We start from the raw sequence: 50,579 nt of genomic DNA, 5'->3' as shown, positions 1-50,579 counted from the left end.
AATCAACCCCATTTTTCCCGTCGATATCTATCGGCCTTCCAAACATCCAGCGTGTTCTCCCAACCGTAACAGGAATGTCCTGACTAATCCACAGCTCAGATTGAAAATAGGACTCCCAATCGGCTGGTGCCCAGTGTATCGTTATCCGTTGATGGCTTCCCTCGGATAAAGTGACCAAGTCCATAAAGCCATCCCCATCCAAATCAACGGCAAAAGCATCTTCCACATCGGCCGATGGTACCTCAATATAACCCCAAAATTCCTTTGACTCTCCCGGATTAAGGTATAGACGGCTAACTCCACCTTCCTCCCATCCAACTATCAAATCCATATGGCCGTCACCATTTACATCCGCCAGTTTTGATCCGTCAGATCCCGATGAGGTGTTGTCAATGGTATGTCGTTTCCAAGGATCATTTTCCTGCGCATCGGCACCTTTGGAAAGCAATAAAACAACTAGTGTGAACGCGAAATTAAAATTCATGAACGAAGGGTCTATTGTAAGTTGGCTATCACATTGCCACGCACTTACTTTTCCGTAAGTTCTACTCGGGAGAATATTGCTTGTTCCAAAACATCTGGATTATGGGAACAAATGAAAACTCCGAGCAGGGCATCTTCAGGGATAGCTTCTAACGATTGGGAACCTATTTGCTGCAAATCACCTCCTGCTTTGGCTGCCCACATCGTATATTCATTTCCTTTTCTTTCCAATCTAATGGTCTGGAAACTCCCATCTTCCGCAAAAATCTCATCTTCAGGATCCCTCATTTCCAAACCGTCCTCCCTTCGCCACTGCATGACCGTCAACCCGTCGCCATGGACAGTGGCGGTCATATGTGCCGCGTCCTCGGCTTTGGAGGACCTTAGCATGATTCCTATTTTTCGGTGAGGATCTACTCCTACTCCTATCAACTCCATATTCGCAGTCAATGAAAAATCTCCACTTACTTCCTTGTATAGAAAATGGAATTCGTCCCGATCAAACCAAATATTATAACCAGAACCAGTAAGAGTATAAGAATCCGTATTGGAATCATAGACTGTATTTCCCGACAGTGCGGGATCGCCAATGTCCTGAAATTGTTCAAATACTCCAAGCGGATTTTGACTACAGGATACAAGTGACAAAATTAGCACGAAGCAACTAAGGGGGACTCTTGAGTAGGTTTTATTCATGGGTTGAATGTAATGATTTTTGATAAACTTCAATATAGTATTCCATTAAATCGCGCTCAATCTGCGGTGAATTAAATTCGTAAAACTAATTTTTGGATGAAAGAAAAAAGAATAGGTCAACGGATACATCATTATTTCTGCTTCATGGATGTTCTTAAAAAGACCTTTCCTCTAACAAATTTAACCTAACCATCTATTGTGCACAGAAATAGAGGAAATCATGGTGAAAGAAAAACTAGGACAACTAGGTTATAAAAAAAGGCGCATGTTATTGCGCCCATGATTGGTTTTAATTGCTATGCTTTGACAGATAATTAGCCTAATCTTCGCCTTCGTCCTCCTCTTCCAATACCACATCCATCGCATCCTCTGCCCATTCAACGATATTTTGCCGCTGAAAGTCATCTAAACTTGCAGCCGGATGCATCAGCGTGTAAATGCCCATCGGCATAGTCTCTTCTCCCACTTCAATGGCAATATCGTCCAACTTTTCTAACTTATCCATCGTATCATAATCTTGCCAATTGGAGAAATTAAGCTCTTCCCTGGCTTCCCGGACGTCTTTAGCTACTAACCAGGAAGACGGTGCGACATATGAATACCAAGGATAGACTGTCTCATTACTGTGGCAACTATAGCATGAATTCTTTAGCAAAGCGGCTATATCTTCGCTGACAATGCCACTTGATAAGATATCTTCAGGATTGGTGGTTTCTACAGTCGGCAATTCATTGGGTACGAATTGAATGCCAATCAAGATGACAGTCAACCCGCCCAGCAGGTACAATCCCCATTTCATTGCCGAAATTAATTCTTTTTACTTTTACTCCACGCCATTAGGGTTGCAACCTCTTCTTCAGTAAGCTTACCTTCAGGCTTGTTCTCCAAGAATTTCGCAGGAGGCATGTCACCATTTTCCAATACTTCAAGAATCTTCCCTTTAGCAGCGATTTGTTTGGCACGTTTGGAGGCCTCAAAAGCATCCCAATCCAGTTTTTTCTTTCCTTTTTCGTTTTTGGATTCTGCATTGTGGCAGCCATAACATTTCTGTTCAACAATGGCCTTCACTTGGGGAGGCATATCCGGTGCAATTTCGTGGGAAATAAATTCGGTTTTAGGTTCAGGTTTGGTTATTCCCTGAAAGAACAAAAAACCAATAATAGCCAAAGCGGGGAGGAAGAATATTTTTTTCATAGTGAGGAGTAAATAGTTTGTTCAGGAATTTCAGAAAAATTCACGGAATCCGCAAAGGGTTATTTATGAATTGACTGAGATTCTTGGTTTTATTACTATTAATTTATAGGAATGGCAAACTCTAGAAAATTTCATTTTGGAGGTAATATCAATATAGAAAGAAATATTTGCAATGGTCATGTAATTCCGACTATTCTGAAAGCAAAAAACTGTTCCCGAAAGAACAGTTTTGACCTAACCAAGAGCAATTAGAATAAGGGTAAATTGTGCCTGCGATTCTGTTTTTGAATCACTAATTCATGACATAAACCGGAGAATGCAGGGCTTAGGAGTAGATTTTTTCCATATTATTGGGTTTAACTTAAGCTGATGAGCTTAAGTTGCACTGCTATCCCAATATATATATTAAATGATTTAATGTCAACTATAAAAAGATATTGGTAGTGTGAAGAGGGTTTGGACAAGGGTGAAAACCTTAGCTATTTAAGAGTATTTAAATAGGTGATTTCTAAAATAATCCTGTCAGATTTTCAAAACCTGACAGGATAGCGTTCATTATTTTTTCAAAGTAAACTCCGGCAATTTCATGATCTTTCCTCCTGCCATGGCAGACTCATGGGCCAATATACCGACACAGGTAATGTTGGCTGATTCCCTTGCATCAGGATAAGGCACCTTTCCTTCGGACAAAGCTGACAAAAACTCATGGACCAAATGGGGATGGCTTCCTCCATGTCCTGCCCCTTGAATAAAAGACAAATGTTGGTTATCATCCGAATCATACACTCCCGCAGTGGTGAAAGAAGCGATTTCATCAGGTAACAGGTGTGCATAATCGGGTATCTTGACTTTAGATGGCTCTTCACCGGTATGTATCACAGAATCCTCATGCTCGATCAAGGTCCACTCAAAGGATTTTTTGGAACCATACACATCGAAACTTTCCCGATACTGCCTTGCAGTATTGAACAGTGAGCGGGTTACTTCTGCCGAAAGATCAGAATCCTTGAGTTTGATATGGCAGGTCTCGATGGCGAATGGCGAACCATATTTTTCTATCAGGTTTTCATCAATCCTACCTGAACCAAAACAGGAGACATACTCTGCCTGAGCTTTTGGCAAAGCCAAAACCGGACCCACACAATGTGTCGCATAGTGCATAGGTGGCAGTCCTTCCCAATATCCCGGCCATCCGGACATATCCTGTTGGTGACTGGCTCTCAGAAACTGGATTTTTCCCAATTCCCCGTTTTCATACATTTCTTTTACAAAGAGAAATTCCCTGGAATACACCACCGTTTCCATCATCATGTAAGTAAGGCCTGTTTCTTCGCTGGCCTCCACAATCTGACGGCTTTCTTCTACCGTGGTGGCCATAGGAACTGTACAAGCCACATGCTTTCCTGCCCTAAGGGCTTTCAGGGATTGTTCGGCATGAGCCTGGATTGGCGTATTGATATGTATAGCATCGATATTTGGATCTTTGAGCAGTTCATCATAGTCGGTATATCGGACATCTACGCCAAAGGCATTTCCGATTTCATTCAGCTTGTCTTCGTTACGCTGACATATAGCATACATATTGGCCAAGGGATGCTTTTGGTATATCGGAATAAATTCCGCTCCAAAGCCAAGTCCAATGATTGCGATGTTAATTTTTTTCTGGGTCATGGTTTTTTTAGGTTAGATTTCAGATTTTAGATTTTAGATTTCTCAATGCGTAAACTGTCTCCCCCTGATCCAGTCTTTTAGGAAAGCGAGGCCTTGAGAGGCGAAGCCATCTTGACTCAATGCAAGTGGTTTCCAGATGCAGACTGCACCGGCTAGTTCCTGAACATTGGGAGTAAAGCTTTCAATGGATATCACCCCTGAATAATTGACAGCCCATAGACCTCGCTTGAAAGCATCCCAATTGGTCTGCCCTGTTCCGGGTATTCCACGGTGGTTTTCGGAAACCTGCACATGGATGAGTTTATCTCCTACGTTCCTAAAGGCCTGCTCCAAATCAGGTTCTTCAATGCTTAAGTGGAATCCATCCAATAGCACCTTGGCTGCAGGATGGTTGATGTCATGGATCAGTTGCATCAATTCCTTGGTGGTATTGATCAGGTCAGTCTCAAATCGGTTCAAAGACTCCAAAGCAATCTGTTGTCCTGCCTTCTCTGCCATTTGACACACTTTATAAAGATTGGTGACTGCCCTGTCCCATTCTATTTTCCGCTGTTCTACCGAAACCAATCTGGCTTTACCAACTGCCGAATACATGGGACCTGCTACGAATTCTGCTCCCAATTGGGAACTGATTTCAAAACAGGCTTCCAAATAATCAAAACAGGTCTGATGGAAAGCAGGGTCATCATGGGTCAGATCACGGGTTGGTCCAAAAGCACCGCAGATCACCGGCTTAAGTTCATTGTCATCCAGGGCTTTTTTGACCTCTTCTATATCTACCAATGCAGGGTCTTCCACAGGGATTTCCACTACATCATATCCCATTTCTTTGATTTTGGGAAATAGTTCAATGGTCTTGATATTAAAAGGAGATGTCCAAAGCCAGGTACTTACTCCAAAAGTTACATCTAAAGGCATTTTAGGTTTTTTTATTCTACGATCATTTTACCGTTCATAATGCGCCAATGGCCAGGAACGGTACAAATAAATGGATATTCTCCTCTTTCGGAAGGCGCAACAAACATGATAGACTCCAAATTGTCAGGGTCAACCAATTTGGATGAAACTATGATTTCAGCAATTTCAGGTATATAATTCTTCTCAATCCCTTGAGGATCACGGGCCATTTCATCTGCTGCTTTTCCTATTTTTTCAAGGGAACCGATTTTTCCGATCAACAAGTTATGCTGCATGAAATCTTTGTTTTCAAAATCAATGATCACAGGCTGACCGGCCTTGACTTTGAAACTAGTCACATTATATTTCATTTCGTGAGGTATTACCCCAACTTTGATAATAGTGGCATTGTCACGGGATATGGAAGGTTCGACAACCTCTTTCTCTTTGGTCAAGAATTCCTCCAAATTAAGCTTTGGATCTTTTAGGCTGATATAACTATCCCGGCCCATTCGTCCTCTTAGCCATGAAGCTCCTTCATAATCTCCAACCTGATTTTCATCTTGTAGGTCAGATCCAACTCTGATTCTTTCAGGTGAAAGTGGTTTTTCAAACAATGAAGGAGCTTTTGCTTTTCCAATCAGATTTCCATTAACCAATAGGCTCATTTCACCATTTTCCAACAAATTCGCCTGAACAGTGAATAAGTTGTTCGGAAGATTTTTGGGAGTGGATATTTTGTAGGTTTTGCCATTTTGTTTGACCACCCAACTTAAGGAATTTTCTTTGGCAAATAAAGTGTATCCATTTTCCTTATTTCCTTGGGCAATGATTACACCTTCAAGACCATCGGTTCCTTTGGCCAATTCCGTTCTGATGCGGATTTCTTTACCGCTTACATCAGGAGGGAAAATAATGGCTGCCCTCCTGTCAAGGTTATATTCCTCCTCGATCAAGCTCTTGGCAAGTTTATCGGTTAATGTATATAAAGAGTCTGGTTTATTTAAAGGGAAAAGCTCTCCAATATTTTGTTCGAAATAAGAGGCGTGGTTCATTACCCCTGCAAAAATAACCTGAGGTAAATACTTGTCATTGGCATTGGCTTCATTTAAACTGGCTTCATGCAATAATTTACTGATTTCGGAAGATGAAGGTATATCAGCCAAGGTTTGGAACACGGATTTTCTGACATTCATATCCTGATCTTGAAGAAGCTTGGATCCCTGAATAGCTTTGAATGTTTCCTGCGTCTTGGGCAAAACTTCCACTGCATTTTTCCTGACTCCCGGTGAAGGATGGTTGAGTGCCCTGGTCACGATTTGGATTGAGCTCTTATCAGAACCATCCAAAAGCCCCAAACCATGCAAAGTCCACAAGGCATGTATTGCAGGCGTATTCAATCCCAATTCATCAATATTTCTATTATCGATCAATTTGTAAAGATCGGATTTGATGGATGTATTTTGGTTTTCTACAATCAATCGCTGTGCAGTCAATCTCCAGAACATGTTGTCACTTTTCAGCCCTGCGATCAGATCTTTGTTTTTGGTAGGATCAATTTTCATGGTTTTGTACTCAGAACCACCTTTATAAACTAACCTATAAATCCTTCCATGCTTATTATCCCTCATGGGATTGATGTATGCATTTCCGGCACCGTTATCAAAACCTCTAGGAGTCGGGTTGTGCTGAATGATGAAGTTATACCAATCCGCTACCCACAAAGCACCATCAGGACCTACTTCTGTATGCACAGGCGAAAACCATTCATCAGAACTGGTCAATGTATTGAAACCATTCTTTTCAGTAAATCCGGAACCATCTTTCAAAATGATAGCATTATGCAAAACCCTGCCCGTAGGTTCCGCTACAAAAGCAATTCTGTTCCAGTAATTCTTGGGAAAATTCCTTGCAGTGTAAAAGTTATGGCCTGCAGCAGCGGTATAGCCACCATGATAATCTACTTGTCTCAATGCAGGGGAATGATGTGGCATATCGAAATGACTGTCTATTCCAAATATGGTATTGTTCATCCCGCCAGTTACAGGTCTACGGACATACCTATTACTCATGGCCAAATAGGCACTATGTTGTCCATTCGCAGTAGAGATAAATACATTGAAATCTTCTGAGAAACCCAATCCCCAGGTATTGTTGCTGGTAGAACCTAAAAATTCAAAATCTTTTCCTTCCGGTGTGAACCTGTATACCCCTTGGGAGAAGTTAAAGGGTTTGCCATCTATTTCACCATTGAATCCTGAATACCCCAATACGCCCCATATTTTATTATCAAATCCATATTTCAGATTTGATGGTCCTGCGTGGGTATCACTTTTGCCCCAACCTGTGATGACCACTTCTCGCACATCCGCTTTGCCATCTCCATTGGTATCTTTTAGGAAAATAAAATCCGGAGCCATGGAAATCAATATACCTCCATTGATCGCAACCAAACTTGTTGGGATATTTAAGCCCTCGGCAAAAACGGTGATTTTATCTGCCTTGCCATCTCCATTGGTATCTTCCAGGATTTTGATCCTGTCATTTCCTCCTTCTTTCCTTACCTCATTGGGATAGTCTTCTGTCTCTATGACATATAATCTCCCCTTTTCATCCCAACACATGGCCATGGGATTGACAATATCAGGCTCAGAGGCAAATAGCTGCAACTCGAACCCAACCGGAATCTGAACCAATTTCATGGATTCTTCCGGGGATAAAGGAAGTTGGAGTTTTGGTGCAGGATCTCTGTTTTCATAGTTTGGAATTACCGCTTCTTCGAATTTTGGTTGGGGGATATCAAAGGAAGCAACCTGGGCTGCCACATCCTCACCAATTGCCCAAAGTATACCATTAGCCACTAAAGTATGGAATTCGGGTTTTGACCAAGTTCTTTCATCATGTCCATAAGCGGTATAGAATACCCTCCCCTCTCCTTGGTCACGAATCCATGTCCATGGTTCACGGTGACCGTTTTCTTCCCGCTCCATCAGGACAGTCATATCAGGATTGATATTGCTATGCATATAGGTTTCATCCCAAGTTTCAAAAGTATTTACTCCCTTCATAATCGGATGCTCAGGAGCTATGATGTCAACAAAAAATTCCCCGGTTCCATGTGATTTAAACTGCCCACCAACTGCTGAAACAAACCAATCTGAATTACGGAAACAAAATGAAGCACTGTGCAATGGTATAAATCCCTTACCGCTTTCAACATACTTTTTTAGGGCAGCTTCCTGTTCAGGGGTAATCACATCATGGTTGGCATAAATGGCCAATCCATCATACTTGCTCAGGTTTTCATCATTCAGGTCATTGGGATCTGAAGTGTATGTAAAATTGATGCCCTTTTGGAAGAGCGGTCTTGCCAGGTAAGGCAAAAGCTTTTCAGAATCATGATGCTTGCTATCATGGCCAAGAAACAGAATTTCGGCCCTTCTTGGACCATCAGACAGTGCCTGGAACTTGGTTTTTTGCTCACATCCTATCAATAGAATAATGAATAGGAAGAAAAGCTTTTGAAGATTTTTGGGTGACGTCATTTTTGGGAGGATTGTATAATTATTAGAAAGGTCAAGTTCCTCAATTTCAAAATATAATTCTCACTGTTTTTTGCTCAATTCTGACTGAATTTTGATAAAAAAATTGATTTTAAACTATTTTTATAACATAATTGACTAAAATATGAAACAAGCACTCCAAAAATCAAGGATTCCGGAAACCAAGGCTTTTATAGTAAAAGAGTTGTTGGCGCCATATTTTGATAAAAACTGGCACTTCCATCAGGAATACCAGTTGTTTTTGGTTTTGGAAGGAAAAGGTACAAGGTTTATCGGTGACCAAATGAAACCTTTCCGGGAATTTGATATGGTATTCACCGGGCCCAACTTACCCCACCTTTGGAGAAATGATCAAGTTTATTTTGAAAAGGAAAGCGGTTTGAAAACCCATGGCATTGTCGTTTATTTTAATGAAGGATTTTTGGGTGATGCCATTTATACCAAAGAGGAATTTGAGGCTATTAAAATATTGTTGGAAAAATCGCTAAGGGGATTGGAAATTTTGGGCAATACCAATTTGAAATTGAGGGGCATGATGCAGGACCTGGTTAATTTGAGTGGGCTTCAGAGTGTTTTAAAGCTATTACAAATCCTACAGGTTCTTTCCGAATCGGAAGAGTGCCAACCCATTACACATGCAGGATATACCAACAATAATAAGGAATCGGAAAAAGACAGGATGCGTAAGGTGTATGAATATGTGATGGAAAATTTCAGACAGAAAATATTGTTGGAAGAAGTTGCGGCCCTGGCCAACATGACGGATAGCGCTTTTAGCAGGTATTTTACTTCCCGAATGAACAAGTCCTTCTCGGAATTCCTATCAGATGTACGCATCAGCCATGCTTGTAAGTCGTTACATGAGGCAGACCTGAACATCAGTGAAATTTGTTACGAATGTGGGTTTAATACCCTTTCCAATTTCAACAAACAGTTTAAAGACAGAATGGGGGTGACGCCTTTGGTGTATAAGAAGGATTATTTGAGGACTTTTGAATGAGAGATTAGATGCGAGAAGCGAGAAACGAGAGAATAGAAACAAAGCCCGTCCCGAGTATCAACTTTGCCTGATTCTATGATCTTTCTTGTAAATCAATTTTGGAGGAATATTAGAAAAAAAGCTATATTTAAATAAAAAAGAATGAACGAAATTGTTTTTGTGGTTGAGGAATCCCTGGAAGGTGGGTACACAGCCAAAGCTTTAGGTTTTTCTATTTTCACAGAAGGGGATAGCCTGGATGAGCTTAAAAAAAATGTAAAGGAATCCGTCCATTGTCATTTTGAGGAGAATACTCCTAAAATAATTCGATTGCATTATGTGAAGGAAGAATATTTTTTAGCATGAAATTACCGCGAAATATTTCAGGAAAAGAACTAGTTAAACGACTAGGTAAACTGGGATATGAACCCACAAGACAAGTAGGAAGCCACATAAGATTAACGACTTACGAAGGAGGAACCCACCATTTAACCATCCCCAACCACGATCCCATTAAAATAGGAACTTTTTCATCAATTATTTCTGATGTAGCTGGCCACTTTAAAAAGGGCAAGGATGAGATTCTAAAAGTACTGTTTCAGGAATAAGCCATTAAAAACTCCTTGGGATAGAAAAAAGCCTTCCGTAATGAAAAACCTTTGAGTACGCCTCGGCGCACTCAAAGGTTATCTGTAAATCAATCCGCAGTTCCTGCTTTAATTATTTGACCAAAGAAAACTGAATTCAGGAAAAGCTTATTGGTCCCGAACCAGACTGCCCGGAAGTTTGGATTATCTACCAAACCAATTACCCTGCCACTGCCCAGTTTTTTTACTTGGATGACTGCGGTGTTTTTAATCTTTTCTAGGTTTTCAGAATGCACATAGCCACTTGCCAAAGGTTGGTTCGTGTAAACCAATGGATTGGAATATGGATTTTTGGCGGTCTCCAAAAACAAGTTGCTGTTTCTGAAAGTATGTATGGAGTCCTTTGAAAATCCATATCCGATGGGATGGGAATTATCCAGTTTGGCATGAAAAATTGTACCGCTGGTTAATCTTGCGCCGGTATTCTTAGGAAAGTCTGCATAAGCTTGGACTTCTTTTATCGCTTCATCTTTTTCTTCTTCTTTAAATTCAAATTTGACAAGTTCCTGACTGTTTAACCAGGTCAGTGCATCTCCCCTTGCTATCAAAGTCCCTCCCGCTGAAGTCCAGGATTTGATCTTTTCCGCTTCTTCTTTTCCAAATGTAGTATATGGGCCATTGGGCATGACGATAACATTGTACTTGCGTAAGTCTACGGAATTGACCTTTTCAACGGGAAGCAAGGTGATGGGCATATCCATTCTCTGATCCAATAAATGCCAGATTTCGCCCGCTTCCAAACTCACCACTCCTGTGCCCACCAATAGGGCGACTTCAGGTTTTTTCAACACATCAATTTGCGGTGATCCTAAATTAATTCCTCCTGTATATCCTGTATTGATGGCATGGATTTCCAATCCGGTCTCTTCTGCTATTTTTTCCAAATCCTCCAAAAGGTTCAATTCCTTCTTCTTTTCTCTTGGCATACTCACCAATATACTTCCTCTTTTCAAGTCGGTTTTATCAGGTAATACAATTGGTTCATTGGTCACACGAACCAAGTAACCTTTCTTCATTAATTGATAGGCAGCTTTCGGGGCATAATATCCTTCCCATCCAAAGCCAAAAGCATAAGCTTCCTTTTCGCCCAATACCTTACCGGAATTAAGTGAAAAATCACTATCCAATGGACTGACATCTGCCAGATTCAGGATCCGACTGCTCAATGCCATAAAATCCAGGTCGAAAGACATGGGCATAGTCCATGCTGAAACATCATAAAACAGACTGTCCTGAAACTCATTCCTGACTTCAAAAAGTGATTTGATCAACCGGTATTGGGGTTGGTTTAGTGGAACAATATAAGATTTACCTTTTACAAAAGGAACACCATTCACCGTGATATCTTCATTTAAAGAATATACATCGACAGCATGCTGCCTAATCATGTCAGCCAAGTGAAAGCTCCTCGCCCCATCCTCCATGGAACCAAAAACAATGGCTTTGTCTGTATCTGCCGTCGCCATCTGAAAAGCTTCTTTATAGAAATCATGCATGGATTTGTTGATTTCAACTTTCATTTCCTTAGCAGCCTCAAAGGAACTGATACTGGTACGAAACTGATTTCTAATGGTGAATGCAAAATTCAAAGGGCCAAAATTGCTTTCCTGAAGATGTCCTCTTGAAGAAGCCTGTTCAAACAAAATTCCAATGGAACCCTGAATATCCGGATAGGTGGAACCATAACCGAAATAATACTCATCAAAACTTTCCTTGGCATAATACAAGGATCCTATTTCTTCCATTGCCTTGGCATGATACGCAGCCATTTTTTCTGTGAGCTGCACTGTCCTTTTTGGAATCAATGGATGGTCCCGGCTTGGTATTCCCGGAGGAAAAAAGAAAGTGGAATTAGTACCCATTTCATGGTAATCCAGATAAATATTGGGCAACCATTCCTGAAACTTCGCCACCCTGTTCTGAGACTCCGGATGCTGCACTAGCAACCAATCCCTGTTGAGGTCAAACCAATAGTGATTGCCCCTGCCACCTGGCCAAGCCTCACCCAATTCCCGGTTATTGGGATCACCGTTGAGGTTATAAGACCGATGGGAGTTTACCCAAGTAGAATACCTGCTGTAGCCATCGGGATTCAAAGATGGATCAATCAGAATGATGATATTTTCCAGGTCATCCTCTATTTCATTTGCGGCCGCAAAATGGTAGGCTGCCAAAAGGGAAGAATTGATACCACTGGCTTCATTACCATGGACGGAATATCCTGCAGCTAAAACCAAGGGCATTTGGTCATAATCCAAATTGGCATTGGGATCCCGTAGTTTCTTACGGGAGTTTTTGATATTTTCAATATTTGACTGATTCTCTTGAGATGTGATAGTCAACATCACTTGCGGACGTTTTTCATAGGACTGGCCAAAAATCTCAAATGATACCCTTGGAGAGCTTTCAGCTAATTTCTCAAAATATCTGATGAGTTGGTCATAGTCCACATTCCATTCCCCGACTTCAAATCCCAAAACCTCTTTAGGGGTGGGGACTTTTTCATTATATGTATATGAGCCTGGGAGATAATAATCTAAAGAAATATCGGCTGTTCCATTTGGGCTATTTTGGGCAAATACAGAGAAACCTGTTAAGATAAAAAACAGCAGAAAGGATATGCTTCTTTTTTTCATTTTTAGTAAGCTTTATATTAGTGGATCAAATAATTTACAATATGCAGAATTGAAAGGAGGGAGAGTGGCCATTGGTGTAAATAATTTTGATTATTGGATGGCTAGCTACCCCTATCCTTTTACAATGACGGAAGACAGAAGACGGGAGACAGAAGATGGCATAAATCAAAATTTTTACAACTCTGAGATTAGCTCACCATCTTTCCTGTTAAGAAAGTGGATATTTGGACATTCAATTTAATCAAAAAAAAACTCCTTCAAAATCTGGATTTTTTGTCCAGATCTTGAAGGGTTTGATATATAATTAGGAATCGAATAATTATTCCACCGTTACTGATTTAGCCAAATTCCTGGGTTGATCGACATTGCAGCCTCTCATGACAGCAATATGATAGGAAAGTTGCTGTAAAGGCACAACCGAAATCAATGGCACAAATGCCTCTTCTGTTTCCGGGATTTCGATCACGTGGTCAGCCAAGTTTCTTACGGTGGTATCACCTTCTGTCACTACAGCAATGATTTTGCCTTTTCTGGCTTTCACTTCCTGAATATTGCTGACAACTTTTTCATAGCTGCTGTCATTAGTTGCAATAAATACCACCGGCATTTCTTCATCAATTAAGGCAATAGGCCCATGCTTCATTTCGGCGGCAGGATATCCTTCTGCGTGGATATAGGAAATTTCTTTCAGTTTCAAGGCTCCTTCCAAAGCGACAGGAAAATTGTATCCACGACCTAAGTAAAGAAAATTTCTTGCATCCTTATATTCTGCGGCAATGGCTTTGACTTTATCATTGAGTTTTAAGGCTCTTTCTACTTTAGATGGTATAGTTTCCAATTCACTGAGCAATTGCATGTACCTCGATTCTGACAATGTTCCTCTTTGGTAACCCAACTTAAGGGCCATCATGGTCAGCACTGAAATCTGTGCGGTAAATGCCTTGGTAGAAGCAACACCTATTTCAGGTCCTGCATGGGTATATGACCCTGCATGAGTAGCTCGTGGAATAGAAGAACCAACCACATTACAAACTCCAAAAATGGTAGCTCCCTTTGATTTGGCCAATTCAATAGCAGCTAAAGTATCAGCAGTTTCCCCGGATTGGGAGATGGCTATGATAAAATCTTTTTCATTGATGACCGGATTTCTGTACCTGAATTCAGAAGCATACTCCACTTCCACAGGTATTCTGGCAAATTCCTCAAAAAGATATTCAGCCACCAAACCTGCATGCCAGGAAGTTCCGCACGCAGTAATGATGATGCGGTCAGCATTTTGGAACTTGTTCATATAGTCCCTCAATCCCCCCAATACCAACCTGCCATTTTTAGCATCCAACCTACCACGCATACAATCTGCAATTGACCTTGGCTGTTCATTGATTTCTTTCAACATAAAATGTTCATAGCCGCCTTTTTCAATGGCTTCCAATTCCATTTCCAATTGATTGATATAGGGGTTTGTTTCTACATTCTCAATGGTCTTGATCTGTAATCTGTTGTTGCGGATCACAGCAATCTCATAATCATCTAGATATACTACCTGATTGGTGTATTCTATAATTGGCGTAGCATCGGATGCCAAAAAGTACTCATCCTCTCCCACACCAATCACCAAAGGAGAACCTTTCCTTGCTGCGATCAAAGTATCAGGCTCTTCGATGTTCATAATGACAATGGCATAAGCCCCAACTACTTTATGCAATGCCAACCTAACCGCCTCTTCCAAACTGATGTGGTTGTTGATATAGATGTCCTCAATGAACTTAATAAAGACTTCCGAATCGGTTTCACTGTGAAAAGTATAACCTTTGTTCAAAAGATCAGTTTTGAGTACATCGTAATTCTCGATAATCCCATTGTGGATCATCGCAAATTTTTCATTGGAAGAATAATGCGGGTGGGCATTGACATCATTGGGTTCACCATGTGTGGCCCATCTTGTATGTCCGATACCGATTTTGGAATCCAAATTATCAAAAGTCCCGAGATGATTCTCCAGCTCTGAGACTTTACCTTTCTTTTTGTAAACACTAAGTCCATTTTGGTTAAGCAATGCGACACCTGCACTGTCATAGCCCCGGTATTCTAATCTTTTAAGGCCTTTGATAATAATGGGCAACGCTTCCTGATGCCCAACATAAGCTACAATTCCACACATAAGCAAAAATTTTAAAAATCAAATGTAACCTTTTTCAAATTACAAGCACAAAATGAACCATAAAAAATCTACTTGATGAAAACTTCAAGTAGATTTTTTATGGTTAAAAGAAATTTCTTGATTTAAAGTGAACGGGTCTTTGAAAAGAATATTTTGAGTTTGATGGTATTCTGGTCTACGACATATTCTTGGAGTGATTGTCTGAAATCATCCGAACCTAAAGCTCCTGGATATAAAAGCAAATCCCTTCTTTGTATTTTTTTCCTGTAAATAGCATTTACATGGGATGTAATAAATTGGCTGAAAGTATTTTCCTCTCTAGAATGGGAGAAAAGAGCTGGCTGTTGTTGTTCTGTGAAAAATGGTTCACCCTTTTCCAGATCGACTTGCGGCCTTCCATCTGGCTGAACAGCCATCGGAAGCCTATCAGTTCTCAGTAATATCTGATTTGTTTCGTTAGTGAAATACATGATCTGCTGAAGCGGAGGAAGGTTTGTTACTTTATTGTTGACCAAAGGGCCCATTTCCAAAAGGACCTGATTAAAGGTCACATTTTCCAAGGTGTCCAGAAAAGCATCCAAAGGACTCATATCCAATTTAACCACCATCCCGAAAGCGGATTTGCCCCCCGCGAACTGTCCCAAATTATAGGCAACCATTTTGTTCTTCACAGCTTCGGTAGGAGTACCTGTCGGATCATTTGTTACCTGACTGAAATGTCGGGCGAAGTTATTGTTGACCCCTGTAGCAATCGGGTATGCCCTTGATACAGTATCCCCTTCATTTTTATAGAAGAAAACAAAACCTGTATTGTTGCCAACTCTTGTACTGAATGAAACATCTTCGTTTTCAGCCCCTTTAAATACCAATCCCGGCAAAAACTCCCTGAATGAGAATATGTCGTTGAAGGCATTCCCATCTCTCAATTCCGTAAAGATTCTTTCTGTAAATTCGTTATTTATAGAAATTGAAACAATAGTATCCTGCTTATCCTTAAAATCAACGGTTAAGCTGATAACAGGTACAGGGTCATAATTTAAACTGTTAAAGTTAAAATAATTGATGTCTCTGATTTGTTCCTCCAAAGTGTGGACATGGATCGTCTTAGGAGCATCAAGGTCATCTCCCAAAACATGCCGCATATTGATATTGAATCTAACGGAATCCAACACGGCTGTAGCTTCAGGTCTTCTTACATCCCTGTTATAAAGTAGTCTTGCATAAGCCGTAGCTTCAGTTTTTCCAAAAAAATCGCTTTCATCCTTCCCATATACCAAATGTCTTGTATTTGTAGTGTTTATGGAGTCTGTCAAAACAACAGAAGCAGATAAGGGTATTTCTTGGTAGAATACCCCTATTTGATTGCTGTTGGGATCCAATTCCAAACCGATATTGGAAGGATCTTCACAAGATGATGTAATGGAAATCAGAATCAATAAACCCAAAACCAGCTTAGCCGGCGAGTTCAGTATAGATATTAAAGTAACTTTCGAAAAGTTGTTCGTCTTCTTCTTCGTTGTTAATCTCACACTTCTTATCTTTAGAGCACTCCTCAATGAGTTGGCTTAGGTGTTCGGAAATTTCTTCGCTCTTAATGACCACGTCGGCATATTCCATTCCGATTTTCAGGAAGCCTTCATAATCTTTTGACTTGAGGGGGGCAAGAATGGCATCATCGATATCCACCATTTTCACTTTCTCCAACAAATCGTCGCCAAATTTATGAGTAAATCCGGTATTATAAATAGCGAATACGGATTTTGTATCTTTAAATAATGGCTCATTCTTGTAGGTTGTTTTCAGATACATCGGAATCAGACTTGTCATCCAATCGTTGCAATGTACCACATCCGGTGCCCAACCTAATTTTTTTACTGTTTCTATGACTCCTTTGCAAAAGAAAATAGCTCTTTCGTCATTGTCCTCATAGAATTTTTCCTGCTTGTCATGAAAAACGCTTTTCCTTTGAAAATAGTCTTCATTGTCAATAAAATAAACCTGAAGCTTGGCGTTTGGAATAGATGCCACCTTGATGATCAAGGGCTTCTCTTCCTCTCCCACTGCAATGTTGATTCCTGAAAGCCTCACCACCTCATGCAATCTGTTCTTTCTTTCATTAATCAATCCGAATCTTGGAACAAGAATACGAATTTCCATTCCTTTTTCCTGCATGGCCTGAGGTAAAGCTCTCACGAAAGTTGCAACTTCTGAGGTTTGAAGAAATGGATTGATTTCACTTGCAACGTAGAGAATACGAAGTTTTGACATACCTTGTTGAGTTTTATTGAGTGATAATAAACGCACAAAGATACAAAAAAAAAGTGGTAAAGCCATTGTTTTTCTGGAATATAACATAGTTTTGCCTCTATTTTACATTTGCAAAGTACAACAAACGTGAAGCTTCTCCGGACCAAACAAGAGGTTCATCACCACCTTGGAATCTCCCGAATAAACAATACAACTATCGGTTTTGTACCTACAATGGGCGCATTGCATGATGGCCATTTGGATTTAGTGAAAAAAGCCAAAGAAAATTCGGATGTGATCATTGTGTCAATTTTCGTCAATCCTACTCAATTCAATAATCAGAAAGATTTTGAAAATTATCCTAAAACTTTGAACAAAGACTTGGATTTATTGGATAAAACCGGGGTTGATTTCGTATTTGTCCCTAGTAATCAAGAGATTTACTCATCGGTTCCCAGTCTTGTGATTGATTTTGGCTCTATTGACAAGGTTTTGGAGGGTGCCTTTCGCCCGGGGCATTTTAATGGTGTTGGCATCGTGGTTTCAAAACTGTTAAATATTGTTAAACCCCACAAAACCTTTTTTGGGCAGAAAGATTTACAACAAGTCGCCATCATCAAACTACTTGTAGAAGACCTTTCCTTTGATACTGAAATTGTCATTATTCCAACTGTAAGAGAAGAAGATGGATTGGCTATGTCTTCCAGAAACCTCAGACTTGACCCAGAACAGAGAAAGATTGCGCCTCTGATATATAAGGCTCTGACTTTTGCAAAAGATGAACTTTTAGCGGGTCATAATTGGTTTGAAATTCGGCAAAAAGTAAGTGTGATGTATGTTCATGAACCCCATCTTCGGCTGGAATATTTTGAATTAATCTCCTCTGACAATTTTGAGCTTCAAGAGAGTCTCAAAGGGACCACTAACATAGCCATCTGTACAGCCGCCTATCTCGGAGAAATCCGATTAATCGATAACATTTCCATATTTGATTAATTTTGCGAAATATTTAATTACATGCACATTCAGGTATTAAAATCAAAAATACATAGGGTAAAAATAACCCAAGCAGAATTACATTATGTAGGCAGTATCACTGTAGATGAAGATCTTATGGATGCCGCCAACATCATCGAAAACGAAAAGGTCCAGATCGTCAACATCAATAATGGTGAGCGATTGGAAACTTATGTAATCAGAGGGGAAAGAGGAAGCGGAATGGTCTGTCTCAATGGACCCGCAGCTAGAAAAGCGCAAGTTGGGGATATAATAATCCTGATTTCTTATGCTTCTATGGATTTTGAAGATGCCAAAAAACATAAACCTATAATCATCTTTCCAGATGATCACAATAAATTGATATAAAGTGCGGCTTACTAAAAGACAATGGATTCAGGTGGCGGTTTCTTTGATAGTTGCCATTTGGATTTTTTGGTTTCTATATAAGGATATCAGCTTTGATGCTTTGCTCTTTGCACTGTCTCAAACCTCGCTGTTTTGGTTTGTGTTGTCCATCTTTGTTTCTCTGATAGGGTTTTGGCTGAGGGCATGGAGGTGGAAGTTGCTGATAGATGCCGGAGAATCCCAAAAAACAAAAACGAGCCGTACATTCTGGGCCTTGATGATTGGCTACCTTGCTAATCTTTTGGTCCCAAGGGCAGGGGAAGTGGCACGATGTGGGGTATTGAAAAAAACAGAGAACCGACAAATAGGAATGCTCTTTGGAACTGTTATTCTGGAAAGGACCATTGACCTTTTGTTTATGGTCATCATAATATTTTTGGCTTTTTTACTTGAAAGGGACCTATTTGTTCGGTTATCCGGTGAATTGGTGTCTATGGATTCTTTGTTAGAAAAATTCACCCAATTCCTTCCAATTTTGATAGGGGGGGTTGTGGTCTTGTTTCTATTTGTTTTTTTGGTTTTTCAAAAATACAAAAACAGTGGCTTTTTAAAGAAAATCAGGCATTTCCTAAGAGATTTGATCAATGGCGTTATCAGTCTGAAAAAAGTTGACAATCAATTGGGGTTCTGGGGCAGTTCATTTTTGATCTGGATTACATATTATTTAACACTGATATTTATGGCATGGGCCATCCCTTCCACTGCCAGTTTGTCATTAAGCGCCATGCTAATGGTAATGGTAATGGGAACTATTGGCATGGTTGCACCTGTTCAGGGTGGCATTGGTACCTTTCATGCATTAGTGGCTTTCATTTTGATGGCTTATGGTTTGAGCAATGAAGAAGGAAAGATCTTTGCGGCGATCACCCACGGAAGTCAAGTACTGGTTGTGATCTTCTTAGGATTGATATCTTTGGGTTTTTTCTTTAAAATAACTGCAAAGAAAGAATCTAAAACTTCTTAATTTCGTAATTAACTAGCAAACATAAAAAACTATGATTATTCTAATTGTTGTTGTATTCGCTGCTTTAGGCTTTGTGGTCAGCAGAAAGCTTAAGAGCAAGTTTAAAAAGTATTCTCAGACATCTCTGAAGGCGAACTTGTCCGGAAAAGAAATCGCTGAGTTGATGCTCGCCGATAATAATATCCAAGATGTAAAAGTGCTCAGCGTAGAAGGTCAGCTTTCAGATCATTATAACCCCATGAATAGGACAGTAAACCTTAGTCCTGATGTGTATTATGGTAGAAATGCTGCTGCTGCTGCAGTCGCCTCCCACGAATGTGGCCACGCCATCCAACATGCAACCTCTTATACTTGGTTGAATCTAAGATCAGCGATGGTTCCTGTTCAAAATGCAAGTGGAAAAATCCTGAATATTGTATTGATCGCTTCACTTCTTGGCGGATTCATGTTGAATCTTCCGTATGAAATTATTGGTTATATTGTGGTTGGTTCTTACGGGATAATGACTTTGTTTACCTTGGTCACCCTGCCTGTAGAATTTGACGCAAGCAATAGGGCTTTGGCTTGGATCAAAACAAGAAATATTGTTACCCAAGATGAGTATGCCATGTCAAAAGACGCACTAAAATGGGCAGCAATGACCTACGTAGTTGCAGCTTTAGCCGCACTGGCAACATTGGCATATTATATATTCATTTTCTTTGGAAACAGGAATTAAGGAAACTGAAAAGTATCAAATGAGTTTACTTTAAGGGGCAAGAAATTGCCCCTTATTTTTTTTTGCTGTATCTTGAAAGGCAAATATTAAACCCAAAAATTCACATGAATTTTGAATATACAGAAGAACATTTAGCTGTCAGGGATGCCGCGAGAGAGTTTTCCCAAACAGAACTTTTACCTGGAGTCATCGAAAGAGATACAGAAGCAAAATTCCCCACTGATCAGGTTAAAATGATGGGGGAACTTGGCTTTATGGGCATGATGGTCGACCCCAAATACAATGGTGGGGGAATGGACACCGTCTCTTACATCTTAGCCATGGAAGAAATATCTAAAATCGATTCTTCTGCATCAGTTTGCATGTCAGTCAATAACTCCCTAGTATGCTGGGGTCTGGAAAAATACGGTTCGGAAGCGCAAAAGGAAAAATATCTCAAACGCCTGGCAACTGGAGAATTCATAGGTGCTTTCTGTCTTTCAGAACCTGAAGCCGGATCAGATGCCACTTCCCAAAGGACCACTGCTGATCTCCACGGTGACCATTATTTGCTGAACGGCACGAAGAATTGGATAACGAACGGCAATACGGCTAGTGTCTATTTGGTAATAGCACAGACAGATATATCCAAGGGGCACAAAGGAATTTCAGCATTTATAGTAGAAAAAAACACCGAAGGATTTGTAATTGGAAAAAAAGAGGATAAATTGGGCATTCGAGGCTCAGACACCCACTCTCTCATGTTTACAGATGTCAAAGTCCCTGTTGAAAACAGGATTGGAGAGGAGGGCTTTGGATTTAATTTCGCCATGGATACCCTAAATGGTGGAAGAATTGGAATAGCTGCGCAAGCCTTGGGTATTGCTTCTGGAGCATACGAATTGGCTTTAGCCTATTCCAAAGAAAGAAAAACCTTTGGGAAGCCTATCAGTCAGCATCAGGCGATTCAATTTAAACTTGCTGATATGGCAACTCAAATTGAAGCTGCAAGGCTTTTGGTCATGAAAGCAGCGTGGCTAAAAGATCAGGGTGAGGACTATGCCTTTGCAAGTGCAATGGCTAAACTTTATGCTTCAGAAGTTGCTATGAATGTGACAATAGAAGCTGTGCAGGTACATGGTGGATATGGATATGTTAAAGAATATCATGTGGAAAGATTGATGCGTGATGCAAAAATTACCCAGATTTATGAGGGAACAAGCGAAATTCAAAAAATAGTCATATCAAGAAGTATAATAAGATAATCAAATTTAGCTCCATGAAAAAGGCATAAAATCAATTTTTTATGCCTTTTTTTATTTTTTAATAAATAATTATTAAATAATTATATATGTATTTCCAAAATTATTATAGTTTTACATCCTAACACTAATATTTGATATCATGGAATATTACAATAAAGTAATTGAATCTGTCGGGGTACGTTTTCTAAAAGGTAACAATTTTAAAATCGAGAAGCCCGTAACAGTATTAGATTACAGTGACACTGAAAATTCAATCATCCTACTTCATCAAGGTTCCGTGAAATTTGCTGAAGACATGGAATTGGTAAATGAAGGTGAAATTCTATTTATTCCTGCAGGAAGAAAAACCAATATTTCATTCGGTCAACAAAGTAAAAAGAGCGAAACCAGTAATGAAAACTTTTTAGACAACAAGAGAAAATATCTTCAAACCGTCAGTTTCAAAGAAATTAAGAATCTTGAAGAAGATTGCGTCACTATCATCAACTTTGAAGCAAAGGTTTTTGATGTAGTGAATTTCTTCCATTCATTGGGTATACCTCCTTTTGTGATCCGGTTCAATGACAAGATTGCCTCAATCATTGAGGACATCGTTAAAGAATCCGAACAAAATACCCCAGGTAAAGAACGGGTGATCAAAATCCATTCTGAGCTTTTGGTCATTGAAATCGTCAGACATATCCTTAAGAACAGATTGTTTGTGGAAGAACTTTCCACCAATAGTACGTACTTCAAAGACCCGAGACTTATTGACCTTTTCAACTATATCAAAAAGAATATCGGAGGCGACCTCTCCAATAAAGTCTTGGCAAAAGTTGCAAATGTATCCGAAGATTATGTTGGACAATACTTCAAAATGCTAACCGGAATCAATCCTCAGGATTACATCGAATATCAAAGAATGGAAGCTGCGGTGGAATTGCTCCGAACATCCAAGAAAAGCATCAGAGATATCGGTAAAGAAGTCGGTTATAAAGATACTGCCTATTTCTGTAGACGATTTAAGATGATGTACGGCTTGCCGGCCGGAAAAATGAGAAGGCGGGAATCACTAATCAATGTTCAATAAACCCAATCAATTTATACCTCAAAACCGTCCCAAAAAAACCGGACGGTTTTTTTTTTAGAACTCAACAATAATCCCCACCGTTGGCAGAATCGTACCTGCCGGATTATTCACTAATCTCATTTGATACCTAGTTGGATCATTGGGGTCAATTTTAAGCTGACCATCAGCTTCTCTTTGCGGTACCAAAAGAGGAGGTTGCTCAGCCTTAAAATTATAAGCATTCTGAACATCAAAGTACCAATTCAAATTCCACTTATCAAAGAAATAGCGTTTGTCTATCCTCAGATCGAGTTGGTGAAAAGCTTTTAATCTTTGGTTGTTGATCTGATTAAAATCAAGGGTTGCCTGACCTCTTAAATCCCAAACATCTCTTAAAGAGGAATTTTCCACATCAATCGGTGTAAATGGAAGTCCGCCCAAATACCTCCACCTCGTTCCCAATTCCCAGTTTTTACCAAACCTTTTGCCTGCAGTCAAACTCACTATAAACCTGCTATCCCAAGCCGAAGGCACAAAGCCATCTGTATTAGGATTGGTAAACTCACTTCTCACCAAAGTCACGGCAGCTATACCGTAAAAATTATTAAATAGTCTTTGTTGGGCCAAAAATTCAAGACCATAAGCCCTGCCTTCTGAATCAGATCTTACCGGTTCATTTCCGATAACTCCAAAATCCGCCCCAAGATTTGCTAATGCTATTCCGTTCCTGATAGAAGAGGGGTAATTGCCGTAATGTTTATAAAATCCCTCGATGCTAAATCTTCTGCTTTTATCTGGAATAACCCTTTCTATTCCTGTGATCAATTGGCTTGACCTGATAAATCTGATATTATTCAATTGATTTTCTAGATCACCTTCGTTATTTCTGTATCCGAGAGCAGTATAAGGTGGCTTTTGGTAATAAATTCCAGCATTGGCCGTCCAAAATAGGTTAGGCTTGATCTGATACGAAAGTGAAGCCCGCGGACTTAACTGATTTAAGGGATTCTGGGCAGTTTCCCCAAAATCACTACCGTCCATCCTTACACCTCCGGTTATCAAAAGCCTTTCATTATTAAAATATTTACTGCCGGAAATAAATGCTCCGTAACTACTGAATAAAGCCCTATCATTTATATTGATAACTCCCCCTTCTGGTGCCAAAGTGGATCTGTCAAAATTACTTAGGAAATACCTGGCAAATTCATAATTTACACCATATTTGAAATTGAACCCTTTTTTAAATACAGAGTTTTCTGCCCTAAATTTATTCTCACTTTCCTGAGAGGTATAGTCAAAAATCAGGTTATCCGGATTACTACTATCATTTCTAAGGTATTTAAATGACCTGTTATTCAGCATATTCCTGCTCAATACAAATGTCCAAAAGCCATTCTCTCTAAATCTCTTCAGCTTCAAGCCCGTGGTATAATTCCATTGGGTTGAGATCGGAAGGTTTTCCAGAAGATAAAGGCGGTTTTCCCGATCCTCTTCGGATTCATTATTAGGTTCATCAAAATTAAGTACAAAATTATCAATCGCACCCACTCCTAAAAATGTCAATTCAGTCTTTTCATTTATTTTAGTAGTGGTTTTGACTGTAAAATCATTGAAAGTAGGTAGAAACGGCAAGCCCAATTGTCTAAAAAGAAATTGTAAATAAGATCTTCGTGCGGATACCAAATAGGTTGTTTTTTCTCCTATAGGACCTTCATTGGATAGCGTCAGTTCGCTTGCACCCAATGTCATTTGTGTGAACATCTTGTCTTTTCTGCCTTCTTTGAGCTGAAATTCAAAAAAGGAACTCAAGGAATTCATTCTGTCAGCCGGAAATCCACCCGTAATAACATCTACATTTTTGATCAGATTGACATTCAAAATCCCAACAGGACCTCCTGATGACCCCTGCGTTGAAAAGTGATTGATCACCGGAACCTCTATTTCATCTATAAAAAACTTGTTCTCATTAGGTGCGCCTCCCCTGATGATGATGTCATTTCTGAAACTTGCAGTACTTGCAACACCTGGCAAAGATTGGATAACCCTACTGATATCCCTATTGCCACCTGGATACCTTTCAATTTCATTGGTGTTCAGCCTTCTTACAGAAATAGGCGTTTCGTCAGAACGAGTAAACTCTGCATCTACTGTCACCTCTCCCAATTCCGCCGCTTCTTCTCTAAGGTCAAAATCCAACCTGACTGGCCTTGCCTTTGTCACCTGAATCTCAAAAAATGTTTTTGAGCGGAAACCCACAAAACTGGCTCGGATATTATACAGTCCAGGAGGAATATTGGTGATGTTATAATTTCCATCTTCATCGGAAACTGTACCGATATCAGTACCTAGTACAACTACATTGGCAAAAGGTACCCCATCATTGTTAACGGGATTAAATACACGGCCTCTTACCTCGCCTTCCTGCGCATAAGTACTCAAAACCGTAAATGAAATCAGAAATAATATAAACGAAAGTCTCATCTTAAGAAATTAGCAACAATAAATAAATCAATCTTCCTCAATTTTGTTTTAAAAATCTTTGGTTTTGAAAGAGTAAAATCTGAGCTTCATTAAACAATGTTGTTTTTTTGACATGGATATGCGCAAAATGCCAGTAAATGGTAATTTAATCTAATTCTCGCCAGGAAATTTAAATGTCCGGTACATCGGATTTCCGACTTCGGACTTCCGACCTGTTTGAAGTAGAATATTGGGTTATTGGCAAAGAAGCGGATAATCCTTTTTCTTTATACTCCTCTTTGATTTTCCAAAGCCTCCACCATGGAGTTCCTGGGGAATCATGATGTTCATAGTGGTATCCAAAAAAGTAACAGGAAATAAATGCCCAAACGTGGTTTTTAGATTGGGTTTTTGAATGGTGCTTGTTTTTTGATTCACCCATATGAGGTAAGAATGTCCCAAAATAAAATAACTGTAAGGTGGATAAGATAGCCGGCAACATCCAGAATACTATAAGATTTTCTGTAGGTAGAAAAAGTTTCAGAATATTGAAAGTTACCGCCATCAGTAAAATCTGCCAAACCGAAACATATTGTTTGATAAAGCTAAAATACCAAATAAAGAAATTTCCTGAAGGATGGTAATCAGGATCTTTTTCTGTAGCCACAAACCGGTGGTGTTCATGGTGCTTTGGAAAAAGCCTCCAGTAAAAATTATAAGAAAACAAGATTGACGCAAACCAGCCTAAACCATGATTCAGTTTTTTGTTTGAAGAAACAATGCCGTGCATCGCATCATGGGCTGTGATGAATAATCCTGTATAAAGATGAGTTTGAATTAAAATCCCCAAATAGGTTAATGGGTTTGACCAGTTCAAATCAAATGAAAGCAAAAACAATAAAGATCCGAACCATAAGAGAATCACTGCAAGCGCAATAATTACACCTTTTGGGTCAACAGAAACTTTATGAATAGAAGTTGGTATCACTTTGTAAAGGTAGGAAAGTAATTGATGCACTAAAAAGCTGCGATCTTTTCTTTCACTTGTTCCATAAGCCACATCGGTGTAGAGGTTGCCCCGCAGATTCCTACACTATTATTTACTTCAAACCAAGTTTTGTCCACTTGATCGGGATTAGATACAAAAAAAGTATGAGGATTTTTTTCTTTACAGACATTGAACAGAACTTTTCCATTAGAAGACTTGGTTCCGCTAACAAAAATGATTTTGTCGAATTTTTCAGCAAAGGACCTTAATTCTTTATCTCTATTTGATACTTGTCGGCAGATTGTGTCATTTGTGTTGACAGTAATTCCATTATTTTTCAACACATCATTGATCTCATAGAATTTGTCAGTACTCTTAGTGGTCTGACTGTATAGTGTCATATTACCGGGTAAGCTTGGGATATCCAATTCATTGATATCCTGAAAAACCACAGCCTTATTGTTGGTCTGACCCAATAAACCTATCACCTCAGCATGACCATGCTTACCATAGATATATATAGTTTCATCCTTATCAAAGGAATTTTTTATACGGTTCTGCAATTTCAAAACAACCGGACAACTCGCATCTATCAAAGTCAAGTTGTTGTTTATTGCCAATTCATAGGTTGATGGTGGTTCTCCATGAGCTCTGATTAGGACTTTTTCGTCTGTCAAATCTTTCAGTTCCGCATGATCTATAATTTTCAATCCCTTTTTGGTAAGGCGATTTACTTCTTCATCATTGTGGACAATATCCCCTAAACAGTATAGATGCCCTTGCTCTTCAAGTATCTCTTCTGCCATTTCTATGGCATAAACCACTCCAAAACAGAAGCCAGAATGCTGATCTATATGTACTTGCAGGTTCATCATAGGCTATAAACTTTTAACAGTGTGAATTGTTTTGGTGTTCCTTATCCTTTCATAGATTGTAATATTCATCAATAAAAGGGTCATGGAGTAAACGGTATCTTCAATGGGTATTGTAAATAATCGGATATTCAAATTTTCAGCATTATTGTATATGACTATAGGCTCATCAATAAATGACCCTGTAAGAACACCATTCACCAATAGAAATGGTAATAAAGAAACCAGATAAGTGAGATAAAACCTTCCTAAATATTTTCCCTGATAGAGTACAAAATGGATAGACAACATGGCAGTAGCCACCAGAAAATTAACAGAGGTATACCATTTATCTAAATTTAGTAAACCAATCACCAAGAAAACAGGGATCAGAATAAATGTGATAGGTTTGGCCACAGGGCCAAGAATATCTTTTTTAATAAAGTAATTGAGTACTTCATAAATAAATACACATGCGAAAGGTACCGTAAAGAAAAAAAGCCATTCCTCAATAGGCAATTCGAAAAAGAAAATCCCCGTTAGGTACCGTGGGTTGAATTCCCATACACCAATTACGGTGAACCAATGATCCCAAACCAAAAAAAACAATCCTGTAATTCCGATGGCCGGAAAGAGTGCATACCATTTTTTAGCATATTGGACTCTATGCTCGAATGACCTGGCCAAGGGATAAGAGATGGTGATGACATTCAAAATAAGATATAAAAACTTTTCCATATCAAACTATTCCAAGTTTCATCCCAAAGTAAGTACCTAATAATAAGGAGAATTTTCTAGAGTTGGGTATTCTGACCCGCTGATGCGTAATTGTTTCAGGGGGTAATTTCCTGATTTTGTCAAATAACTTCAGGTAGTACAAATACGCTATCTTTACTCCCATTTTAGCACAATTGGGTAATCTCCTAATCCCATCTAATGCCTCATCAAAATCTTTTTGTATATCTTCCTCAATCAACTCTTTGGCAGATTTGTCAAAATGATTGAAATCAACTCCCGGAAAATAAACCCTTCCCCTTTCCTCATAGTCACTTTTGATGTCTCGGAGGAAATTGACTTTTTGGAAAGCTGAACCAAGTTTACAGGCAGGTTCTTTAAGACTCTCATACATTTTTTGATTGCCTTCACAAAATACTTTTAAGCACATTAGACCTACCACTTCAGCGGAGCCATAAATGTATTCATGATATCTGGAGTCATTATATGTTTTAAAATCCAGATCCATCTCCATGCTTTTGAGAAATGCTTCTATCAAATCCAAGTCAATATTATATTGATTGACTATCATTTGAAATGCATGAAGAACTGGATTTAAACTTATTCCTTTTTTAATGGATTCATAGGTATCATGTTTGAACTGTTCTAAAAGTGCTTTTTTATCTTTGTCATGAAAAGTGTCTACTATTTCATCAGCATATCTTACAAATCCATAAATACCATATATGGGCAAATGCAGTTTTTTATCCAGGGTCTTTATGCCTAATGTGAAGCTTGTACTATACCTTTGGGTGATCAGTTTGCTGCACTCAAGAGTAGTTTGGTCAAAAAGGGTTTTTGCATCCATACCCATAATATACAATTTTTTATCTTAATTATTCTCTTTATGAACTTCTCTTGCTACTACATGACCTGATATCAGGGTCGGAGGAACACCTGGGCCGGGTACTGTTAACTGACCTGTATAGTACAAATTCTTTACTTTCTTACTTTTCAAAGATGGTTTTAAGATTGCTGTTTGGAACAGGGTATTTGCCAAACCATATGCATTACCTTTAAAAGCATTATAGTCCTCCTTAAAATCACTGTGTGCATAGGAGCGTTTGAAAATGATGTGGCTTCTGATTTCCTGCTTGGTTAATTTTTCAAGCCTGTCCATGACCATATTAAAGTATTTTTCTCTAATTGCTTCACCATCTTCCAAATCCGGGGCAAGAGGAATCAATATGACCAGATTTTCATATCCTTGCGGAGCTACTGAAGGATCAGTTATTGAAGCAGCTGATAAATAAAATAAAGGTTTTTCCGGCCATCTTGGATTTTTGTAAATGGCGTCTGCGTGAGGTCCCATTTGTTCATCAAAAAACAGACAATGATGAGTCAAATTATCCAGTTTTTTATCAACGCCTAAGTAAAACAAAAGAGAGGACGGGGCCATTACCCTTCTGTCCCAATATTTTTCATCATAATTTCGGTATTCCGGCGCCAGTAATTGATCATCAACATGGTGATAATCTGCACCTGCTACAACGATATCCGCATCAAAGATTTCTCCGTTGGCAAGAATAACACTTTTGGCAATTCCATTTTTTATATTTATTTGAGATACATCTGCTCCTAGGTGAACTTTCACACCTTTTTCTTCGGCAAGTTGTACCATTCCCTTTACAATTTCATGCATCCCACCCATAGGGTACCAAGTGCCTAATACAATGTCAGCATAATTCATCAAGCTGTATAAAGCCGGTATATTATTAGCCATTTCCCCCAAAAAGATGACAGGAAATTCCATCAACCTGATTATGTTCTCATCCTTAAAAAATTTCCTGACATGCTTGGACATGGATTGGAAAACATCCATTCTTACAACATCAGCCAACAATCGAGGATTTGTAAATTCAAAAATTGATCTACTAGGCCTGTAAACCAGATCTTGAATCCCCACTTTATATTTATAAGCTGCCTGTTTAAGAAATTCGTCAAGATTTGGCCCAACACCAGGCTCCATGCTTTCCATCAAATCTCTGAACTTGGAAAGATTTGCTGGTATTTCAACAAATTGATTTTCACCAAATACCACAGTATAGGATGGATCTAACCTTATAAGGTCATAATAATCAGAAGGCTTTTTACCAAAATGTCCAAAATAGGTTTCAAATACATCCGGCATCCAATACCAACTTGGTCCCATATCAAAAACGAAACCCTCGGCTTCGAACTTTCTAGCTCTTCCTCCGGGGGTTGTATTTTTTTCAAGTAATGTGACCTGATATCCGATATGTGCCAAATGTGTAGCTGCTGATAGGCCTGCAAATCCAGCCCCAATGACCACTACTTTCTTGTCAGGCATATATCTTAATTTTTATGTTTATACACATGCAAATCATCCTTCAAAACCTTTCTGGCAATATGTATTCGATTTTTAACAGTTCCAATTGGGATATTCAATTTTTCAGCAATCTCATGATATTTGAAACCTTTGTAATGCATCATAAATGGAGTTTTATAAACATCTTCCAATTTATCTATAGCAGTATAAATGTCATCCATAGTAAAATCTCCAAAGGCACCATTTTCAACCAAAGCATCACCTGAGTTGATATAATGAAGATTATCTGTGGTATCCACAAAAGTACCTCTTCTTACCATTCTTTGATAATTGGTAATAAAAGTATTTTTCATAATGGTATATAACCAAGCTTTCAAGTTTGTCCCCTCTGTGAATTTATCCTTATTGGTAAATGCCTTTACCATAGTGTCCTGAAGTAAATCATTGGCATCATCCATATCTCTTGTAAGTTTAAGAGCAAATGGTTTTAGCGAACTTGATAACTTATTAAGCGAGTAACTGAATTCTAGAGTTGTCATGGACGTTTTGTTTTTGTTTAATCAAATATAGCAATGATTAAACAAAATACAAACGTTTTGTCTAATATTTTTTTATTTTCATTAAACAAAAATGAAAAATAGAATTTAAAAAAGAGTGATTTTACTTAATAAGTGGTCATATAATGAAATGGGCGCAAAAAAAAAGTGAAATTCGGAATTTTCACTTTGTTTAATTTATTTTAATAAATGTAAAACTGAATACTACTTTTCAACTAGGACCTCGTGAATTTCCTCTAAGTATTCTTTAACCTGCCTGATGTAATTCAATGATTTGACGTTCTTGGGAAAACGGATATCATGACCAACTATCTGGTACCCCGAGACAATTATTTGCGATTGGTTAAACCGTTCGGATAATGTGTCTATATATTCCTGCACATTTTCAGAACTTGGTGATGTAGTTATAACGGTCAATAAATATTCCGGTTGAACCAAATTGTAAACAGAAATCAAATCATCATCTGGCGTACTCTGCCCCAAATAAACCACTTTATGACCCTTTTGCTTTATCAGATATGCTGCAAAAAGAATTGAGATTTCATGGTGCTCGCCATCTGGTAAGTATAAGAGAAATTTTTTCCCTCCACCTTTATAAATCTGTGCATCGATAGCAACTATAAGTTTTTGTCTGATCAAATTACTCATAAAATGTTCTTGGGCCGGATTAATAGCACCCGTTTGCCAAAGCACTCCTATTTTGGACATAAAAGGATAAATAATATTGAGCATGGTCTGTTCAAAACCAATTTTCAGAATATTAGTCGACAAAACTTTGTCAAACCTATCTTCATCCATTTCAATCATACAAATAGTAAGTGCATGAATCTGATCATCATGCGTCAAAGTCTTCTCGGTCAATTTGATCACTTCTTCCCTCATGTCCGTAAAGGACATATTTGCAATTTTACTGATCTTATACCCGTTATCATTCAATAAGGCAACATTCAATATAAGTTTGAGATCAGCGTCGTCATAATACCTGATATTGGTATCAGTCCGCTTGGGCATCAGTAAATTATACCGTTGTTCCCAGATACGCAGGGTATGGGCTTTAATTCCCGATAATTGCTCAAGATCTTTGATTGAATAAGTACTCACTATGATTTTATTTTAAAATATTTCTTTGGTACAACAAACAAACCAAAGGATACTGCATCATTTTTCTTGTTGGTTGCATGATGTGCCTGATGTGCTTTAAAGATGCCTAAGAGAAAACTACTCTTAGGTCTATCAAACCATTTTATCCTTCTATGAACCAGTACGTCATGAATAATGAAATAACTGATACCGTATAAACTTATTCCCACTCCCATCCAAAATCGGAAATCCAATTCCCCAACGCCAAGAAAGATCAACAAAACTGCGATGCTCCCAAACAGCAATGAGAACAGATCATTGAGTTCGAAAAAAGACTTGGAGGCCTGGTGGTGGGTTTTGTGAATTCCCCATAAAGGCCCATGCATGATATATTTGTGTATAAACCAGCCTGAAAATTCCATTGCAGCGAATCCCAGAACGATGAATATAATTGCGTACATCATTAGAGTAACTTTATATTTTTCAGAATGTTTAAACAGCTGAAATGGATTTTTACAGAATAAAATTCAAAACAGCAAAGAAGATTATCAAATTAAGCAATAGAAATCCTGATATCAGATTTTTCTTTTCAAACATTGCTCTCCGATAAATCAAATGAATGAAGTAAGCGACCACAAACCAACCCATATAATTGGACAGAGGAATAATTTCACCTTCCCAACTCCAAAATTCCAAACCAATGGCCACGGGCTCAATAATAAAATCTATTATCACCATCAATCCTGCACCTAGGGCCGCAGCCAAGAAATCATTATCAACCCTCTTTTCAAATAAATTCCCTGTCAAATATACCAACAACAACCAATTCACCCCTATCATAAGGGGTACATCCAGTAATTTGATCCCAAGTACGGATCCGTATTCATAATTCCCAAATGGAAATCCGGTATGTACACCCAATACTTCGGAACCAAAACCGATTAAATATGCTGATATGGAAAAACCCATAAAGTATCTGTTCCAATCTGAGTGAAACAAAAGAAGTATTCCCAAACTGAGTAGTAAATGAAATGGGGTCAGGGCTTGAAAATAAGGCTTGAGAACAGGAAAAGACATTCCAATAATGCCCACTAAATAAAAAACTGAAATGATTAATTTGAATAGACCAGATTTATGTTCCTGAATTCCCTGAACAGCTTTTTCAATTTTACTTTCTGATTTTTCCAATGGTCGATATGACATCTCTTAATTCAAGGATTTTGTTCACAAACATGTAGACTTTAACCATACAAACTTATATTTGTTGGTAGAAGAATGCGACAAAAATAAAGATAAATTAAGAAATATGATTTTATACAATATCACCGTCAACATAGAAAAAGAATCTGAAGAGGATTGGGTCCTGTGGATGAAACAAATTCATATTCCTGATGTCCTTGCGACAGGGATGTTTTCCGAAAATAGGTTTTACAAAATTCTTCATGATTCAGACGATGGAAGTGTTAATTATTCCGTGCAGTACTTTACCGATACCATGGAAAAAATCATGGAATATCAGAGCAATTTTGCCCCAAAATTACAAGATGATGTTAAATCAAAATTCAAGGATAAATTTGTGATTTTCAGGACGCTGCTTGAGACCGTTGAATAGATGATTATCCGTCTATCAAAGAATTAATTCCAATCTACATGGTAAATAGTTGGAAGTCCGAAGTTGGAGGTGGTAAAATATTTGATTTTTAACTTTTGATTGGAGAAACTAATTTATATCAAAGCTAACGCTCTCAAATTAATAAATAAACAATGGAACAAGAACCAGAAAAATTCCGCTGTCCTTGGTGCTTGGGATTCGAACAATATGTCAAATACCATGATGAAGAGTGGGGTGTTCCTGTATTCAATGACCAAAAACAATTTGAATTTTTGGTTTTAGAAAGTGCCCAGGCTGGCTTGAGTTGGTCTACAATTCTAAAAAAACGAGCAGGCTACAGAAAAGCATTTGCAGAATTTGATTATAAAGTTATCGCAGATTTTCCTGAAGGCTATGTTCAAGAACTTTTACAGAACAGGGACATTATTAGAAATGGATTAAAAATAAGGTCCACAATCAACAATGCCCGTCAGTTTATGGAAATCCAATCCGCTTTCGGAAGTTTTTCAACATACATTTGGGATTTCGTAGGTGGTAAGCCGATACAAAATTCTTTCAAAACCTTATCTGAAGTGCCCGCAACGACAGCAATTTCAGATAAACTTTCCAAAGACCTAAAAAAACGTGGTTTCAAATTTCTTGGTAGCACCATCATCTATGCACACATGCAGGCAACGGGTTTAGTCAATGACCATTTGGTTGATTGTTGGAGGCACAAGAAAGTCTGTTGAATTCTACAGAAGTGCCTCGTTCAAATTTTTTGGACAATTGCCATGCCTCGAAAGGAAAAACCGTAGTTGCTGTTTCAATCAACTAACTCTAAATAGGATTCGAATTAACCAACCACTGACACCTATCCTACATAAAAAGGTGAGGTTAAATAAGTATGAGGTTTTCACAATCCTGAATCTGACAATCTCCATAAAGGACCAAAGAATGACTACTGATAGCTGATTGAAATTCCAATCCCATTGCTTCTTTGATCAAATTTATTCTTTCATCAGAAAATTCCCGGATTTTTCGGCATTGATTGCACACATGATGGTCATGGTGTTTGTAGGTCAATGCCTGTTCATATAGGGCAACTTTATCTTTGAACTGATGTTTTACAGCCAAGCCACATTCTACCAAAAGATCCAAAGTATTGTAAATGGTGGCACGACTTATCGTATAACCTTTGTTTCGCATCAACAAAAACAAGCCTTCGACATCAATATGTTCGTCCTGAGGCAATGCATATAACTCATCTAATACAGAGTATCTTTCCGGTGTTTTTCTACTTCCCTGTCTTATAAGAAAGTTCTCAAAAATTTTTTTTGCTTTTTCTACTATTGACTTTTCTGCCATATCTAATGATTCTAAAAAATAAAGATGGGGTATTTTTTAGATTTTTTCAATAAATAGCGTGTTGAAGAACGCCATACTTCCTTATTTGATTTGAATCCAAACAATTTATTTATGACAAAGTAATTTGATTACATTAATTCAATTGATTGAAACAAATGATCAAGAAAAAATATTTATCATTATATTAAAGCCAAAACCCAAATTAGCCAGATTAAACATGTTGCAAAAAAGATTCTTTTTCCTTTTTCTCTTAATCTTGTCTGAGATACCCGTCTTGTTGGGACAAGTCCCAGGTTTTTACATGAAGGAAGAAGGACGGAGAAAGGATATCCCTTTTTTGGTTTCTAATAACCTGGTAATTGTTCCTGTATCCATCAATGAAAACCCACCTGTTAATTTTCTATTGGATACTGGAGTTAAAACTAATATTCTTTTCAGTAAAACACTGGGGGATTATATAGGCCTCAACTACACCAGAAAGCTTGACCTCGTCGGTGCAGACGGAAAGACTGTGCTGACTGCTTCTGTTTCACCGACCAACCATCTCGACTTGGGCCCTATTCAGGGCATTTTCCAGACAATATTAGTCCTTGATGAGGATTTTATGGAACTGGAAAGGGTAATTGGAGTCCCTGTATATGGTGTGATAGGTTTTGAGTTTTTTAAATTTAATCCTATTAAGATAGATTATGATGAAGGAATCATATCTTTTTACCGTTCAGATGCTCTCAAAAAGAAGCCATTTGCGTTTAGAAAAATTCCGATAAAGCTTGAAAACAGCAAACCATATATCCAAGCAAAAGTAAAACAGGCTGATGGTGTGGATTTGGATGTCAAACTCCTGATAGATACAGGTGCAAATCATGGACTTTTATTGAACAGGGAGACTTCAGATCAGATCATCTTACCTAAAATACGTCTGGAAAGTGACCTTGGAAGATCTTTGGGAGGTGATTTATACGGTTTTGTGGCAAGAACTCGCAGGTTGAGGTTGAGCAACTTGAAGTTCAATAATGTCATTACCTCATTTCCGGATGAGACCGAATTCAGCTATGTGATCAAAGACAGCGGAAGACAGGGTAGTCTTGGTTCTGAATTATTAGGAAGGATGAATATTATATTTGATTATAGCAGAGAAAAAATTTATGTCAAAAAGGGATTAACTTATCATGAACCTTTTGAATATGACATGAGCGGTATTTCAATCCGTGTTATTCCATCTGATGATAAAAGGTTCTATATTTCCCAGGTAAGAGAAGGTTCACCGGCTTATAATGCCGGCGCCCAAGCCAATGATGAGTTCATAAGTATCAATACTATACCTTTAGATTTTTGGGAACTTTCGGATCTGATCAAGATTTTCAGATCTGAAGAAGGACGGGAAATCAAGCTTGTTTTGAAGCGGTATATTGATGAAGATCCTGAAAATTTTGAGTTAAACGAAGTAAAATTCAAACTTAAAAGACAGATTTAGCCTTATTTTGGTAGCTTTAAATTGTAGACATGAATTATAAACATTAAGATTTATGCCAAGTTTGTATATTTGGAAAAGGTATTAGCAAACAAAATTAAGCGCTTGACTAGCTGCAATTTATTTATTTCTTTTTATTTAAATGATGTCTGAAAGCCCAAAAGATTCATTAAAAAACATATTGTTTACTTACAAGAAGTATGAAGACGAAAAATACGAACTGCTTTATATTTCTTCAGAGGTAAGAACAATATTGGAAAAAGGCGAAAAGTTTTATGAGGAAGCATTTTTTCAAAAAATTTTCCCAACTATTCCAAAGCCATTTTTCGAATACCTATTCCAGATCCTTGGAAATGGGGACAAATTAACCTGTCCTTTGGTCTGGAAGAAAAAATATTTCAGGTTTGTCCAACTTGAAGGATATGTCATTTCACAGGAAGACCGCTCCTATTTGGTCAATGTCCTTATTTCTCCAACTTCACCTGATGAGAATATCAAATTTTCCTGGTTGATGAACGTTTCACAAGACAAAGTATTTTTAGGATTAGAAGGGGGTAATAGTCTTAAGACCATTCGAGATTGGAAGAATTATTTTATTTCCAAATTTGATTTTCTGGATAAAGAAGATTTTTCGGAATTCATAAATAGAGAAAAATCTGAAGTCCTTATTATTTTCCCTGAGCATCTATATTTGACCAAAAAGCTACTTTCTAAAAATTTTGTTTTGGTTCAATTGGTATATGGGTCATCAAGGGAATATAATTCCCAAAAGAAAAAGAACCTGATTTACTATGAATATGATATCGAGGAAGACATTTTTATATTTTCCGGGGGATTTAAAAAAATACTGGGTTATCCTTCTCATTTCTTTTCAGGATTCAAGGGAAAAGACTGGATCAATTTGATCCATCCTGAAGAACGACATTACTTTGGTTCCGGATTTGAGCATTATTCCAAATTGGCCTATAGGGTTTTGCATAACGAGGGCAATTACATTTATGTGCAGGATGAAAACAAAAAATTTGCAGAAGAACCCAGTGACAAAAAATTGGTACTTGGTATCATAACCGATATTACAGCCCTCAAAGAAATTGAAAAAGATCTTTTGGATCACAAAACCGTTCTCGATGAACTAACAGGTGTCGTACCCGGAATGGTCTATTTAATGAAAGCTTTTGTTGATGGAAGTAGAAAATTTATTTTTGTAAGTGAAGGCTGTTACAATTTACTGGAACTTGAAGCTTCAGAGATAATGGAAGACAACAATTTCTTCCAAAAATTGATCCATCCAGATGATTTGGAAAATGTAATTGCAGCAGATGAGATGGCTATTAATAATGATCAAAAGTTTGAGTCCTATTTCCGAATTATAACCTCTTCCGGCAACATCAAATGGATTTATGGTGCTTCAAATAGGCTGAAAAAATATCAAAACGATTCCATCTGGGCGGGCTTTTTTGTTGACTTTACCTATACCAAACAGAAGGAAACTGAATCCTACCTAAATCTGGCCAAGTACAAAACACTCTTTGAGGAAAATCCCTTACCCATTTTTCAATATGATAAAAACGGGTTTATTCAAGATGTGAACAATGGGTTTCTTGAAAAAATAGAAGTCAGGGACAGAGACGCAATAATAGGCAAAAATATTTTTGAACTTATAAAAGACCACCCCATAAGCGAAGCCTACAAGGATAGTATTGAGAAAGGATATGGCTATTATGAAGGGCCATACTTAAGTTTCTTCAACCATAAACTTTTTCATCTTAGAGTAAATGCAAAGTCCGTAGATGACGGAAGAATTTTTCAGGCAATTTTGGAAGATATAAGTGAAGAGCAATATGTTTCCAACATTCTTTCGAGTCTTACAGAAAGAACATCAAAATACAGTGGTCAGGCTTTTTTCGATGAACTCACAGCTTATCTATCAGAAAAACTACAAATGTCCTGTTGTTTTATCGCAGAAATCACCGATAAAAACATTACTGCTAATGTCCTTTCATTTTTCAAACATGGAGTAAAGCAGGAAAATTTCAGTTACAACCTTGTGAATACACCTTGTGAACACTGCCTGAATATCAATTCACCATATATTATCCAAAGTGGAGCTTCCCAAAAATTTCCAAATGATAAAGGTTTGGTAGAAATGAAAATTTCTACCTATTTGGGTGTACCCATCTCTGATATGGAAAATAATCGTTTGGGAATTCTGGTTTTGATGGACGAGAATCCACAGCCGTACAGTGCAGGATTATCGGGATTGTTGAGCGTACTTTCAGACAGAATAGGAGCTGAACTCAGCAGGATGTATTTTGAAAATAGGCTTATATCTTCAGAGTTACTTTTTCGAAGTATTGCAGAAAACTTCCCAAAAGGGATTATCGCTGTATTGGACAAAGACCTTAATTACGTCTATACTGATGGTAAAGGCTATCAAACTCTTGGTATTGACCCTAATAATCTGATCGGTACTTCCTATCTGCTTACTCACGAAGCAAAAGAGGCCAATTCCATAAAGGGCTATTTTGAAAAGGTTCTTAAAGGGGAGTCAGTTGTATTTGAGGTAATCAAAGACAAACAATACTTTCTGAAGAATGTGGTTCCTTTAATCAACAATTTAGGTAAGATTGATCGAATTCTCTTGGTTTCTCAAAATATCACAGAAATTAAAACCGCTGAATCAGAGAGAGAACAATTGATCCGGGACCTGAAATCTCAAAATGAAGAGCTACAGCGTTTTGCTTATATCATTTCCCACAATCTCCGGGCACCGATTGTGAATATTTCTTCTCTCTTGGACCTATATAATATTGCTGATCCTTCAGACTTTGAAAACAAAGAAGTCATAGATAATCTGAAAATCTCAACAGATATCCTGCATAGCACCTTGGAAGACTTGATCGAGGTGGTTTCCATCAAGAAAAATAAACTTCCAAAAATAGAACAGGTAAGCTTTAAGAAATTAATAAGGAACATTGAAAAAAGCCTTTCCAAACAATTCAAAGAATCCAGTACAAAAATCCAAAGTGATTTTTCTGCCGCTCCGGACATCAATTACATATATTCCCACCTAGAAAATTTTCTGATTAACCTGACTACCAATGCCATCAAATACAGGCATCCAGAAAGAAATCCTATCATTCAAATCAAAACTTATCCCAAGAAAGATTATACAGTCATTGAATTTCGGGACAATGGCATTGGGATTGATCTTGAAAGATACAAGGACCGGCTTTTTGGGTTGTATCAAAGATTTCACTCCCATGTGGACGGCAAAGGTCTTGGCTTATATCTAGTAAGGGAACAAATCCGTGCGCACGATGGCAATCTAGAAGTGGAAAGCATTGTAGGAGAGGGAACAACATTTTATATTTATCTCAATAATTTGAAATCCTATCATCCTGTAGAAAATTAAGAAAAATTCCATTCGGTAACAATCATCTATTTCTATTGTATTGTTTTACCTTTGCGTAAGAATCCATAAATCTTTAAATATGAAAAAAGCATTAATCCCAATACTTATCATCGCTGTAGTAGGTATATTTATCTATACTAAATCAGTTGGAGTGTACAATATGTTTGTACAAAATGAAGAAACCATCAATGGACAATGGGCCGAGGTGGAAACCCAATATCAACGAAGAGCTGACCTGATTCCCAATTTGGTCAATACGGTCAAGGGTTATGCAGATTTTGAACAGGAAACACTAACGGGCGTTATCGAAGCCCGATCCAAAGCAACTTCAATCAATCTGAATGCAGAAAACCTCACTCCTGAAAATATTGCACAATTCCAGCAAGCACAAGATCAATTAAGTGGAGCACTTAGCAGACTTTTGGTAACCGTGGAAAGATATCCGGACCTGAAAGCCAATCAAAACTTTTTGGAACTTCAAGCCCAATTAGAAGGAACAGAAAACCGTATTGCGGTAGCAAGGAGAAATTTTAACCAATCTGTTCAATCTTATAATGCTAGTTTAAGGACATTTCCGAACAATTTATTTGCCGGCTGGTATGGATTCGAAACCAAAGGCTATTTTGAAGCTGCCGCCGGATCCGAAAATGCTCCGACAGTTCAATTTTAACAATTATGGCTGAAAAATTATTTTCTCAGGAAGACAGGGATATCATTATTGCAGCTATACAAGGCGCCGAAAGAGAAACCTCTGGAGAAATTCAGGTGCATATAGAAAACCATTGTCGAGGGGATGTGATGGATCGTGCAGCAGAGGTCTTTGAAACACTTAAAATGCACCAAACAAAGGATAGAAATGCCGTGCTGTTCTATTTGGCCGTACAGGATCATAAGTTTGCAATTCTTGGAGATAGTGGCATCAATCATGTTGTCCCTTCTGATTTTTGGGAAAATATCAAGGAAAGAATGCTTATTGAATTCAAAAAGGGAGAATTTACAGAAGGGCTAAGGATGGGTATTGAAATGTGCGGATTGCAATTAAAAGCCCATTTTCCCTTTGAACAAAAAGGTGATATCAATGAACTCCCCGATGAAATCTCTTTCGGATAAAAATACAATGGTCAATAAATCACAATTACTTCTTACGTTCCTTTTTATACAATTATTGGTACTTCCACTTTTTGGTCAGGGAGATTTTCCAACTCCTCCAAACCCTCCAAAATTGGTGAACGATTTTTCCAATAGTCTTTCTTCAGAAGAAGTTCTGAAATTAGAGGGAAAACTAGTGGCCTATAATGACAGTACTTCTACCCAAGTGACGATCGTCATGATACGGTCATTAGGACCTTATGAAATCAGTGATTATGCATTCCAATTGGGAGAGAAATGGGGTATAGGTCAAAAGAATCTTGATAATGGCATATTGATCCTTGCTGCGATGGATGATAGAAAAGTGTTCATTGCCACAGGATATGGAATGGAAGGCGCAATTCCTGATGTTTTGGCCAAAAGAATTGTTGACCAATTAATAGTTCCCAATTTTAGGATTGAATCCTACTATACGGGCTTGGACAAGGCGACTGATATGATCTTCAAATTGGCTTCCGGCGAATATGAGGCTGAAAAAATGGCTTCTTCCGGTGAACATGGCGGTGCATTGATATTCTTTTTGATCATCATCTTTTTGTTTGTCATCCTACCTCTTATTAGAAACAGAAAGGACAACAACAATCACATGGGTGGCAAGGGGGGCGGAATCGACTTATTTACCACCATCATGCTTGCCAATATGCTCAAAGGTGGTAGTAAAGGTAAATTTGGGGATTTCTCATCTGGTAGAGGAGGGTTTGGAGGCGGAGGTGGATTTGGAGGCTTCGGTGGTGGTTCTTTTGGAGGTGGTGGTGCAGGTGGCAGTTGGTAAAATTTATGCGTACTTCATCAAAAGATTGAGGTACTTCCTATCCAATTTTTCACCATACCAATTTTCATAATTCACATCTTCCCTGCCTGAATTTAGGATTCCAAAGGTTCCTGAAAATTCCCAAATTCCAAAACCTATTCCATTATCATTCAGGATATCAAGCACATCTTCAAACCAAGCCAAGAAAACATCGTGAGGAGTTTTATTGAAAGCTCCACATTCACCACAATGAACTCCCACTCCTTTTCTGAGTAAGTCAACCCATGGCTCGTAATATTTTTCGAGGGTTTGCTTATTATGCATGACACCATTGATTTCCCCAGGCCAAGTTGGAGTAGGGAGGCTGTCCACATCCTTATAAGACCATGGAGCTTTGAAGTGGGAAATCAAATGTGGATGATAGCCACGGCAGCTTTGATGAAGGTCAAGATCAGCCAATTCAGGTACAGCAACTCCACCACCACTGTTACCATCCGCAATGACAAGGCGTTTCTTTTTCACAGATTTAATGGTTTCCACAGCAGCCTTTGCGACCCTATGGTAATCTTGAACAGGTACAGGTCCCCCCGGAGAGTGTTGATCGTTGGGATCTGCTCGCATGAAAGGTTCATTGACTAAGTCAAAGCTCAATTTCTTGGATGATATATTTTTATACCGCTTGGACCACATTTCCCAATGGGCACAAAAAGCATCCAAAGCTTCCTGATCTTTCCATAAATTATACGGTTCTATAAAGCCGGCATTGATACAAAAGCCAGGTGCCCTATGTAAATTTAGACTAACATGTAGGCCGTATTTATGTGCCGTGTCCACCAATTGGTCGATTTCCTGTAATCTCCTTTCATCAAAATTTAACACCTCTTCAGCCAGAATTGGCCTAGACCTATCAAAATCCAGATAAGAAGGATAAGAAATGGGCACTCTTACAAAATCAAAGCCCCAATCAGCCATCCACTGGAAATATTTTTCAGGGTTTTTTCTTCCTTTATCGGGATCAGGATTGAAAAAATCAAGCAGATTGAAGCCTCTCCATTTGGGTAATTTATTTTTAATCTTCGTATCAATTGCAGCTAAACTAGAGGTTGCGCCAAAGCTAACAGCCGCCGCTATAACTCCGGACTTTTTTAAAAAGTCTCTTCTTTCATTAATTTCTATCTTCTTCATGGGGCTGATTGTTATATACTTAAATAGTATAAAATAAAATTAATATAAAACCAGGATTACATCAACGGTAAATTTCATGAATTAACAATTTGACAAAGAAAATTATGTATTTACATTTTACACAAAATATTTGTTTAAGAATTATAATTAGACTTTTCCTGCAGCTATCACTGCTAAATCAACAATTGTGGCCTGATGGTCATAAAGCATATTGGCGCAAGAAACCAAAGTCGCGCCCGTTGTCATCACATCATCAACCAAAAGTATTCGTTTTCCTTTCAATAGGCTTTTTTCCTTAATTCCAAAAACCTGAGCAACATTTTCAATGCGCTCAATTCTGGATTTTTTGGTTTGTGTTTCCGTGAACTGTACCCTCTCCAATGAAGGAATAACCGGAACATTCAAAGATTCGGAAAGGCCATTGGCAAATTGTTCACTTTGGTTATACCCCCTTCTTTTTTGTTTTAAGGGATGCAAAGGTACAGGAGTAATCTGATCCCAATTTTCCTGAAAATTATTCGCAAGCAATATTGAACCATAAATTCTACCCAATTCTACCCCGATCTCAGGTTTGTTTTTATATTTCAATTGATGCAGTAAACTTTGACTGATTCCCTTTTTGGTAAACCTCAAAAAAGACATAACCAGATTGGGTTGTGTCAGACCCATTATTTTGGTAACGAGCTCGTTGTTCTGGGGCCGAAGGTGATAATTGGTAACAGGGAGGTTGGCAATACATATTTTACATAGCTGATTTTCAAAGTCAAACAGACTTCTTTTGCAAAGGCAACAGGTCTTTGGGAAAACCAATGCCAAAAAATCTTCAAAAATTGGGAAACGCATTTCCAAAATGGCTTGTTAGGACTAAATAAGAATATTACTTGTTATATTTGCAGGTTAACTAAAACCTCCATAAAATTTAATGAATTTAATAGAAGAATTCAATACCTACAGGAGCCAAATGAATGAAAAAATCATGGCCGCTGATAACAAGGTCATCAAACGTTTCTTCAATTTGGATACCAACACCTATTCAGAAGGCGCTGTGGATATCAAAACCAAAGAAATGATTGGATTGGCATGCTCCATGGTTTTACGCTGTAATGACTGCATCAAATACCATTTGGGGAAATCCTTTGAAGCTGGATTGAGCAAAGAGGAGATTTTTGAGGTATTTTCCATCGCAACTATTATAGGTGGATCTATTGTGATACCGCATCTACGAAGGGCAGTAGAATATTGGGATTTATTGGAAGAAGAAAAAAATACGGATGTTTAAAAAAGATCTTGACCTTGAAAAACGCTGGGGTAAGCTCCTATTTGGAATCCAAGACCTTGTCGGCAAAAAACCATCAGACTTGAATGGGGTTTTATTTCTTATTGGTGTTCAGGAGTTAGGGCAGGGAAATAAAAACTTTTCCAAGGAACAAAAACAAGACCTTATGCATATAGCAATATGCAAAGTATTGAGTATGGCTGAATTCTATGAATTGGATTATATTGACCAAGAAGGATGGCCACACTGGAAACTAATTAAAAAACTTCCACATTTCGATATTTTGGAACAGGAAAAACTATTGAAAATACAGGTACTTGAATATTTTGAAAAGGAATTTCAAATAGAGATCAAATAAATAGTCTACTCTTATAAATAAGCATCTAAGATCAATGAAAATCGTATCCTATAATGTTAATGGTATTCGAGCAGCACTAAACAAAGGGTTTTTGGATTGGCTGATTGCAACAGATCCAGATATACTTGGATTACAAGAAGTAAAAGCTGAACTAAACCAAATAGACAGTTCAATATTTGGGGACTTAGGATATCACATATATTGGTTGCCCGCAGTAAAAAAAGGATACAGTGGAGTTGCCATTTTGAGTAAAATTAAACCTAATCATGTCGAATATGGCATAGGATTATCCACCTACGATAATGAAGGAAGAATCTTGCGGGCAGACTATGATACCTTTTCATTCGTATCCGCATATTTCCCTTCTGGAACGACCGGTGATATCAGACAAGTGTTTAAATACCAATTCTTGGACGATATATATGGATATTCTCAGGATTTGATTCAAAAATTGCCTAATTTGATTTTGAGTGGAGACTATAATATTTGCCATAAAGCCATAGACATTCATAATCCTATCTCCAATAAAAACTCATCGGGGTTTCTACCAGAAGAACGGGATTGGATGGACAAATTTACCGATTCTGGATTTGAGGATAGCTTTAGATTATTCAATCAGGAACCACACAATTATACATGGTGGAGTTACAGGGCAGGATCTAGGGGCAAAAATTTGGGTTGGAGAATTGACTACCATATGACTACCTTGCCTATGAAAGACCGTATAAAAAGATCTGTCATATTACCTGAAGCCTATCATTCAGATCATTGCCCTATATTAATGGAAATTGATTGAATAATATCATTATTAAACATATTAGCCATAAAAGATTCATGAAATCTATAAAAATTTCAATCCCTTCTCTTATTGAGAATATAAAAATCATAGAAAGCTTCATTGACAATGCAAGAGATAAATTCTCTATCAACGAAGATATTTATGGAAACATCATGATTTCTGTAACCGAATGCGTCACAAACGCTATTGTTCATGGCAATAGTTTGGACGGTTCAAAAAAAGTAAACCTTGAATTGCATCTAGATGACAATCAAGTAAAATTTGTGATCAAAGATGAAGGAATAGGATTTGATTATGAACATTTGGAAGATCCAACAGCTCCAGAAAATCTAGAGAAAGCAGGAGGTAGAGGAATATTTATTATGAAACATTTATCCGACGAAGTAAAATTCGAAGATTTGGGAAGAAAAACCATTTTAACCTTTTACATGTAAATGGCAATTCAATTTTTTGAAGAAGGAATCAAGTTTTCTCTAAAGGAAAAAATCAAACATAAAAGATGGCTTAAAACCATTGCAGAAAATGAAGGCTTTAAAATTTTAGAACTGAATTATATTTTCTGTACTGATGAATACCTCTATCAAATCAATTTGGATTACCTCAATCACAATACTTTCACAGACATTATTACATTTGATAATTCTGAAATAAAAGGTCATATCGAAGGAGACATCTTTATCAGTATAGAAAGAGTTAGAGAAAACGCTGATAAAATAAAGGGTCCAATTGAGTTGGAAATTCTCAGGGTAATGAGTCATGGCTTATTACATCTGATGGGGTATAATGACAAAAACAAAGAAGACAAAAAAATTATGAGCGACATGGAAGACAATTCCATTTTACTCTTTCAAGAATAGATTGTTTCACGTGGAACAGTTAACAAATCATACTTATTAACACAAAAGTTTCACGTGAAACTTTAACAGTTAAATTTATATGTTTCCATTATACGATGTAATTGTAGTAGGCGCAGGTCATGCAGGTTGCGAGGCTGCACATGCTGCTGCTAAGATGGGTTCAAAAGTACTTCTATGTACCATGAACATGAATACAATTGCCCAAATGTCCTGCAACCCGGCAATGGGTGGAGTGGCAAAAGGGCAGATTGTACGGGAAATTGATGCGTTAGGAGGAATGTCCGGAATAATATCTGATAAGTCAATGATACAATTCCGGATGCTAAACAGGTCAAAAGGTCCTGCCATGTGGTCTCCCAGATCACAGAATGACAGAATGAGATTTGCTGAAGAATGGCGAATGGCATTGGAACATACACCCAATGTGGATTTTTGGCAGGAAATGATCAGTGGCTTAATTGTTAAAGACAGTCGGGTTTGTGGCGTAAAAACAGGGATAGGAATTGAAATCCATAGTAAAAGCGTTGTTCTCACTAACGGAACATTCCTAAATGGACTCATACACATTGGAGAAAAACAATTTGGCGGAGGTAGGACAGGAGAAGCAGCAGCCAAAGGTATTACCGAACAGTTGGTTCAATTAGGCTTTGAAGCAGGAAGAATGAAAACAGGAACACCGCCCAGAGTGGATGGAAGATCCTTGGACTACAGCAAGATGGAAATTCAATATGGAGATGAACAGCCTGAAAAATTCTCCTATTCTGACGAAACCTCAACACTTACCAAACAAAGAACCTGTTGGATTACCTATACAAACAAGGAAGTTCATAACACATTGGAAACGGGTTTTGACCGCTCTCCCATGTTTAATGGAAGAATACAGGGGCTTGGACCGAGGTATTGCCCATCAATTGAAGATAAAATAAATAGGTTCGCAGAAAGAGAAAGGCATCAGATATTTGTAGAACCAGAAGGTTGGAATACTGTAGAAATATACGTAAACGGCTTCTCAACCTCTCTTCCTGAAGATGTCCAATATGCAGCACTCCGAAAAATAGCGGGTTTTGAAAATGCAAAAATGTTCAGGCCTGGTTATGCTATTGAGTATGATTTCTTTCCACCCACCCAATTGAAATTATCTTTGGAAACACAGCTTATAGAAAATCTTTTTTTTGCAGGACAAATCAATGGAACAACAGGATATGAGGAGGCTGCATCACAAGGGCTAATAGCAGGTATCAATGCCTCAAGAAAGGTAGAGGAGAAAGAGCCATTTTTGCTGAAAAGGTCAGACGCATACATTGGAGTACTTATCGATGATCTGATAAATAAAGGTACTGAAGAGCCATATCGAATGTTTACATCTCGAGCAGAGTTCAGGCTATTGCTAAGACAGGACAATGCCGATCTAAGGTTGACACAAATGGGTCATCAAATTGGTCTGGCAGATGACAATAGACTTGAAAAAATGTTGGATAAGAAATCAGATACAGCCAAACTGATCAATGACCTTAAACAGAAAAAACTATCCCCAGATATCATCAATGATGGTTTGGAAGGCTATGATACGGCAATAATAAAAGAAAAAGTATCAATTGAAAAACTTCTAAAAAGACCACAATTGGGACTTAACGAAATTATGGAGTTAGATCAAGATCTGAAAAAGTACCTTTCAAAATATAAAAAAGAAGTGTTGGAACAAGCAGAAATTCAGATCAAATATGAAAGTTATATTGAAAAAGAACAGCAGATGGTGGAAAAACTAAACAACATGGAAAATTATAAAATACCATTAAGTTTTGACTACTTATCAATTCCATCACTTTCAGCAGAAGGGAAACAGAAACTCCACAAAGTAAAACCAGAAACACTTGGACAAGCATCCAGGATTAGCGGTGTGTCCCCCGCAGATCTTTCTATTTTAACCGTTTATTTAGGAAGGTAATGTCTTATGAAAGGTTGACCAAATGCCCACTCTGCAAAAGTGGGCTTTTTCTTAATCACACCCAAGTTAAAGACCATGCCATCACAGGCGAGGTTTTTTTATTATGCCAGTGCATTAGCTGCAAATTGGTATTTACTAACCCTAGACCAACCTTAGAAGAGATAAGCAAATATTACGAATCAGAAGATTACATATCACATCAAAACAAAACAAATAATTTTACCAATTTCCTTTACAAACTTGTAAGAAAAATCACAATAAGAAATAAAGTATCTCTCATCAATCAGCTAAACCCAACAAGAGGAAAATTGTTAGATATAGGTTGCGGAACAGGATATTTCCTAAAAGAAGCATCTAAGCAAAAATGGAAGGTAACGGGAATAGAACCTAATCCTGTAGCACGAGAATTAAGCATTAAAAAAAGTATTAAAGTTTTTGAATCAATAGAAGAAATTAGAAAAGATAAAAAATTTGATATAATCACCCTTTTTCACGTTCTAGAACATATTCATGATTTAAGAAAAACGGGCAAAAAGATTGTCAACCACCTTAGGCATTACGGTATATTAATCATTGCTGTACCCAATCAGAAGTCATTGGATGCAGATTATTACAAATGCAATTGGGCAGGCTATGATATTCCAAGACACCTATACCATTTTGACATAAACAGCATGGAAAGGTTCGCAGAAGAAATGGACATGAAAATAGTGCAGACAGAACCCATGAAATTCGACAGTTATTACGTATCTCTTTTGAGTGAAAAATACAATAACCCTAAAAAAAATTCGATAAGTCATATTATCAATGGGTTCAAAAGAGGTTACCTCTCTAACAAATGGGCAAAAAGAAATGAAAATAATTACTCTAGTTTATTATTTGTTTTAAAGAAAAAATGAAATATTTTAAATATTTATTTAATATATATATTATTTTATTACTAGTATCCTGTGCAAAACAAAGCACACCTATGGGAGGTCCTAAAGACGAAAATCCACCAATATTACTATCAATTAATCCCAATAATGAATCGATAAATATCAAACCAAGAACAATAGAATTGGAATTTGATGAATATATAAAAGTAGAAAACCCAAATAAGCAAATCATCATTACTCCCCGGATCAAAAAAGAAGAAATGGAAGTAACTGCAATAAAAAATAGGGTAATAATTAAACTCAATCAGGAATTAGAAGACAGCACTACATACGTCTTCAATTTTCAAAAGACGATAAAAGACATTACTGAAAACAACGTCCCGGAGAACCTGAAACTTGTCTTCTCTACTGGACCCACAATTGACAGTCTTACATTTTCTGGAAATGTATCATATATACTTCCACAAAGAGAGAAATTGATGAAAGACGTACTTGTAGGACTTTATACAGTTGGAGACACTACAGATATTTTAAGTGCCCCTCCTTACTATATAGGTCAAGCGGACTCTGTCGGTAACTTCAACATCACCAATATTAAAGCAGGGGAATTTTTGGCCTATGCCTGGCACGATTCGAACAATTCCCTTAAAGCCGAGGATAAATTGGAAGAATATGGCTTTTTGGGTGATACAGTATCAATTACAACAGATATAAAAGGTGCTCAATTCTACATATCTAAATCAGACATATCGGAATTCAAAATCAACCGAGGAGCAGCAGTTGGAAGTAATTTCGACGTAGTATTAAGTAAATTCCCCGTAGATATAAATATTGAACATGAAGAATTTAACAAAAAGCTATTTTACAGAAAGAACGAAAAAATATTACGTTTCTATCACACTGAAATGCTTAACGATAGTACAGCAATACAACTGAATTTATTGGACTCCGTCGGATTCAAAATAGACACTTTAATTTATGCGAAGTTTGAAGAAAGTGATAGATCCAAAGAAAAATTAGAACCTACAATTCAAGGTATAAAAACTTTCACAAAAGAACTTTCATTAGATATTAAGTTTAATAAACCATTAAAAGAAATCATCTACGACTCTCTATTTATAAAATTTGATACGGCTTCTTTGATCCAAATCAAAAGGGATTATACATTTTTTAAAGATAGTCTTGACCGTACTTTATTAACAATCGCCTTACAATTACCTGACTCTGTTACCAACGAAACATTCAATTTTTATGCTTCTGATTCCACTTTCAAAGACATTGAAGGAATTTTTAATGAAAATAAATTGGAAGCTGCATATAAAAAACTAAAAGCAGAAGCATTAGCAGAAGAAGTTAAAGTTAAGGTAAACATAACAGAATTACCGATAATCCTTCAAATACAAAACAAAAAAAATGAGATCATAGCAGAAAAATACCTCACAGATACAAATGAAGCTATATTCAGAGACATAGAACCCGGAGTATATTATATAAGAGCAATAATTGACAGGAACAAAAACAAACGATGGGATACTTCAAATTTGCTTCAAAACATTCAGGCGGAACCAATATATTACCTTGAAAACCCAAATGACGACAACTCAAGGGATACAACCGTAAGGGCCGGATGGGTCCTCGAAGTAACAATTGAACCTACCAAACCTGTCGGAATCCAAAAAAAATCACAAGAAATAGAGCCAATTGAAGAAATAATTGAAGAAGATAATGTCGATAATTAGGCAAAATAATGTGGAAAGTGCCATATAACTTGGGTACAAACATACACTTATACTATCACTAAAAATGCTTTAATACCAATCAACCATATTAAGAAAATAAGTCTCTACTCATCCACACTTATAAACATTCCCATTCACACAATCTTATCAGTGATTATCTACAATGAACTAATCCACATAATTTTTTTGCAATAATATAAAGGATATGAAATCAAGAACTTGACGATAAATTCCATGTTAAGAAA

The 50,579-nt window shown here is 37.7% G+C and carries 48 protein-coding genes; 24 read left to right on the top strand and 24 right to left on the bottom strand.

Features of this window, described 5'->3' with window-relative positions; translation table 11 throughout:
* The 7 genes from ACEW8U_RS06745 to ACEW8U_RS06715 form a co-directional block, all read right to left on the bottom strand.
* Window positions 1-484 (bottom strand): FG-GAP repeat domain-containing protein (locus tag ACEW8U_RS06745; RefSeq protein ID WP_373521273.1); only part of this gene is annotated, 484 nt, incomplete at its 3' end.
* 44 nt (window positions 485-528) lie between these two features.
* The gene (locus ACEW8U_RS06740) at window positions 529-1,179 is read right to left on the bottom strand and encodes a hypothetical protein (protein WP_373521272.1); all 651 of its coding nucleotides are present in this window, start codon (window positions 1,177-1,179) and stop codon (window positions 529-531) included.
* A 319-nt stretch (window positions 1,180-1,498) separates the two neighbouring features.
* Window positions 1,499-1,978: a heme-binding domain-containing protein gene (locus tag ACEW8U_RS06735; protein WP_373521271.1), complete on the bottom strand. Its 480-nt coding sequence runs from the start codon at window positions 1,976-1,978 to the stop codon at window positions 1,499-1,501.
* An 8-nt stretch (window positions 1,979-1,986) separates the two neighbouring features.
* Window positions 1,987-2,373 (bottom strand): heme-binding domain-containing protein, encoded by a 387-nt coding sequence (locus tag ACEW8U_RS06730; RefSeq protein ID WP_373521270.1) that lies wholly within the window; start codon window positions 2,371-2,373, stop codon window positions 1,987-1,989.
* 555 nt (window positions 2,374-2,928) lie between these two features.
* A complete protein-coding gene (locus ACEW8U_RS06725; protein ID WP_373521269.1) occupies window positions 2,929-4,044 on the bottom strand; it encodes a Gfo/Idh/MocA family protein in 1,116 nt (371 codons plus the stop codon).
* 42 nt (window positions 4,045-4,086) lie between these two features.
* Entirely contained in the window at window positions 4,087-4,962 is an 876-nt protein-coding gene (locus ACEW8U_RS06720; protein WP_373521268.1) for a sugar phosphate isomerase/epimerase family protein, read from the bottom strand.
* Between the two features lie 11 nt (window positions 4,963-4,973).
* Window positions 4,974-8,486: a PVC-type heme-binding CxxCH protein gene (locus ACEW8U_RS06715; RefSeq protein ID WP_373521267.1), complete on the bottom strand. Its 3,513-nt coding sequence runs from the start codon at window positions 8,484-8,486 to the stop codon at window positions 4,974-4,976.
* A 142-nt stretch (window positions 8,487-8,628) separates the two neighbouring features.
* On the opposite strand from ACEW8U_RS06715, the gene ACEW8U_RS06710 reads away from it, so the two are divergent.
* The 3 genes from ACEW8U_RS06710 (at window position 8,629) to ACEW8U_RS06700 (ending at window position 10,091) form a co-directional block, all read left to right on the top strand.
* Window positions 8,629-9,504 carry an AraC family transcriptional regulator gene (locus tag ACEW8U_RS06710; protein WP_373521266.1) on the top strand — a complete coding sequence of 292 codons (876 nt, stop codon included), beginning with the start codon at window positions 8,629-8,631 and terminating at the stop codon, window positions 9,502-9,504.
* 141 nt (window positions 9,505-9,645) lie between these two features.
* A complete protein-coding gene (locus tag ACEW8U_RS06705; RefSeq protein ID WP_373521265.1) occupies window positions 9,646-9,849 on the top strand; it encodes a 2-oxoisovalerate dehydrogenase in 204 nt (67 codons plus the stop codon).
* Entirely contained in the window at window positions 9,846-10,091 is a 246-nt protein-coding gene (locus tag ACEW8U_RS06700) for a type II toxin-antitoxin system HicA family toxin (protein WP_373521264.1), read from the top strand. Before ACEW8U_RS06705 ends, ACEW8U_RS06700 begins: the two co-directional genes overlap by 4 nt.
* A gap of 89 nt (window positions 10,092-10,180) precedes the next feature.
* Here the strand turns inward: ACEW8U_RS06700 and ACEW8U_RS06695 are convergent, their stop codons facing one another.
* The 4 genes from ACEW8U_RS06695 to ACEW8U_RS06680 form a co-directional block, all read right to left on the bottom strand.
* Window positions 10,181-12,766: a M14 family metallopeptidase gene (locus tag ACEW8U_RS06695; protein WP_373521263.1), complete on the bottom strand. Its 2,586-nt coding sequence runs from the start codon at window positions 12,764-12,766 to the stop codon at window positions 10,181-10,183.
* Window positions 12,767-13,085: 319 nt separating this feature from the next.
* Window positions 13,086-14,927, bottom strand: a complete 1,842-nt coding sequence (gene glmS / locus ACEW8U_RS06690) for a glutamine--fructose-6-phosphate transaminase (isomerizing) (protein ID WP_373521262.1) — start codon at window positions 14,925-14,927, stop codon at window positions 13,086-13,088.
* A 122-nt stretch (window positions 14,928-15,049) separates the two neighbouring features.
* Complete coding sequence (locus tag ACEW8U_RS06685) at window positions 15,050-16,456, bottom strand: DUF4270 family protein (RefSeq protein ID WP_373521261.1); 1,407 nt, start codon at window positions 16,454-16,456, stop codon at window positions 15,050-15,052.
* On the bottom strand, window positions 16,380-17,195 hold the full coding sequence (locus tag ACEW8U_RS06680) for a glycogen/starch synthase (protein WP_373521260.1): 816 nt from the start codon (window positions 17,193-17,195) through the stop codon (window positions 16,380-16,382). Before ACEW8U_RS06680 ends, ACEW8U_RS06685 begins: the two co-directional genes overlap by 77 nt.
* 126 nt (window positions 17,196-17,321) lie before the next feature.
* Here ACEW8U_RS06680 and panC point away from each other — a divergent pair, with 126 nt between their 5' ends.
* The 6 genes from panC to ACEW8U_RS06650 all read left to right on the top strand — a co-directional run bounded on the left by panC (window position 17,322) and on the right by ACEW8U_RS06650 (window position 22,573).
* The gene (panC, locus tag ACEW8U_RS06675) at window positions 17,322-18,170 is read left to right on the top strand and encodes a pantoate--beta-alanine ligase (protein ID WP_373521259.1); all 849 of its coding nucleotides are present in this window, start codon (window positions 17,322-17,324) and stop codon (window positions 18,168-18,170) included.
* Between the two features lie 21 nt (window positions 18,171-18,191).
* Entirely contained in the window at window positions 18,192-18,539 is a 348-nt protein-coding gene (gene panD / locus ACEW8U_RS06670; protein ID WP_373521258.1) for an aspartate 1-decarboxylase, read from the top strand.
* A 1-nt stretch (window position 18,540) separates the two neighbouring features.
* Complete coding sequence (locus ACEW8U_RS06665) at window positions 18,541-19,542, top strand: lysylphosphatidylglycerol synthase transmembrane domain-containing protein (RefSeq protein WP_373521257.1); 1,002 nt, start codon at window positions 18,541-18,543, stop codon at window positions 19,540-19,542.
* A 31-nt stretch (window positions 19,543-19,573) separates the two neighbouring features.
* Window positions 19,574-20,260, top strand: coding sequence for a zinc metallopeptidase (locus ACEW8U_RS06660; protein WP_373521256.1), 687 nt, complete (start codon window positions 19,574-19,576; stop codon window positions 20,258-20,260).
* A 104-nt stretch (window positions 20,261-20,364) separates the two neighbouring features.
* Window positions 20,365-21,504, top strand: coding sequence for an acyl-CoA dehydrogenase (locus tag ACEW8U_RS06655; RefSeq protein ID WP_373521255.1), 1,140 nt, complete (start codon window positions 20,365-20,367; stop codon window positions 21,502-21,504).
* Window positions 21,505-21,643: 139 nt separating this feature from the next.
* Entirely contained in the window at window positions 21,644-22,573 is a 930-nt protein-coding gene (locus tag ACEW8U_RS06650; RefSeq protein ID WP_373521254.1) for a helix-turn-helix domain-containing protein, read from the top strand.
* 54 nt (window positions 22,574-22,627) lie between these two features.
* On the opposite strand, the gene ACEW8U_RS06645 is transcribed toward ACEW8U_RS06650, so the two are convergent.
* The 10 genes from ACEW8U_RS06645 to ACEW8U_RS06600 all read right to left on the bottom strand — a co-directional run bounded on the left by ACEW8U_RS06645 (window position 22,628) and on the right by ACEW8U_RS06600 (window position 32,755).
* Window positions 22,628-25,033 carry a carboxypeptidase-like regulatory domain-containing protein gene (locus ACEW8U_RS06645; RefSeq protein ID WP_373521253.1) on the bottom strand — a complete coding sequence of 802 codons (2,406 nt, stop codon included), beginning with the start codon at window positions 25,031-25,033 and terminating at the stop codon, window positions 22,628-22,630.
* 169 nt (window positions 25,034-25,202) lie between these two features.
* On the bottom strand, window positions 25,203-25,997 hold the full coding sequence (locus ACEW8U_RS06640; RefSeq protein WP_373521276.1) for a fatty acid desaturase: 795 nt from the start codon (window positions 25,995-25,997) through the stop codon (window positions 25,203-25,205).
* A 32-nt stretch (window positions 25,998-26,029) separates the two neighbouring features.
* On the bottom strand, window positions 26,030-26,875 hold the full coding sequence (locus ACEW8U_RS06635; RefSeq protein WP_373521252.1) for a 4-hydroxy-3-methylbut-2-enyl diphosphate reductase: 846 nt from the start codon (window positions 26,873-26,875) through the stop codon (window positions 26,030-26,032).
* Between the two features lie 3 nt (window positions 26,876-26,878).
* Window positions 26,879-27,589 (bottom strand): lycopene cyclase domain-containing protein, encoded by a 711-nt coding sequence (locus ACEW8U_RS06630; protein ID WP_373521251.1) that lies wholly within the window; start codon window positions 27,587-27,589, stop codon window positions 26,879-26,881.
* A gap of 1 nt (window position 27,590) precedes the next feature.
* The gene (locus tag ACEW8U_RS06625) at window positions 27,591-28,433 is read right to left on the bottom strand and encodes a phytoene/squalene synthase family protein (RefSeq protein WP_373521275.1); all 843 of its coding nucleotides are present in this window, start codon (window positions 28,431-28,433) and stop codon (window positions 27,591-27,593) included.
* Window positions 28,434-28,457: 24 nt separating this feature from the next.
* Entirely contained in the window at window positions 28,458-29,936 is a 1,479-nt protein-coding gene (locus ACEW8U_RS06620; protein WP_373521250.1) for a phytoene desaturase family protein, read from the bottom strand.
* A 5-nt stretch (window positions 29,937-29,941) separates the two neighbouring features.
* Complete coding sequence (locus ACEW8U_RS06615; protein ID WP_373521249.1) at window positions 29,942-30,454, bottom strand: RNA polymerase sigma factor; 513 nt, start codon at window positions 30,452-30,454, stop codon at window positions 29,942-29,944.
* A 222-nt stretch (window positions 30,455-30,676) separates the two neighbouring features.
* Entirely contained in the window at window positions 30,677-31,573 is an 897-nt protein-coding gene (locus ACEW8U_RS06610; RefSeq protein ID WP_373521248.1) for a MerR family transcriptional regulator, read from the bottom strand.
* Entirely contained in the window at window positions 31,573-32,016 is a 444-nt protein-coding gene (locus ACEW8U_RS06605; protein ID WP_373521247.1) for a sterol desaturase family protein, read from the bottom strand. The genes ACEW8U_RS06610 and ACEW8U_RS06605 overlap by 1 nt, the downstream gene beginning before the upstream one ends.
* A 49-nt stretch (window positions 32,017-32,065) precedes the next feature.
* Entirely contained in the window at window positions 32,066-32,755 is a 690-nt protein-coding gene (locus tag ACEW8U_RS06600; protein WP_373521246.1) for a carotenoid biosynthesis protein, read from the bottom strand.
* 103 nt (window positions 32,756-32,858) lie between these two features.
* Here ACEW8U_RS06600 and ACEW8U_RS06595 point away from each other — a divergent pair, with 103 nt between their 5' ends.
* Both ACEW8U_RS06595 and ACEW8U_RS06590 read left to right on the top strand, forming a co-directional pair.
* Entirely contained in the window at window positions 32,859-33,164 is a 306-nt protein-coding gene (locus ACEW8U_RS06595; RefSeq protein WP_373521245.1) for a DUF4286 family protein, read from the top strand.
* A gap of 152 nt (window positions 33,165-33,316) precedes the next feature.
* The gene (locus ACEW8U_RS06590) at window positions 33,317-33,895 is read left to right on the top strand and encodes a DNA-3-methyladenine glycosylase I (RefSeq protein ID WP_373521244.1); all 579 of its coding nucleotides are present in this window, start codon (window positions 33,317-33,319) and stop codon (window positions 33,893-33,895) included.
* Between the two features lie 145 nt (window positions 33,896-34,040).
* Here the strand turns inward: ACEW8U_RS06590 and ACEW8U_RS06585 are convergent, their stop codons facing one another.
* The gene (locus tag ACEW8U_RS06585; RefSeq protein WP_373521243.1) at window positions 34,041-34,511 is read right to left on the bottom strand and encodes a Fur family transcriptional regulator; all 471 of its coding nucleotides are present in this window, start codon (window positions 34,509-34,511) and stop codon (window positions 34,041-34,043) included.
* A gap of 256 nt (window positions 34,512-34,767) precedes the next feature.
* On the opposite strand from ACEW8U_RS06585, the gene ACEW8U_RS06580 reads away from it, so the two are divergent.
* From ACEW8U_RS06580 to ACEW8U_RS06560, 5 genes are all read left to right on the top strand, one after another.
* Complete coding sequence (locus ACEW8U_RS06580; protein WP_373521242.1) at window positions 34,768-35,985, top strand: aspartyl protease family protein; 1,218 nt, start codon at window positions 34,768-34,770, stop codon at window positions 35,983-35,985.
* A 142-nt stretch (window positions 35,986-36,127) separates the two neighbouring features.
* A complete protein-coding gene (locus ACEW8U_RS06575; protein WP_373521241.1) occupies window positions 36,128-39,397 on the top strand; it encodes a PAS domain S-box protein in 3,270 nt (1,089 codons plus the stop codon).
* Between the two features lie 79 nt (window positions 39,398-39,476).
* Entirely contained in the window at window positions 39,477-40,067 is a 591-nt protein-coding gene (locus ACEW8U_RS06570) for a LemA family protein (RefSeq protein ID WP_373521240.1), read from the top strand.
* Between the two features lie 5 nt (window positions 40,068-40,072).
* Window positions 40,073-40,507 (top strand): TPM domain-containing protein, encoded by a 435-nt coding sequence (locus tag ACEW8U_RS06565; RefSeq protein WP_373521239.1) that lies wholly within the window; start codon window positions 40,073-40,075, stop codon window positions 40,505-40,507.
* A gap of 7 nt (window positions 40,508-40,514) precedes the next feature.
* Window positions 40,515-41,318, top strand: a complete 804-nt coding sequence (locus ACEW8U_RS06560) for a YgcG family protein (RefSeq protein ID WP_373521274.1) — start codon at window positions 40,515-40,517, stop codon at window positions 41,316-41,318.
* A gap of 3 nt (window positions 41,319-41,321) precedes the next feature.
* Here the strand turns inward: ACEW8U_RS06560 and ACEW8U_RS06555 are convergent, their stop codons facing one another.
* Complete coding sequence (locus tag ACEW8U_RS06555) at window positions 41,322-42,482, bottom strand: cellulase family glycosylhydrolase (protein WP_373521238.1); 1,161 nt, start codon at window positions 42,480-42,482, stop codon at window positions 41,322-41,324.
* A 147-nt stretch (window positions 42,483-42,629) separates the two neighbouring features.
* Entirely contained in the window at window positions 42,630-43,325 is a 696-nt protein-coding gene (locus ACEW8U_RS06550) for a ComF family protein (protein ID WP_373521237.1), read from the bottom strand.
* Window positions 43,326-43,404: 79 nt separating this feature from the next.
* Here ACEW8U_RS06550 and ACEW8U_RS06545 point away from each other — a divergent pair, with 79 nt between their 5' ends.
* The 8 genes from ACEW8U_RS06545 to ACEW8U_RS06510 all read left to right on the top strand — a co-directional run bounded on the left by ACEW8U_RS06545 (window position 43,405) and on the right by ACEW8U_RS06510 (window position 50,334).
* On the top strand, window positions 43,405-43,761 hold the full coding sequence (locus tag ACEW8U_RS06545; RefSeq protein WP_373521236.1) for a carboxymuconolactone decarboxylase family protein: 357 nt from the start codon (window positions 43,405-43,407) through the stop codon (window positions 43,759-43,761).
* Entirely contained in the window at window positions 43,754-44,116 is a 363-nt protein-coding gene (locus tag ACEW8U_RS06540; protein WP_373521235.1) for a hypothetical protein, read from the top strand. Before ACEW8U_RS06545 ends, ACEW8U_RS06540 begins: the two co-directional genes overlap by 8 nt.
* Window positions 44,117-44,150: 34 nt before the next feature.
* Window positions 44,151-44,912: an exodeoxyribonuclease III gene (locus ACEW8U_RS06535; protein WP_373521234.1), complete on the top strand. Its 762-nt coding sequence runs from the start codon at window positions 44,151-44,153 to the stop codon at window positions 44,910-44,912.
* A gap of 38 nt (window positions 44,913-44,950) precedes the next feature.
* Window positions 44,951-45,349: an ATP-binding protein gene (locus tag ACEW8U_RS06530; RefSeq protein ID WP_373521233.1), complete on the top strand. Its 399-nt coding sequence runs from the start codon at window positions 44,951-44,953 to the stop codon at window positions 45,347-45,349.
* Window positions 45,350-45,772: an rRNA maturation RNase YbeY gene (ybeY, locus tag ACEW8U_RS06525; protein ID WP_373521232.1), complete on the top strand. Its 423-nt coding sequence runs from the start codon at window positions 45,350-45,352 to the stop codon at window positions 45,770-45,772.
* 79 nt (window positions 45,773-45,851) lie between these two features.
* The gene (gene mnmG / locus ACEW8U_RS06520) at window positions 45,852-47,717 is read left to right on the top strand and encodes a tRNA uridine-5-carboxymethylaminomethyl(34) synthesis enzyme MnmG (protein WP_373521231.1); all 1,866 of its coding nucleotides are present in this window, start codon (window positions 45,852-45,854) and stop codon (window positions 47,715-47,717) included.
* A 125-nt stretch (window positions 47,718-47,842) separates the two neighbouring features.
* Complete coding sequence (locus ACEW8U_RS06515) at window positions 47,843-48,616, top strand: class I SAM-dependent methyltransferase (RefSeq protein ID WP_373521230.1); 774 nt, start codon at window positions 47,843-47,845, stop codon at window positions 48,614-48,616.
* A 71-nt stretch (window positions 48,617-48,687) separates the two neighbouring features.
* On the top strand, window positions 48,688-50,334 hold the full coding sequence (locus ACEW8U_RS06510; RefSeq protein ID WP_373521229.1) for an Ig-like domain-containing domain: 1,647 nt from the start codon (window positions 48,688-48,690) through the stop codon (window positions 50,332-50,334).
* Window positions 50,335-50,579: the final 245 nt, after the last annotated feature.

The organism is Aquiflexum sp. (assembly GCF_041751335.1).
Taxonomy (GTDB): Bacteria; Bacteroidota; Bacteroidia; order Cytophagales; family Cyclobacteriaceae; genus Aquiflexum.
Note: the sequence above shows the minus strand (reverse complement) of the source record. Positions and strands in the feature narration are given on the sequence as shown.

Coding starts and splice junctions, on each gene's coding strand:
- ACEW8U_RS06730 (WP_373521270.1), bottom strand. CDS start 2,373: ATGAAAAAAATATTCTTCCTCCCCGCTTTGGCTATTATTGGTTTTTTG.
- ACEW8U_RS06540 (WP_373521235.1), top strand. CDS start 43,754: ATGTTTAAAAAAGATCTTGACCTTGAAAAACGCTGGGGTAAGCTCCTA.
- ACEW8U_RS06735 (WP_373521271.1), bottom strand. CDS start 1,978: ATGAAATGGGGATTGTACCTGCTGGGCGGGTTGACTGTCATCTTGATT.
- ACEW8U_RS06590 (WP_373521244.1), top strand. CDS start 33,317: ATGGAACAAGAACCAGAAAAATTCCGCTGTCCTTGGTGCTTGGGATTC.
- ACEW8U_RS06555 (WP_373521238.1), bottom strand. CDS start 42,482: ATGAAGAAGATAGAAATTAATGAAAGAAGAGACTTTTTAAAAAAGTCC.
- ACEW8U_RS06635 (WP_373521252.1), bottom strand. CDS start 26,875: ATGATGAACCTGCAAGTACATATAGATCAGCATTCTGGCTTCTGTTTT.
- ACEW8U_RS06740 (WP_373521272.1), bottom strand. CDS start 1,179: ATGAATAAAACCTACTCAAGAGTCCCCCTTAGTTGCTTCGTGCTAATT.
- ACEW8U_RS06720 (WP_373521268.1), bottom strand. CDS start 4,962: ATGCCTTTAGATGTAACTTTTGGAGTAAGTACCTGGCTTTGGACATCT.
- ACEW8U_RS06660 (WP_373521256.1), top strand. CDS start 19,574: ATGATTATTCTAATTGTTGTTGTATTCGCTGCTTTAGGCTTTGTGGTC.
- ACEW8U_RS06560 (WP_373521274.1), top strand. CDS start 40,515: ATGGTCAATAAATCACAATTACTTCTTACGTTCCTTTTTATACAATTA.
- ACEW8U_RS06680 (WP_373521260.1), bottom strand. CDS start 17,195: ATGTCAAAACTTCGTATTCTCTACGTTGCAAGTGAAATCAATCCATTT.
- ACEW8U_RS06545 (WP_373521236.1), top strand. CDS start 43,405: ATGAATTTAATAGAAGAATTCAATACCTACAGGAGCCAAATGAATGAA.
- ACEW8U_RS06600 (WP_373521246.1), bottom strand. CDS start 32,755: ATGTCATATCGACCATTGGAAAAATCAGAAAGTAAAATTGAAAAAGCT.
- glmS (WP_373521262.1), bottom strand. CDS start 14,927: ATGTGTGGAATTGTAGCTTATGTTGGGCATCAGGAAGCGTTGCCCATT.
- ACEW8U_RS06700 (WP_373521264.1), top strand. CDS start 9,846: ATGAAATTACCGCGAAATATTTCAGGAAAAGAACTAGTTAAACGACTA.
- ACEW8U_RS06575 (WP_373521241.1), top strand. CDS start 36,128: ATGTCTGAAAGCCCAAAAGATTCATTAAAAAACATATTGTTTACTTAC.
- ACEW8U_RS06615 (WP_373521249.1), bottom strand. CDS start 30,454: ATGACAACTCTAGAATTCAGTTACTCGCTTAATAAGTTATCAAGTTCG.
- ACEW8U_RS06695 (WP_373521263.1), bottom strand. CDS start 12,766: ATGAAAAAAAGAAGCATATCCTTTCTGCTGTTTTTTATCTTAACAGGT.
- ACEW8U_RS06655 (WP_373521255.1), top strand. CDS start 20,365: ATGAATTTTGAATATACAGAAGAACATTTAGCTGTCAGGGATGCCGCG.
- ACEW8U_RS06625 (WP_373521275.1), bottom strand. CDS start 28,433: ATGGATGCAAAAACCCTTTTTGACCAAACTACTCTTGAGTGCAGCAAA.
- ACEW8U_RS06565 (WP_373521239.1), top strand. CDS start 40,073: ATGGCTGAAAAATTATTTTCTCAGGAAGACAGGGATATCATTATTGCA.
- ACEW8U_RS06725 (WP_373521269.1), bottom strand. CDS start 4,044: ATGACCCAGAAAAAAATTAACATCGCAATCATTGGACTTGGCTTTGGA.
- ACEW8U_RS06530 (WP_373521233.1), top strand. CDS start 44,951: ATGAAATCTATAAAAATTTCAATCCCTTCTCTTATTGAGAATATAAAA.
- ACEW8U_RS06510 (WP_373521229.1), top strand. CDS start 48,688: ATGGGAGGTCCTAAAGACGAAAATCCACCAATATTACTATCAATTAAT.
- ACEW8U_RS06570 (WP_373521240.1), top strand. CDS start 39,477: ATGAAAAAAGCATTAATCCCAATACTTATCATCGCTGTAGTAGGTATA.
- panD (WP_373521258.1), top strand. CDS start 18,192: ATGCACATTCAGGTATTAAAATCAAAAATACATAGGGTAAAAATAACC.
- ACEW8U_RS06705 (WP_373521265.1), top strand. CDS start 9,646: ATGAACGAAATTGTTTTTGTGGTTGAGGAATCCCTGGAAGGTGGGTAC.
- mnmG (WP_373521231.1), top strand. CDS start 45,852: ATGTTTCCATTATACGATGTAATTGTAGTAGGCGCAGGTCATGCAGGT.
- ACEW8U_RS06715 (WP_373521267.1), bottom strand. CDS start 8,486: ATGACGTCACCCAAAAATCTTCAAAAGCTTTTCTTCCTATTCATTATT.
- ACEW8U_RS06620 (WP_373521250.1), bottom strand. CDS start 29,936: ATGCCTGACAAGAAAGTAGTGGTCATTGGGGCTGGATTTGCAGGCCTA.
- ybeY (WP_373521232.1), top strand. CDS start 45,350: ATGGCAATTCAATTTTTTGAAGAAGGAATCAAGTTTTCTCTAAAGGAA.
- ACEW8U_RS06550 (WP_373521237.1), bottom strand. CDS start 43,325: ATGCGTTTCCCAATTTTTGAAGATTTTTTGGCATTGGTTTTCCCAAAG.
- ACEW8U_RS06585 (WP_373521243.1), bottom strand. CDS start 34,511: ATGGCAGAAAAGTCAATAGTAGAAAAAGCAAAAAAAATTTTTGAGAAC.
- ACEW8U_RS06710 (WP_373521266.1), top strand. CDS start 8,629: ATGAAACAAGCACTCCAAAAATCAAGGATTCCGGAAACCAAGGCTTTT.
- ACEW8U_RS06645 (WP_373521253.1), bottom strand. CDS start 25,033: ATGAGACTTTCGTTTATATTATTTCTGATTTCATTTACGGTTTTGAGT.
- ACEW8U_RS06595 (WP_373521245.1), top strand. CDS start 32,859: ATGATTTTATACAATATCACCGTCAACATAGAAAAAGAATCTGAAGAG.
- ACEW8U_RS06605 (WP_373521247.1), bottom strand. CDS start 32,016: ATGATGTACGCAATTATATTCATCGTTCTGGGATTCGCTGCAATGGAA.
- ACEW8U_RS06535 (WP_373521234.1), top strand. CDS start 44,151: ATGAAAATCGTATCCTATAATGTTAATGGTATTCGAGCAGCACTAAAC.
- ACEW8U_RS06650 (WP_373521254.1), top strand. CDS start 21,644: ATGGAATATTACAATAAAGTAATTGAATCTGTCGGGGTACGTTTTCTA.
- ACEW8U_RS06630 (WP_373521251.1), bottom strand. CDS start 27,589: ATGGAAAAGTTTTTATATCTTATTTTGAATGTCATCACCATCTCTTAT.